The sequence below is a fragment of the Streptomyces sp. NPDC094147 genome (genome assembly GCF_044764265.1).
Classification (GTDB): Bacteria; Actinomycetota; Actinomycetes; order Streptomycetales; family Streptomycetaceae; genus Streptomyces.
In genome coordinates, this window is sequence record NZ_JBIWHT010000009.1 from 1 (window position 1) to 56,186 (window position 56,186).

Here is a 56,186-nt window from a genome sequence, read left to right on the forward strand (position 1 = left end):
GCGAACGCCTCGTCCGCTGCCCGGACATGCAGTGCATCCCGGTCCGGATCGGCGTAGACGGCTACGCTCGCGATTCCGGCATCCCGGCAGGCCCGCGCAACACGGACAGCGATTTCGCCACGGTTGGCGATGAGCACCTTGCGCACGACGGCTCCTCAACAAGGGCAGGGCTGTGCAACCCGTACCGGACGATCTCGGACCGGAGGTGTGGATGGCCTGGTGGTCCTGGCTGGACGAAGGGGCGGGGAAGGAAGGGAGTTCGGCGAGTTCCGGGAGTTCGGCGAGAACGGGGAGTTCGGGGGGCTTGGGAATTCGGGGAGTCCCTCGAATGCGATGTGTTCTCTTCTCGCCTTTTCTAGGAAGCGTGGGGGAGCCGGCTGATTGCCTGGGGGAGGCGTGGGGAGCCGGGGGTGGCCGGAACGGTGAGGCTTTCGCCGTCGATTCCGGAGAGAATGGCCCGCTGCATGTGCTGGAGCGCGGGGGACGGGTCGAGACCGAGCTCTTCCTGGAGAATGGCCCGGAGTTCCTGATAGGCGTGCAGGGCGTCCCCTCTGCGGCCGCAGCGGTACAGCGCGGTGATGAGCTGGCCGTGCAGCCATTCGTTCAGGGGGTGTCTGCTGACGAGGCTTCTGAGTTCCGCGGCGACGTGGCCGTGCTGGCCCAGTTGCATGTCGGCGCCGATCCGCTGCTGGAGCACCCTCATGTACAGCTCCTCCAGGTGCTGGACGTGCTGGTTGAGCACCGGACCGCAGATGACGTCGGTCAGCGCGTCCCCGCTCCAGGCGCCCAGGGCGATCGAGAGGAGGCGTGAACCCTCTTTCAGATCACCGGAGTTGAGCTGGGCCTCGCCCTGGCGGGCGAGCCGCTGGAAGACCTCCGCGTCGACCTGCTCGGGCACCGCTCGCAGTACGTAACCGGTGGCGGAGGTGTCGATCAGGTCCGGTGGAATGGTGCCGCCGATCTCCTGCTTCAGGATCTGCCGGAGGTGGTAGATGTGGGTGCGCACGGTCGACAGGGCGGTTTTCGGGGGTTCCTTTCCCCACAGTTCGTCGACCAGAGGGCCGTGGGAGACGACGGAGCCGGGCTGAAGAATCAGCAGGGACAACAATTGCCGGACCTTCGGACCGCGCGGAGCGGAAAGGACCTTTCCGTTGTACTTGATCTCCAGAGGTCCGAGAACCTTGAACTGAAGCACCGTCCCCCCAGGTGGAGTTGAGTTGAATCTCAGCATCTCGCCGGCCGTGCGGGGAAGACATTTCCACGGGGGTGGGGAGCGGTACAAGGAAACGGGCCGAAGGTTGATTCAGGCCACGTCGAACGATGTGGGACGGGTCGGAATGAACTCCTCCGATTCCATCAGGGAGGCGAAGAGTCCGCTTTCCGGTGCCGTTTCCTCGGCCTGCGGTGCCAGTACCGCGACCGACGTGAGGACGTAGCTGCCGGACAGGAGCTGGACCCAGCCCGTGAGGCGGTGCCGCTCGGGGAGCAGTCCCGGGGGCAGGCCGACCGTCAACTCGCCGCGATTCAGGTGCAGTTCGACGTCGTGGAAGACCGGATCGCGCGGGCTGAGGCCGGACAGCGCCTTGTAGATGGCTTCCTTCGCGGAGAACAGCACCGACAGGCGGCTCTCCGGGCGGCGGGCCCGCGCGATCCACTCGCGTTCGCGCGGGGTGCAGACCAGCCGCGCCGCGCCCCGGCTGAGCCGGTCGGTGCGCTCCAGGTCGATGCCGGTGGCGACGACGGCGGGGTTGGTGCTGGCGATGCACACCCCGATGTGGCCGGTGCAGTGGCTGATGGAGCCGCGTACGCCCGTCGGGAAGAGCGGCCGGCGCCCGGCGCGCAGGACGGGGCCGCCGGTCCCGAGGGCGGCCAGCGCGCGGGCCGCCGCGAGCCGTCCGGCGGCGAAGTCGGCCCGCTGGCCCGCCGGGAGCGCGTCGAGCAGCCGCTCCTCGTCGGGGTGCAGGCCGACTGCCGTGTCCGGGGTCGGCTGGAGCAGGGCGATGGCCGTGCCGGGCAGCGGGCCGGGCTGGATCAGGCCGGGGGCGAGAGGACTGACGGGGGTGGTCGGGGCGGGGTGCAGGGTGCTCGGCATGGGTTCTCCCGCGGTGCGAAGGACCTGGGGCATCGGCGCTGACGGCTCTGAGACATCCGAAAGATCTGAGAGCTCGCGCTCTGAGCGCTCTGGCGACTCTGAGCGCACTGAGGACGTCGACGGGGCTCTGAAACCGCCTGTCGCCCGGTGCTGGGGTGCACCGGGCGATCAGGACTGTCGTACGGGGGTGGGATCAGACCGTCGCGTCGGCGGGGGTGCGGTCTGCGGTCTGTCCGGCCGGCTCGTCGGTGGCGGGCTCGGCGGCCGGGCGGTCCGTGAGGATCAGGTGCAGGACCACCGCGCTGATGATGCAGATGACGGCGGCGCTCCACAGGACGACCTGGAATCCGTCGGTGTAGCCCTGGCCGAGGAAGTCGGTGAAGGCGTCCCGGCTGCCGGCCGCGGCCCTGGAGACCGGGGCGTTGAGGTTGCCGCTGGTCACGCTGTCGGTGACGGCGCGGGCGTCGAGGTCGGTGCCCTGGGTGAAGCGGTCGAGCCCGCCGCTGATGCGGCCCTGGACCAGGGAGACGAGGGCGGCGACCATGCCGGCCACGGCGACCGCTTCGCTGGCGAGGCGGATCGTGTTGAACATGCCGCTCGCCATGCCGACCTTGGTGGGCGAGACGGTGCTGACGGCGGCGCCGTCCATCAGGCCGTAGATCAGGCCGATGCCGATGCCGATCAGCAGGAGCGGTCCGGCCAGGCCGAGCAGGCTGATGCCGGGGTGGATGACGGTCAGCCAGGCGAGGCCCGCCGCGACCAGGACCAGGCTGCCGCTCAGGACGGTGCGCATGGACACACCGGCCTGGACGAGGCGCCCGGCGACCAGCGGGAAGGCGAGGACCGGGGCGGTCAGCAGCAGCATGGTGAGTCCGGCGCCGCTGTCGGTGAGCCCGTTGGCGCCGACCAGGTAGGACGGCAGCAGCACCATCAGGCCGACGAAGCCGAAGGACACGGCGGTGGCCAGCAGGTTGACGGCCATGAAGCGGGGTTCGGTGAACAGCGAGAGGTCGAACATGGGGTGCTGCTGGCGGCGCTCCACGAAGACGAAGGCGGCGAGCATGACCACGCATCCGGCGAACAGCGCCAGCACCGCGGTGCCGCCCCAGCCCCACTGCGGGCCCTCGATGATGGCGAGGGTGAAGAAGAACAGGGCCAGCGTGAAGGTGACGGTGCCCGCCCAGTCGACGGCGTTGGCGTCGGGGTCCTTGGACTCCTGGATCAGTCCCATGCCGAGCATGGACAGGACGGCGATCACGAACTGGACCCAGAAGATGGAGCGCCAGCCGAGCCCGGAGACCAGCAGACCCGAGGTGGTCGGGCCGAGTGCGAGACCGGCGCCGATGGTGACACCGACGTACGCGAAGGCCTTGGTGCGGGCGGCGCCCTGGAACATGTTCGCCATGACGGACACACCGGCCGTCATCATGGCGGCGGCGGCGACGCCGGCGATGCCGCGGGCGACGTCGAGGATCACGGCGCTGGAGGCGAGCGCGCCGACCAGGGCGGAGACGCCGTAGAGGCCGACGCCGAAGGCGAACACCCGCTTGCGGCCGATGCGGTCGGCGATCGATCCGGCCGCCATCATGAAGCTGGCCGCGGTGACGTTGTAGGCGTTGACGACCCACTGCAGCGGTACGACACCGGCGTGCAGGTCGTTGCCGATCGCGGGCAGGGCGACCGGGGCGCTGCTGAGGCCGTACGGAACGATGAACACGGCCAGGCACAGGGCGAAGATGGTGAGGCCCGCGCGGGGCGGTGCCTCCGGGGTGGCGACGGCAGCCATCGAAGGTCTCCTAGGTCGAGCGGTCGTGAGTGGCGGGGCGGTGCGGGCGGTGCGGGGCGGGGAGGGGTGGCAGGGGTACGGGGGTGGCCCCCTGCCACCCCGGTCAAGGGGGGCTTGCGCCCGGTCGACTGGGGCCGGTGGCCCGTCAGTTGGCGCGTCGGGGCAGGTCGCCCAGGAAGTGCGACAGCGTCTGCAGGAAGCGGTTGTCCTCCCAGCGGGCGTACACGATGTCCTGGTGGGTCAGGGACGGGTCGGAGTGCAGTGAGAGCTGCGGGATCCGGCTGGCGGCGGTGACCGTCGCGGCGGCCTGTCCGGTGGTGCCGTTGGTCAGGCCCGACTGGAACGTGTACAGCGGTACGTCGATGTCCTTGCCGTGCGGCAGGCGCAGGCCGAGCAGCTGGGTGAGGTCGTTCTCGGCGAGGTCGATGGCCGCGACGAGGTCGAGCATCACGCGGTTGAGGGTGTACCAGACCCAGGCGCCGGGCCGGGGGCCCGCGAACGCGTCGGCCACGGTGGCCAGTTGGACCGGCCCGCCGTCGACCCAGGTGCCGTCGTCGGCCAGGTGGCCGGCGTTCACCGAGTACGAGGGGTGGGCGTGCGTGGCGTCCACGAGCCAGCCGAGCAGACCGGCGTTGGTGAGCTTGCGCTCGGTGCGGACGGCTTCGGGGAGGCGGTCGGCGAGGACCGCGGGGCCGTCCGGGTCGGCCAGCGCGTGCTGGGCGGCGAGCTGGAAGAAGACGGCGGCCGACTCGGGACGGTCGCCCAGGCCGATGGTGGTGCTGGTGAAGTCCTCGAAGACGGCGCCGCCCTCGATCGCGGCGAGCCAGCCCTTGGCGGCCTCGATCGGCAGGTCGAACTCCATGCCCGCGCCCGAGTAGGCGTTGTGCACACCGCCGTCGACCACGGCGAGACCCGCGAGGTCGCGGTAGCCGGGGGTGCCGTCGAAGTCCCAGGCGGCGTACAGGAGCGCGATGCTGGCGCCGACGGACACACCGCCGAGGACGACCTCGCGCCGTCCGCCGTCGGAGGCCGCGGTGACGACCCGGCGCAGGTCCTCGACGAGTACTTCGAGGCCCCACTGCGCGGCGTACAGGGAGTCGGTGGGCTCCTGCACCTGGTAGTGGCCGCCCAGGTAGTACTCGGTGGCCTGCTCGGGGGTGTCGGCGAAGGCGGAGAGGTCGGCGAGGTTCTGCTCGCGCCGGTCGACGGCCCACACCTGGAGGTCGTCCGAGGCCCCGGCGAGGCTGCGGGCGGTGTGCTTGAAGACGCCCGCTCCGCCTTCGCGGCCGCCCAGCAGGACCAGCACCCGGCGGGCGTTCGTGCGGCCGATCTTGAGGACGCCGACCTGCTGCGCGTGGGCGGGGCCGGCGGCCTGGACACCCTGCACGAGCTCGTACGACTCGATCCAGTCCTGCTGGTCCTGCGTCATAACCATCCACTCCTCGGTAGTTGCAAGTTCTCGTCGACTCGCAACATCAATGTACCGAAGAAATCCGTACTTGCAACACTGATGATGCAAGTTCCCCTCGTATTGCTACTTTGGTGTAACCTAGACCAGGAAATAGGCGCATCAGGCAACGGGAGAGGCGGGTCACGACGTGACGCAGACAACGAGAGAGCGGCCGCTGCGCGCCGACGCCGAGCGGACCGTGCGGAACATCCTGGAAGTGGCCGAGCGGGTGCTCGGCGAGGACCCGACGGCGAGCCTCGGGCAGATCGCCACGGCCGCCGGCGTCGCCCGCACCACGCTGCACCGGCGGTTCGCCTCCCGCGAGGCGCTCATCGACGCGATGGCCGCGCACGCCTTCCGGCAGGTCGAGGAGGCGATCGACGTCGGCCGCCCGGAGACCGCGCCCCCGATGGTGGCGCTGCACCAGATCACCGCGAACGTGATCCAGATCAAGAGCGGCTGGCGCTACACGGTCGGTCAGCCGCAGCTGCGCGACCCGGAGGCCGTCGCCGCGCACGAGCGCATCTTCGCCAAGGGGCATCTGCTGCTCGAACGGGCCAAGGAGGCGGGCCTGTTGCGGCCGGACGCCGATCTGTCGTGGGCGCGCCGCGTCTACCACGCGCTCATCGAGCAGGCCATCATCGAGTCCGCCGAGAACGCCACCGACCCGGACACCCTCGCGGCCGCCGTGGTCGACACCCTGCTCAACGGGCTCGGCCCCGCGAAGTCCTGACGATTCGTCAGGAGACGCGTCAGGAAGCCCGCATCAGAAGCGTGCGTCCGGAAGCTCGTCGGACAACGCAAAAAGCGAGGGCGGTATCCGCACATGCGGATACCGCCCTCGCTGCGTCCCGTCGCCGAAGCGCGGGTCAAACGGGCAACATCAGGCCCAGGCAGGCGACATCAGGCCGTCGGGGCCGGCTTGGGGGCGCCCTTCAGCGGCTTGTCCCAGGCGCCGATCTGCCGGAACAGCTCCAGGTCGTCCCGGACCGCCCAGTGCTCGGCCACCTGGCCGTCGGCGATCCGGTAGACGTGCAGGTGCTGCACCCGCACCGACTTGCCCGTCGCGGGGACGCCCATGAAGTCCGTGACGTGCCGGCCCGTGAACACCAGGCGCAGCAGCGCCCTGTCGCCCTTGGCGAACGAGTCGACGATCTCCCAGCGGGCGTCCTCCCAGACGCTCCGCATCCAGCGCGCGGTGTTCGCGTAGGCCTCGGGGCCGCGGGGCGAGCCCTCGGGGGCCTCGTGGTCGATGAAGTCCTCGGCGACCAGGCGCCGGGCGACCTCGTCGTCCCCGTCGTTGAAGATCTTGCCCATGTCCACGGCGATCTGCAGAACTTCTTCGTCCGTCATGGCGGACTCCTTCTCTGTTGTGGTGTGCGGAGGGGGGTTCTCGGGGCGCGCGGCAAGGCAGGTAACTGCCTTGCCGTGTACGCCGGTTGGTGACCGGGGCTGCTACTGGCCCATGCCGATGCCGCCGCCGACCGGGAGAGCCGCCCCGGTGACGTACGCGGCGCCGTCGCCGGCCAGGAACCTGACCACCTCGGCGACTTCCTCGGGGGTGCCGGTGCGCTTCAGCGGGGTCTGGGCGAGCAGCTGGGCGCGGCGCTTGTCGCTGACGGCCTGGATCATGTCGGTCTCGATCAGCCCGGGGGTCACCATGTTGACGGTGACGTTGCGCGAGCCGAGCTCCCAGGCGAGCGACCGGGTGAGGCCGAGCATGCCGGACTTGGACGCGGCGTAGTTGGACTGACCGGGCGAGCCGAGGAAGCCCATGATCGAGGAGACGAAGACGATCCGCCCCCACTTGGCGCTGATCATGGAGCGCGAGACCAGCCGGGCCATCCGGAACGAGCCGACGAGGTTGGTCTGGATGACGTCGTCGAAGTCCTCGTCGCGCATCATCGGCGCCAGGCCGTCCCGGGTGATGCCCGCGTTGGCGACGAGCACCGCGACCGGCCCGTACTGGGCCTCGACCTCGGCGACCGCGCGGCGCGATGACTCCGGGTCGGTGACGTCGCAGCGGACGCCGAACAGACCCTCGGGCGGTTCGCCGGACCGGTGGGTGATGGCGACCTTGTCGCCCGCCTCGGCGAAGGCGCGGGCGATGGTCAGGCCGATTCCGCGGTTGCCGCCGGTGACCAGAACGGTGCGTGACATGGGTAGCTGTTCTCCTGTTTCGGACGCTGATCAGACGGCGGGGGCCGGGGCGGCCGGCCGCGGAAGGTACTGGGCCAGCTCGGCGGCCGCCGTATCGGCGTCGGTGAAGTGGACGGCCTGCCAGCCGGCGGCCTCGGCGCCCGCGCAGTTGGCGGCGATGTCGTCGACGAGCAGACACTCGCCGGGGGCGGCACCGGCCAGTTCGGCGGCCGCCTCGAAGATCCGGCGCTCCGGCTTGCGGGCACCGACCTCGAAGGACAGGACGAGCCCGTCGAAGAGGCCCTCGGGCGCCACCATCCGGCGCCACAGCGGGTCCCAGGCGGGCGGCATGTTCGACAGCATGCCGACGAAGACCCCGGTGGAACGCAGCGCGCGCAGGTGGCCGAGCCAGGCCTCGTTGGTCTCGCGGCCGTCGAACCAGCGCTGCCCGAAGCCCGTCAGGTCGGCGTCCACCCCGGCGGCCCGCAGCTGTGCGTTCATCCGCTCCACCCACTCCTGCTCGCTGAGCAGCGGGGTGTCCAGCGGGGCCATCAGGTCGACGCCGAACGGTTCGGCGACCGCCGCCATCGCCCGGCGCATCGCGTCGGCCGGAATGGCGTTCTGGCGGCAGAAGTTCTGCAGGTCGTCGTTGATCGGCGGGGTGAGGACGCCGCCGAAGTCGGTCCACACGGCGCGCACGGCGGTGCTCACACGTCCTCCCGGGCGGGGGCCGCGGCGAACGACAGGGTGATCTCGCCGACCGAGCCGCCGTCCTGCTGGAAGTCGACGGCGAAGGCGGCCGGGTGCCCGGCGGCCGAGGGCTCGCCGAGCGGGCGGGCGGTGGCGACGAGCGGCAGGTCGAGTTCGGCGAACCGCGTGAAGACGGCCGAGCAGCCGGTCACGGCCGCGCCGGTGGGCGCCCCGGCCAGATGGGCGAGCTGCCGGGCCGCCTCGGTGATGACCATCGCGGGTATGTGGTCGTAGGTGTGGTCGAACAGGCTGCTGTTCTCGAAGCGCGGCTCGACCTGCGCGGAGACGGTGTCCCCGGAGTGCAGCGGCTCGCCCAGGACGACGTTGGCCGGGTTGCGCCGGCCCACGTCGGCGGCGTCGGCCGGGTGGCTGCGCAGCACCGGGCCGAGGTCCGCGGTGAGCGGCGGCACCGACTTGCGCTGGAGGAAGCGCAGCTTGGCGTAGTCCTCGCTCTTCGCCGCCCCGACATCGATCCGGGACCGGGCGACGACGCGCTCGCCCACCCGCAGCACGGCCTCGGAATCCACCCCGAGCAGCCGCCCGCCGCGCCCTTCGCGGCGGACGACCCGGCCGGTCAGATGCAGTTCGCCGGGGCGGCCGCCGGGCGTGAGCGCGTCCAGGTCCTCGATCTCGATCGACCAGTTGCTGACCAGGAAGGCGGTCTTGCCCGGGATGTCGAGCTGCCGGTGCGAGGCGGCGGTGCCGGCCTGCCGGGCGGCTTCGAGCAGCAGCAGGAAGTCGTAGGTCACCGGCGTACGCAGGTGATCGCTGAAGTAGGCGTGCCCGAGCGGGAGTTGGGCGCCCGCCACATAGGTCTCGCGGCCCGTCCGCAGGAGGTCCGTGACCAGCACCTCCGACACCGCTGCCCGGTGCACCAGCGAACGCTCGATGGTGCGGGTGAAGGTCGGTACGGGATCCAGCTCCGGCGGAGCGGTGTCGCTCGGCGTTGTCATGCAGGAAACTCCTCTGTCGGCGCCGCCTGCGGCGGTCCGTGAATAAGGGGCTGCGGCCCCGGCACGGGGCTGCCGCAATGCTCCCCGGCACACATAGAAGTCCCGTGAAATCCATATGGAACCGTCCGACAGCGCTATTGCGGCGCCGAATTGACGATCTTTTAGTTTACTTTCATGGCGCGCGTACACCCTGTTGGTTCGCAGAATCTCCGGGAGCCGTATTTCCGATCGCTCCGCCGTTCCATGCATGGGAGTGCACTTCGATGACCGCTTTGGACGACCGCCCCCTTTCTGTGCCGCCGACGTCCGCGACGCTCGCGCCCGCGCCGCCGTCCCCCTCCGGGATGGAGGCGCGGACGGCGGAGCTGCTGCGGCTGCGCCAGTCCGTGCGCGGCGGCCCGGGGCCGCGGGCCACCGAAGCGCAGCACGCCCGCGGCAAGATGACCGTCCACGAGCGGCTTGAGACGCTGTTCGACGAGGGGACGTTCGTCGAGATCGAGGGGCTGCGCCGGCACCGCGCCAGCGGCTTCGGCCTGGAGGACCGCCGCCCGCACAGCGACGGCGTGGTCATCGGCTGGGGCCGGGTGCACGGGCGTACCGTCTTCGCCTTCGGGCACGACTTCCGGATCTTCGGCGGCTCGCTCGGCGAGTCCCACGCCGAGAAGATCCACAAGATCATGGACATGGCGGAGGCGGCCGGCGCCCCCCTGGTGAGCCTCAACGACGGCGCCGGCGCCCGGATCCAGGAAGGCGTCTCGGCGCTGGCCGGCTACGGCGGCATCTTCCGCCGCAACGTGCGCTGCTCCGGGGTGATCCCGCAGATCAGCGTGATGCTCGGGCCCTGCGCGGGCGGCGCCACCTACTCCCCGGCCCTCACCGACTTCGTGTTCATGGTGCGCGGCATCTCGCAGATGTTCATCACCGGACCCGATGTGGTGGAGGCCGTCACCGGCGAGAAGGTCAGCCACGAGGAGCTCGGCGGCGCCGACCTGCACGCGGCGGTCTCGGGCGCGGCGGCCTTCGCCTACGACGACGAGGCCTCCTGCCTGGAGGACGTGCGCTACCTCATCTCCCTGCTGCCCGCCAACAACAAGGAACTGCCGCCGGCCGCGGCACCGGCATCGCGCCTGAACACCCTGGACGAGGAACTGCTGCGCCTGGTGCCGGCCGACCCGAACCAGCCGTACGACATGCGCGAGGTGATCGGACGGCTCGTGGACGACGGCGAGTTCCTGGAGGTCCACGAGCAGTGGGCGCCGAACCTGCTGTGCGTGCTCGCCCGCATCGACGGGCAGACCGTCGGGCTCATCGCCAACCAGCCCCGCCACCTGGCCGGCGTCCTCGACATCGAGGCCTCCCAGAAGGGCGCCTCCTTCATCCAGACCTGCGACGCGTTCAACATCCCGCTGGTGACCCTGGTGGACGTGCCGGGCTTCCTGCCGGGCACCGCCCAGGAGCACGGCGGCATCATCCGCCACGGCGCGAAGCTGCTCTACGCGTACTGCAACGCGACGGTGCCCCGGGTGCAGGTCATCCTGCGCAAGGCCTACGGCGGCGCGTACATCGTGATGGACTCCCGCTCCATCGGCTGCGACCTGTCGTTCGCCTGGCCCACCAACGAGATCGCCGTGATGGGCGCGGAGGGCGCGGTCAACGTCATCCACCGGCGCCAGGTCGCCGCCTCCGACGACCCGGAGGCCACCCGCAAGGAGCTGACCGAGGAGTACCGGGACGCGCTGATGCACCCGTACTACGCGGCCGAACGCGGCCTGGTCGACGACGTCATCGACCCGCGCACCACCCGCACCGTGCTCGCCGAGGCGCTGCGCGTGCTGCGCACCAAGCAGGAGCAGCTCGTCCCGCGCAAGCACGGCAACCCCCCGATGTAGCACCGGAGTTGAGAAAGGAAGCCGAGATGGAGAGCGCACCCTTCGCCCGGCCCGCGCTGCGCGTGCTGCGGGGCGAGCCCACCGGGGAGGAACTGGCCGCGCTGACCGTGGTCATGCTGAGCCGGGCCGGATCGCCGCCCGCCGAGGCCGCCGCGCCCGCCCCGGCGCCGGGCCGCTGGCGGCCCGCCGTGCACCACCCGGCGGGAGCGTGGCGGACCGTACCGCGGTAGGAGACGTGTCGGCCGTGGGGGCCGGCTCCCGCACCGTCCCGGTGCCGGAGCCGGCCCCCACGGCCGACCGCTGTCGTGTGGTACGTCAGGGGCGCGGCGGCGCCTCGACCACCGCGCACGACCAGGTGAAACCCGCCCCCGCGTTGAGCAGCAGGCCGATCTGGCCGGGGCCGAGCGCGGCGCGGCGTACGACCTCGCTCAGCCCGGCCGGCAGGTCGCCGGTGCCCAGGTGCCCGGTCTCGCGCCCCCAGTCCACGGCCGGGGCCGCGAGGAGTTCGCGCAGCACCGGGGTCCAGGCGCTCTCCAGGGTCTTGCGGCCGAGCCTGGGCAGCAGGACGAACCGGATGCGCGGGTCGTCGGCGGCGAGCTCCGCGTCCTTGAGGGCGCCGGTCACCACGTGCCGGATCATGTCGTCGTTGACCTTGTTGAACGGTTCGACGCCGTTCTCGCGCAGATAGACCCGCTTGGTGCGGCGCATGTCCACCATCGGCGAGTTGTCCCGGGGCAGCTGGGCGAACGGGTCGGCGCCGCGGTGCATCTCCTCCAGGTGCGGGGCGGCCGCGGTGTGCAGGGAGCGAAGGAGCAGGTGATCGCCCGCCACGGCCGGCTGGCGCAGCACCACGGCCGTGGCCGCGTCGCCGTAGGCGGCGCCGTAGTCGCTGCGCCACCGGTCGAAGCCGGGCGAGCCGAACCGGTCGGCCGTCGTCACCAGCGCGTGCCGGTCCCCGGACTCCAACGACAGCCGGGCGACGGCGAGTTCGAGGGCCGCGGCCCCGCCGTTGCAGATCTGCTGGATGCCCACCGGCACCGTGTCGTGGGCGCCGATCTGGTGGGCGATGTAGTGGGCCGGCGACCACAGGTCGTGGCCCTGGTAGTGCATCCAGGCGTGGCACAGGAGCGCCAGCCGGGCCGCCGGGACGCCGCCGCTGCGCAGCGCGGACCGGGCCGCGAGCACCGCCATCTCCGGCGCCGACTCGCCGTCCGCGACCGGCAGTTGGGGGTGGCCCAGGTCGCGGGCGGCCCGCGCCTCGACGCGCTGCTCGGTCACCGCGCACACGGCACTGTCACGCCCGCTCGGCAGCCACACGGCTGCCGCGGCGATACCCACTGGCACAGGCGGTCTCATGGGTGTTGGCCCCCCTCACTTCCGACAGCGGGACGGTCCCGTCGCGGATTCTGATTCTCATCCGCGGAAATCGAATGCACATGAAAAGTGCATGGAAGTTGGCGCGGAATCAGCCAATCGGGGTTCTCCGCGGCCGGTGTGTTGTGGCAGCATCCTTTCGCAGAGGCAGTCAGCACCCTTCGATTCCGGTCGCCCCCATTGCGTTCCGGAACGGCCTCCTTCTCCATCCCGTACACCGCCGCGGCTGTTCTTTCCTTGCCGTGTTCCGCGGTCGGCGAAGTGACATCACCAAGCAGATGGCAGCCGAATTCACGGCCGCCCAGTGAAGGGAACAGAAATGTCGGAAAACCTGGCCGCATCCCTGTCGTCGGAACTGCGCACCCGGGTCCGGGACATCGTGGCCGACGTCCTGGAGGTGCCCGCCGAGGAGGTCGGCGAGCACCACAGCTTCGCGGACGACTTCGACGCCGACTCGCTGCTGATCATCGAGATGTTCTCCCGCTTCGAGCGGCAGCTGGGCATCGAGATCCCGCAGGAGGAGCTCGTCGACCTGGACGACCTGGCCTCGGCGTACGCGCTGATCGCGCGCCACACCAAAGCGGTCGCCGGTGTCTGAGTCCGGGCTGCGCCGGGTCGTGGTGACCGGTCTCGGTGCGGTGAGCAGCCTCGGCATCGGCGCCGGGGCGTTCACCGAGGCCGTCCGCGCCGGGCGCAGCGGAATCTCCGAGATCCAGTCGTTCGACACCGAGGGCTTCGAGCACACCCAGGCCGGGGAGGTCCACGACTTCCGGCCCGAGGACCATCTGGAGCGGCTGCCGCCGGCCGAGTGGGGCCGCAGCAGCCAGTTCGCCGCGGCCGCCGCCAAGTTGGCCGCCCAGGACGCCGGTTGGGACCCCGATGCCCTGTCGGCGGCCCGCGCGGGCAGCGCGATGGGCACCACCAACGGCGAGGCGCGGGTCTTCCAGGAACTGACCGAGCAGTGGCTGGAGCACGGGCCCGACGGGATCGACGGGGATCTCGCCGCCCAGGCCTCCGCGGACCGCATCGCGGCCGCCGTCAACACCGAACTGCGGCTGCGCGGCGAGGCGCAGACGTTCGGCACCGCCTGCTCGGCGAGCAACTACGCCATCGGGTACGGCTTCGACGTCATCCGCGGTGGCGCGGCCGACGTCATGCTGGTCGGCGGCGCCGACGCGGTGAACCGCGCCACCCACGCGGGCTTCCACCGCCTGGGCGCCATCGCCCCGGACCTGTGCCGGCCCTTCGACGAGCACCGCGGCGGCATCATGACCGCCGAGGGGGGCGCCGCCCTGCTGCTCGAATCGTGGGAGAGCGCGCAGGCCCGCGGGGCCCGCGTGTACGCGGAGGTGCTCGGCTACGGCATCACCTGCGACGCCAAGCACCCCACCCAGCCCGACCGGGACGGCATCGCCGAGTGCATCCGGCGCGCCCACCACAGCGCCGGGGTGAAGCCCGACGAGGTCGACTACGTGTGCGCGCACGGCACCGGCACGGCCGCGAACGACTCCACCGAAGTCGCCGCGGTGCGCGAGGTGTTCGGCGAGCGCATCCCGGCCATCAGCTCGATCAAGTCGATGCTCGGCCACACCATGGGCGCCGCCAGCGGCTTCGGCGCGCTGGCCTGCTGCATGGCCCTGTACGAGGGCTTCCTGCCGCCGACCGCGACGGTGCGTGAGGTGGACCCGGCCCTCGGCCCCGACCTGGACTGCGTTCCGGGGACGGCCCGCGCCGCCCGGCCGAAGATCGTGGAGAACCACGGCTTCGCGTTCGGCGGGAACAACGCCATCGTGATGCTGGGGAGGCCCGAATGAGCAGCAGCGTCGCACCCGCCCCGGTGCGGATCACCGGTTACGGGGTGCTGAGCGCCGCCGGCATCGGCGGCAAGGCCCTGTACGAGGCGCTCCGTTCGGGCTCGCTGCCGGCCGGCGACGGCGCCGCCGGCGCGCTCGGCGGCAAGGAAGCCCCGCCGCTGGACCTGCGGAGCGTGCCGGACTTCGACCCCCAGGAGCACCTCGGCCGCAAGGGGCTGCGCGCCCTGAGCCGGACCAGCACCCTGGGCATGACGGCGAGCGAGCTCGCGCTCGACAGCCTTCCGCACCTGATCGACCCGGCGGAACGCGCCGACACCGGGGTGGTGCTCGGCACCAGCACCGGCAGTGCCCGCGCGTTCTCGGAGTTCTTCCAGGACACCTACGAGCAGCAGCGCCCCTACCTGGTCAGCCCGGCCCTCTTCCCCGGGCTGCTGCTCAACCACTGCGCCGCCCAGGTGGCGATGCGGCACTCCTTCACCGGCGTCAACGCGAGCCTGGCCGGCGGCCAGATCTCCAGCCTGTCCGCGCTGCGCTACGCCCGCAACATCCTGGTCAACGGCCGGGCGAAGCGGCTGCTGACCGGCGGCGTCGAGGAGCTCAGCGCCCACTCCGCCTGGGCCTGGCACCACAGCGGGGTGCTCGGCGCGGACGCGGCACTGGGCGAGGGCAGCGCCGTCTTCGTCCTGGAGCACGGCACGTCCGGAGCCGCACTGGCCGAACTCGCCTCCTGCGAGGTCGCGTTCAGCCCGGCCGATCAGGGGCCGCTCGCGGTCGCGGCGGCGCTGGCGCGCTGCGTCGAGGACGCGCTGAGCGCCGCGGGCGTATCGCCCGGGGACATCTGCGTGGTCTCCGCGGGAGCCACCGGCGGGCGGGGCTGGACCGCGGTGGAGTCCCGAGGCCGGCACCGGGCGCTCGCCGGTCACACCCCCGAGGTGCTGCGCGTGCAGGACGTCCTGGGCGAGACCTACAGCGCGAGCGGCTCGCTCCAGCTCGCGGCGCTGCTCGCGCACTGGGAGGCGGACGGCGCGGCCGGCACCGGTGCGTGGGGTCTGGTCACCTCGGTGGGCGGCGACGGCTCGGTGGCGGCCGCGGTCGTGCGCCGTCCGTCAGCGGCCGGATGAACCAACCGCCGTACCGGCGGGGGGGGGGGGGGGGGGGGGGGGGGGGGGGGGGGGGGGCGCGGGGGGGGGGGGCGGGGGGGGGGGGCGGCGCCGCCGCCCGCCCCCCCCCCCCCCGCCGCCCCCCGCCCCCCCCCCCCCCCCCCCCCCCCCCCACACCCCCCCCCCCCCCCCCCGGGGGGGCCCCCCGGGGGGGGGGGGGGGGGGGGGGGGGCGGGGGGGGGGGGGGCCCGCCCCCCCCCCCCGCCGCCGTGCGGCGGGCATGGCGGGCGAGGGGATCAGCGAGGCCTGCACCGCCTTGTTCACCGCGTCGAGCCGCGACACCGCCCCCAACTTGCGGAACACGCTGTGGAGATGGCGCTTGACGGTGCCCTCGGTGATGTCGAGCGCGTCGGCGATCTGGCGGTTGCTCATCGCGGTCGCCGCCCGCGCGAGCACCTGGTGCTCCCGGCGCGACAGCGGCTCGTCCCCGGCGGCGGGCGCGGCGCCGGACGGCACCAGGACCGTCGTCTGCCGGTCGTCCGCCATGGCCCGCGACAGCGCCACGAGCAGTGCCTTGCGGTCGATGCCCTTGTGCAGCACACCCCGGGCGCCCGCGGCGAGGAGCTGGTCCACCGTGTGCGGTTCGGCGTAGGCGGACAGGAACAGCACCCGGGTGCGCGGCGCCACCCGCAGGACGCCCCGTACCGTGCCCGGACCGTGGTTGCTCGGCATCTGGAGGTCAAGGAGGAGCAGATCCGGCTGCTGGGCGGCGGCACACCGGACGGCTTCGGCGCCGTCGCACGCGTACCCCACCACCGTCATCGAGGGCTGGGCGTTGAGCAGTTCGCCCAGTGCCTCGCGGAACAGGGCGTGGTCGTCGGCGACGACGATGCGGGTGACAGACATGGCGCGTCCTTGTCAGAGTCGAGTGCCCAGGGGCAGATGGATCTCGATGCGGGTGCCGCCGCCGGGGCCGCCCAGGATGCGCAGCCGGCCGCCGAGGTCCTCCACCCGCTCGGTCATGGAGCGCAGCCCGTGCCCGGCGCCGTCGGCGGGCGGCGCGCCGGTGAAGCCGGTGCCGTCGTCCTCGACGCGGGCGTACAGCCAGCGCCGGGTGGTGCGCACGGTGACCTCGATGTGGCGGGCCCCGGCGTGCGCGAAGCAGTTGCGCAGGGCCTCGCGCAGGACGAGGAACAGCTCGCGGCGGCAGCGTTCGGACGCGGCGGTCTCGTCCCCGGTCACCGCGACGGTGACCTGTGCGGTGGGCGCGGCGTCGGCCAGGAACGCCTCGATCGCCTCGCGCACGGGCGGGGTGTGGCCCTGTTCGCGCAGGCCGCCGATCAGGCCGCGGTTCTCCCGTACCGCCTCGCCCAGCGCCTTCTTCGCCGCGGCGAGGTGGGCGGCCGCGGCGCCGGGGTCGTCCTCGCTGAGCTCGATCCGGTGCAGGGCCACCGCGAGCGCGTTGCCGAGCTCGTCGTGGAGCCGGCGGGCGATCCTGCGGCGCTCGCTCCAGCCGTGGTCGCCCTGCCAGAAGGGGACCCCGGTGGTGCGCATGACATCGCCGAGGGTCCGTACGACGGTCACCGCGTCGTGGTGCGGGGCGCCGTTCTCCACCACGTGCATGAGGGCGCATTCCAGCAACAGCGAGGCGGCGGCGACCAGATGGTGCGGCGAGGCGTCGCCCGCCGGGGGCAGGTCCGGCGGGGCCGAGCCCTCCAGCGCCCCGAAGTCCTCGGCGTGGGCCAGGACATGACGCGCGAAGGCCACCAGCGCCGCGTGCAGGTCGGGCACCTCGCGGTCGGCCGGAAGGAGCGCGGAGGGCAGCGCCGCCCTGAACCGGTCCAGGATCGCGTCCCCCTCGCCCTTCAGGAGTACGGGAGTGAGCACGCTCCGGCGGGTGAGCGGGGCGGGGGCGTCCGCGCTGTGGCGGGGCCGGGCCACAGGCGCCGACAGGCCCGGCCGCTGAGCCGCCCGCGCGAGCCCCTCCTGGAGGGCCTCCGCGAACCTGCCTCCGACCACGGCACCCAGGACGCCTCCTGAGACGGGCTGACGCACGGTGCGGGTCGAGCTATCCATCGGACTCCTCAACGCTCATGTCCCACTGGGTAGCACGAAGATAACAAACAGACTTGTCTGGTTGTCAACTACCTACTTCCCTCGTGTCGACATTCCGGCGGCCGGGGTGACCGCTCGCTGCCCTTTGGGCTTCCACCTGCGTATTTGTTGATCCGTGGCGAAGTGGGCGGGCGTGAACCGGTCCGTCCGGCCGTGGCGAGGCGAGCTGGTTGCGTGCGGGGAGTGGAAGCGTAAACAGACAGGGTTGTATGGTGTGGCAACGCTTTCGTCAGATTCCGCGAACGTCCCGCGTACGGGAAAGGACAGGTGCCGCGCCATGCAGAAGCGCGCCGAGCAGACCCGACAGGCCCTCATCCGCGCCACTGCCGAACTCATCGCCGAGGGCGGGGTGCACGACGCAGGACTGGTCAGCATCTGCCGCAGTGCGCGCGTCAGCAGGGGCGCGCTCTACCACCACTTCCCGACCAAGGAATCGCTGGCCGCCGCGGTGTACGCGCAGGCGCGGACCGAGGTCGCGGGCCTCGCCGCCGCGGCCTTCGCGGACCCCGCGGCGGGGGCGGCGCCCGCGCGCTTCAGCTCCGCGCTCGTCACCGCCCTGCGCGAGGTCCCCGCCGTACGGGCGGGGATGCGTCTTGGCCCCGACGGCTCCACCGGGCCCGCGCGGCTGCGCGACGAGGTGCTCGGGCTCGTCCACCGCGAGGTGAGCGGGCGGCTCCCGGCCGGCCGGGAGCCCGCCGGGCGCGATCTGGCCGACCTGGCGGTGGTCGTCACGGCCGGCCTGGAGACGCTCGGCCGCACGGACGGGGCGTGGTGGGACGGCGAGGTGTCGGACCGGATCTGGGACATGCTCCGGCCGCTGTTCGGCCACCACGCCGAAGCTGCGGTCAACTCGCCCGAAATACTGGCGAGTTGAGACGCGGGGGCCCGCCGTCGGGCCCCCGCGGGCTATGCGGCGGGCTGCGCCCCGGCCGGGATTCCGGGCCTCGTGGGCGGGGCGGTCCGCAGCCGTCCGAGCATGCCGGGCGTCGCGATGCCCGGCAGCAGGAACCGCCACATCACCGAGACGCGATCGAGCAGGTCCTGGCGCCCCGTGTAGACCTGCGAGATCAACTGGAGGCCGGTGAAGGCCCCCACGATGAACTGGGTGATCTCGTCCAGGTCCACGCCCGGCAGCAGTTCGCCCTGCGCGGCCGCGCCGCTCAGCAGCGAGTGGATCGCCTCGACGCAGCGCTCGTACGGGGTGCGCGCCGGCGCCGTGAACGAGGTCTGCTCGACCGTGAGGCGCACGCTGGCCCGCAGTACCGGGTCGCACTGGAGACGGCGGGCGAACTCCATCGTGAGATCGATGGCCGCCTGCAACTGCACGTCCTGCGGCGGCATCACGAGCGCTTCGCTCTGAGCGGCCACCAGCGCCGCCGCGATCGCCTCCTTGGACGGGAAGTGGTGATAGAGGGCGCCTCTCGTCAGCCCGCTCAGGGCGAGGATGTCGTTGGTGCTCGCCGCGTCGTACCCCCGCTCATCGAAGACGCGAGCCGCCGCCTCCAAGATCGACTGCCTGGACCTGGTCCCGCGTTCCTGCTGTCCCATCTAAGTCCTCGATACCTTTGAAACCGAACTGACCTGTCTGTATCTTACTGGCTGCAGGTGATCATTAGCCAGCGCAGCCGGTGACTGACGTGCAGTCTTTCACCCTGCCCGCGAAGAGACAGGCCTCCTTGCATGCAGCGCAGTACGAGCATCCTGATACCCGCTGGTCACAACGGTTCCCGGGCTCACGGTCCGGTCGTCGTCCGGCACCCCGCCCCGTCGGTCCGACCGCTCACCATGACCGTTCCGCGTGAGTATGTGCACCGCGCCGCAGTCTCCGAAGTGCTCCTTACCAACTGGAAAACAGACAAGTCTGATTGCTTTTTGGTCAATGCTCAGTGGCCGCGCGGACACGCCCTCTTCGCGCCGACCGCCGACCACCAGGACCCGTTGCTCCTGGTCGAATCCGTGCGGCAGGCCGGAGCGCTGCTCGCCCACGCCGAATACGAGGTGCCGTTCGGCCACCAGTTCCTGATGTGGAACATGTCCTTCTCCGCCCTGCCCGAAGCCCTCAGCGTCGGCCCTACGCCGACCGAGGTCGAACTCCGCACCACCTGCCACGACATCGTCCGCCGCGGAAAGCAGCTGGTGAGCATGGCGTACCAGGTCAGTGTCGAGCGCGAGGGGCTGCCGCTCGCGGTCGCCGAGGCGCGGTTCAGCTGCACCAGCCCGGCCGTCTACCGCAGGCTGCGCGGCGAACGCCCCACCACGACCCCGCTCGCGCTGCCCGTGGGCGTCCCCCCGGAGTCGGTCGGGCGGTCCGGCTCCCGCGACGTGGTGCTCGCCGAGACCGCTGCCGAGACCCCCCACCGCTGGCAGCTGCGCGTCGACACCTCGCACCCGATCTTCTTCGACCACCCCGTCGACCACGTGCCCGGCATGGTCCTGATCGAGTCCGCCCGCCAGGCCGCGTACGCCGCCACCGGGCTGCCCGGCGCGCTGCCCGTCCAACTGGAGAGCACGTTCACGCGCTACGCGGAACTCGACGCGCCCTGCTGGATCGAGGCCGAGGTGGGCCGCCCCGACGCGGCTGGAATCATTCCCGTACGCATCACCGGGATCCAGCGCGACGAGCCCGTCTTCACGGCCACCGTCGGACTCCGTCCCCTCATCTGACCGCGCCACGGGAGACCGCCGCATGCCCACTGTCATGATCACCGGTGCCGGTGGCTTCATCGGCCGCCGCGTCACCCGCCAGGCCGAGAGCCTGGGCGCCCCGCTTCGGCTGCTGGCCCACCGCAGCCCCGTCGCCCGGGACGCCCCCCGCGTCCACAGCGTGTCCGCCGACCTCGCGGATCCCGGCTCGCTGCGCGGAATCTGCGAGGGCGCCGACATCCTGCTGCACTGCGCCTCGCAGATCGGCGGCGACGCCGAGACCTGCGAGGCCGTCAACGCCCGGGGCACCGCCGCCCTCGTCGAGGAGGCCCGGCGCGCCGGGGTGTCCCGCATCGTCTACCTGAGCACCGCCTCGGTGTACGGCCGCGGCACCTTCCGGCGGGCCCGGCCCGAGGACCTCGGCCGCGCGCCGGTGTCGGTCACCTCGCGGACCCGGGCGGCCGCCGAGGACGCGGTGCTGGCGGCCGGCGGCATCGTGCTGCGGCCGCACCTGGTCTACGGCGAGGGCGACAAGTGGGTCGCCCCCACCCTGGCCAGGGTCCTGCGCACGCTGCCCGGCACCGTCGAGGGGTGGCCCGCCCTGGTGTCCGCCATCGCCGTCGACGACCTGGCGCACGCCGTGGTGGCCGCCGGCCTCGCCCCCGCCGGGCGTCTCACCGCCTCCGTCTACCACGCCAACCACCCGCGGCCCGTGCCCTGGAGCGCACTGCTGCGCGCGCTCGCCGCCACCGCGGGCATCCCCTGGCCCGAGCACGACCTGAGCTATCCGCAGGCCTGCGCGGCCCTCGCCGAGCGCGGCCGCTCGGCGCACGACCTGGACATGATGGTCACCGACCACTGGTTCGACAGCGACCCGCTCTGGGCCGACCTGGGCCGCGATCCCGGCCCGGGGTTCGAGGACCGCTTCCCCGAACACACCGCCTGGTACCGGGAGTTGCTGCACACGGCGTAACCCCGCGCTCAGGGGCGTGTGTCTCGGACACCCCCTACCGCCGGGCGCCGCGCACGACCCGCTCCACGACGCCGTCGGGGCGGATCAGCACGGCCAGCGGGCCCCGCACCCGCGCGCCGCGGTGCGCCACCCCCGCGGGATCCAGGACCAGTCGCACCCCGTCGGCCTCCGCTGCCGCGGGGCTGCGGCGCGTCACGACCCGCAGCCACCGCCCGGCGTCGGCGGGCGGGCGGTGCGCCCCGCGGCCGGTGCCGAGCAGCCGGTCCACCTCGCCGGACCGGGCGGCGGAGGTCTCGTCGGACGCCAGGACGAGCAGGACCGTACGCCCCTCCGCCAGCAAGTCGTGGACGCGGACGGCGCCTTGGCCGCCCAGCGGCAGGTCCGGCACCCGGCGCCCCGGCACGATCCGGCCCGCCGCCGGCCCGTGCCCGGGGTGGGTGTGGTGGAGCTGCGCCATCCGCGGCGGGGCCAGCCGGTCGAGGAGTCCGCTGTGCTGGCCGGCCACCAGCGCCGTGTCCCGCAGCCGGCCGCGCCATCCGGTCAGCATCCACATCCGGGTCTGGCGGTCGGTGTCGGACACCACCGTCGCCGCCACCCGGCGCCGCTCCCGCTCCCACCGGTCGACCTCGTGCTCCACCCGGTCGGCGTCGGGCAGCGCGAGCCGCCAGGCCAGCGAATGGGCGTCCTCCACCGCGGTGTTGAGCCCCTGGCCGCCGGCCGGGCTGTGGATGTGGGCGGCGTCCCCGGCGAGCAGCACCCGGCCCGATCTGAACCGGTCGGCCCGGCGCGCGTGCACCCGGAAGATCCCGGTCCGCGCGGGGCCCGTCATTCGCAGCGGCACCGGGCAGCGCTCGCCCGCCGCCTCCTGGAGCACCCGCAGCGGATCGTCCGACTCCGCGAACGACCGCACCCCGGCGAACACCCGGTAGTCCCCGCCCGGCAGACCGACCACCACCAGAACACCGCGGCTGGTCATGAAGTAGTGCGCCTCGTCGTGCGCGAGCGAGGTCTCGCAGGGGCCGTCGGCGAGCAGGAAGGTCTGCGGGTAGGTGAGCCCGGCGAAGCCGATCCCGGCCAGGCCCCGCACCGTACTGTGCGCGCCGTCGCAGCCCACGACCCAGGAGGCGGCCAGCCGCTCCGCTCCGCGCGGTCCCTCCAGCGTGGCGCGCACGCCGTCGGGGGACTGGTCGATTGCGGTGAGCGTCCGGCCGAACTCGACTTCTCCGCCCAGGCGTTGGAAGGCCTCCCGCAGGACCGCCTCGGTCTGCTCCTGGGGCAGCGAGAGGGGGGCCGTGAAGCGCGTTCCCGTGATCCTGTCGAAGCCGATCCGGGCGACCCGGCGGCCCGCGGAGTAGTAGTTGGCGGCGGGCAGCGGCACACCGCGCTCCAGGATCTCCCCGGCCACTCCGAGCCTGCGGAACACCTCCAGGGCGCGCGGCCACAGCACGATCGCCTTGGCGTGCGGATGCGGCCGGTCCTCCCGGTCCACGACCCGCACCGGCACATTGCGCCTGAGCAGTTCGATTCCCAGGGTCAGGCCCGTGGGTCCGGCACCGACAACCAGGGTCTCCGGTGAATGCTGCACGCCGACTCCGTCTCCTCGCGAGGCATTCGAACTCCCCGAAGCTATGCGGGAAATCAGTCATACGGCAAGGAATTCAATTCAGCTTTTATTCCACTTCCATCGTGGAGTGTGAGGCTCTGGGCAATTGCCGAGCCGACCGTAGGAGAGAGTCCGTGACCATGGGAGACGCCCTGCGGGTCCCCGCAGCAGCCAGTGCCGCGACGGCCGAACCGCGCGAGACCTACGGGCCGGTGGCCGGCGGACACGGCGCCCGCCTCCTCAAGATCGGCGCCGACGACGCCCGCCGGGTCCTGGTCGTCGTGCCGCCCCGCGGCTACGGCGCCAATGTGTTCCTGCCCGTCGCCCGGGACCTGGTGCGGGCGCTGCCCGGCCTCCAGGTGTGGGCCGTGGACCGCCGCCAGCAGGAGCTGTCCGACCTCAGCGGATTCGCCGGCGGCCTCGCGGCGGCCCGCACCTACTACCTCCAGGGCCGCCACCGCAAGGCGGCCGCCGAAGCGACCGGGGCCGCCGGGTGGGGCCTGGCCGAACTCCTCGACGACGTACGCCTGGCGGTGCGCGAAGCGGGCGCCGGCGGCCGGCAGGTCGTCCTCGGCGGGCACTCCCTGGGCGGCCTCACCGCACTGGCCTACGCGGCCTGGGACTTCGACGGCCACCGCGGCGCCGAGGACCTCGCCGGGCTGATGATCCTGGACGGCGGCCCCTACCACGCCTACCGCGGCGCGGGCATCCCCACCGGCATCACCCCGGACCGGGCCCGTGCCGCGCTCGCCGGAATCGAGGGCGGCGCCGTGTTCGAGGAGGGCATGAGCGCGGCGCTCGGCCTCGGCGAGGAACCCGAGGCCGGCGCCGTCTGGTGGCAGCTCGCCGCCCGGCACGCACTCGCCGACCCGCACGGCCCGGCCGAACTGGCCCACGCCCTGCCGGACGCCTTCGCCATCGGCCGCCCCCTCACCAACGCGGGCCTGTTCGGGCTGATCGCCGACACCCTCGCCCCGCAGCTCGGCCACGCCATCCAGTCCGGCCGGCTCACCGACGCCGGTGACTGGCTCGACACCGGCCCGAGCCCGCTGGCGCGGATCGCCGAGGCGTACGCGGGCGACGGCGAGCGCTCCGCCCGCGAGTGGTACTCGCCGAGTCGCGCCATGCTCGACTACCACGGCGTGATCGGCTTCACCGACTCCGAGGTGTCCCGCCTCCTGGGGCTCCGTCTCTGGCACACCCGCGCCGTCGACGTGCCCGTCTACGTATTCGAGTCGAATTTCGCGAAGGGCACGGTCGGCGAGGCCGCCAAGGAGCTGGCGAGGAACACCAGCATTCCGAGCCTCAGTCTGCACAGCGATTTCTCGATGCTCCACCAGGACATTCTGTTCGCCGTCCCGGAAAGGAATTCCTTCCTGAAGACGGCGGTCCCGTTCGTGGAATCCGTGACCGCCCGTTCCTGAGCCGCGCCCCAACGTCGAAGGAGGAGTGCTTTCCGTGTCCCTAGTTCCCGAGAGCCACCAGGACCTGCTAGAGCGGCCCCTGTTCGTGCACCTGGCCACCGTCCGCCCGGACGGCATGCCGCAGTCGAACCCGATGTGGGCGCGCTGGGACGGCGAGTTGCTGTGGTTCAGCAGCACCACCACCCGCCGCAAGTTCCGCAACATCAGCGCCGAGCCGAGGGTGTCGGTGTCGGTCAACGACCCCGAGAAGCCCTACCGCTACCTCGAACTGCGCGGTGTGGTCGAGCGCGTCGAACCGGACCCGGACTGCCGCCTGTTCGTGGCGCTCGCCGACCGCTACGGCCGCGAACTCGGCGGCGCGCTCCCGGGCGACGCCCCGCACCGCGTCGCCATCGCGGTCCGCCCCCTGCACACGACCTCCCAGTGATCGCCATGACACTGACTCCCACCCACCCCGCCACCCCCGTGTGGCCGCTCGCCGACCTGATGACCCTCGACGAGACCGCCCCCGACACCTTCCGCGGCCGGCTCACCCCGCCCTCCGCGATGCCCACCGTGTTCGGCGGGCAGATCGTGGCCCAGGCGCTCGCCGCGGCCGGCCGCACCGTCGCCCCGGGCCGCGAACCCCACTCGCTGCACGGCTACTTCCTGTTCCCCGGCGACGCGGCGGTGCCGATCACGTACCGCGTCGAACGGGTCAGGGACGGCCACTCCTTCACCAACCGGCGCGTCGTCGCCGTCCAGCAGGACCGGGGGGACCGCGAGGTCTTCCATCTGACGGTGTCGTTCCAGCGCGCGAGCGCCCTGCGCGACCTGGACCACCAGACCCCGATGCCGGCCGCGCCCGCCCCGGAGACCCTGGCGGCGGCGTCCGAAGTCCCGCCCGCGCATGTGCATCCCGCGGTCATCCAGCGCCTGCGCGAGGCGCGGCACGCCGTCGACGTGCGGTACGTGTACGACGCCCCGTTCCCCGGCGCCCCGGACGGGGACCGGCCGGCCACCCGCGTCTGGTTCCGCACCCGGCACGCGCCGGACGGCCCCGGCGCCGGCCGGCACCTGCTGCACCAGTGCCTCGTCGCCTACCTCTCCGACCTGACCCTGCTCGACGCCGCCTCGCCCTACCACCGCACCGGCCAGCGCGCGGACGGCAAGGGAGTGGCCGTCAGCCTCGACCACGCGATGTGGTTCCACCGGCCGCTGCGCGCGGACGAGTGGCTGCTGTACGAGCAGCAGAGCCCGTCGGCCTCGGACGGCCGGGGCCTGGTGCACGCCAGGATCTACACCGCCGACGGCCGCCTCGCCGCCTCGGTCGTACAGGAAGGGGTGATCAGACTGCGCGCCTCCGCCCGGCAGCCGCTGCCCGCCCTGGACGCCCACGACCCGGACATCGACCCGTTCAGCTGGAGGTTCGCCAAGCCCGAGACGGACTGAGCCACACGGTTCTCAAGCGCCCGCGCTGCCCGCCGTCCAGGCCGGCCACGCCATGTTCCAGCCGCCGAGCCCGTTGTCCGGGGCGACCGTGCCGCCTCCCTCGGAGTTCCGCACGATCACCAGGTCGCCGGGCAGGGAGTTGGCGTAGAACCAGGCGGCGGGGGTGTCGGGGTCGCCGGCCTGGCTGTCCGGGAGGCCGATGCAGCCGTGGCTGGTGGCTTCGGCGCCGAAGTTCGTCGGCGCGCCCCAGTAGTTGCCGTGGATGAAGGTGCCCGAGTCGGTGAGCCGCTGGGCGTGCGGCACGTCGGGGATGTCGTACTCGTCGCCCAGGCCCACCGTGATGCTGTTCATCTTGGTCTGCCGGGACTGCTCGGTGATGACCATCGTGCCGTTGTACGTGGCGTACCGGGGCTGTCCGGTGGAGACCGGCACCGTCCTGAGGACGGCGCCGTTCTGCTGGACGGTCATCCGCTGGGTGGCCGCGTCCACGGTCGAGATCTGCTCGCGGCCCACCGTGAAGCCGAACGACCTGTCCTGAACTCCGTATATTCCCCTGGCCAGTTCGAGCCCGTCGAAGTCGAAGCCGACGGTCACCCTGGAGCCCGGCCGCCAGTACTCCTGCGGGCGGAAGTCCAGGCGCCGGTCGCCGAACCAGTGGCCGACGGCCTGCTGGCCGCCGGTGGAGGTGATCTTCACGGCGGACTCGGCGGCCCGGCGGTCGGTCACCGGTTTGTCGAAGCGGAAGGAGACCTCCATGCCGACGCCGACCGTGGCGCCGTCCTCGGGGGCGTAGAACGCGATCGTCGAATTGCTCGGGGAGACGGTGGTGAAGCGCGTGGTGGTGACCGCGGTGCGCCCGTCCGGGTCCTTGGCCTCGGCGGTCAGGGTGTACGCCGTGCCGCGGGCCAGATTCGCCGAGGGCCGCCAGGAGTTCCCGGCCGCCGCCAGCGTCCCGGGTATCGCCCGGCCGCCTTGGGCCGTGAGGGTGACGGAGGTGAAGGTGCCGTCCGCGACGCTCGCCCCGACGTCCTTGACGGTGATGCCGACGTGGCCGGCGCCGTCCTTGGGCGTGGTGGTGATGCGCGCCCGGGACACGGTCGGACTCGGGTGCGGCGCCGGGCTCCTGCCGCCGCCGGACGAGCAGCCGCCCAGGGCCAGGACGGCCACGGCGAACAGGGCCAGGACCACTTTGGTGTTCGTGCGGTCGCCTCTCAACGCGGACCTCTCCTCTCCGGCGGTCGGCGGTGCCCGTTATGCGCGGTTATGCACCCTGCTTGTAGTGTGCGGGACATCCCAGTACGTACGCATGCGGGAGTCCCGGGGCGCCGGGCCTGGCCCGCAGCTGTAGTTGCGCAATACATGGACCTTGACGGTCGCGGGCCCGCGGCATAGCGTCCTGAGCCACGGGGCCGGACGTTTCTGGAGGGGCCTGAGTGCCGACGACACAGCCGCACATCGAACCGTCCCGCGCCCAGGCGCTGCTCACCGCGCCGGGCGCGCCGTTCGCCGTCGTCCGCACCGAGAGCGGGGCGTACGAGTACGCCACCGGGCCGCGCACCCTGCGCGAATTCGCCGAGACGGTCCACGCCTTCGGTGACCGGCCCTTCCTGGTGGCCGAGACCGGCACGTACTCCTACGCCGAGTTCCTCGCCGCCGCCTGCGCGCTGGCCCGGCGGCTCACCGCCACCTACGGGCTGCGCCCCGGCGACCGGGCCGTCATCGCCCTGCGCAACCACCCCGAGTGGCACATCGCCTTCTGGGCAGCCCAGTTGGCGGGCCTGGTGGCGGTGCCGCTGAACGCCTGGTGGACCGGGGAGGAGTTCGCGTACGCGCTGGACGACTGCACCCCGCGGGTGCTGCTGGTCGACGGCGAGCGGCTGGACAGGGTGGCGGGCTGGGCCGGCCGGCACGGCGTGCGCGGCCTGGTCTTCCACCACACCGGCGAACTGCCCGACGGCTTCGAGCGGTACGCGGACCTCGACGAGCTCACCGCGCCCGACCCGGCGGCGGGACCGCCCGACGTCGACGTCGCCCCGGAGGCCGACGCCACCATCATCTACACCTCCGGCACCACCGGCCGCCCCAAGGGCGCCGTCGCTACCCAGCTCGCCCAGGCCGGGGCCGTCATGAACCCGCGCTTCCAGGCCGCCATGTCGCTGCTCGGCCGGGGCCTGGTCCCGGGCCAGGGGCCCGTGCCGGTCACCCTCATGACCTTCCCGTTCTTCCACGTGGCCGCGTTCACCTCGGTGTACGCGGCGATGGCGGCCGGCGGCACGCTCGTCCTGATGCGCAAGTGGGACGCGGGCCGCGCCCTCGCGCTCATCCGGGAGCACCGGGTCACCCACTACGCCGGGGTGCCCGCGACCGCGCTCCAGCTGCTCGCCGCCGCCGAGGAGGCGGGCGACGGCCTGGAGAGCCTGACCGCGCTCAACACCGGCGGCGCGGCGGCCCCGCCCGGTCTCGTCGGCGAGATCACCGCGCGGTACGGCTCGCGCGTCGAGCCGCGCAACGGGTACGGGCTGACCGAGACGAGCGGCGGGGTGCTCGCCAACTTCGGTGCGGAGTACCGCAGTTGCCCCGACAGCGTGGGGCGGCCCACGCCCGTGACCGAGGTGCGGATCGCGGGGCCCGACGGTGCGGCGCTCGCGGACGGCGAGGTCGGCGAACTGTGGCTGCGCGGCCAGTCGCTGATCCGCGGCTACTGGAACGACCCGGCGGCCACCGAACTCGCCTTCCAGGACGGCTGGTTCAGGACCGGTGACCTCGCGGTGGTCCGCGAGGGGCGGGTCGGCGTGGTGGACCGGATCAAGGACATGGTGATCCGGGGCGGCGAGAACGTGTACTGCGTGGAGGTCGAGGCGGTGCTGCACGACCACCCCGAGGTGCTCGACGCGGCGGTCATCGGGGTGCCGCACGCGGTGCTGGGGGAGGAGGTCGCGGCGGTGGTGCAGGTGCGGGCGGGCTCGATGGTCGCCCCGGACGAACTGCGCGTCCACGTCGGCGCGTCGCTGGCCGCGTTCAAGGTCCCGGCGCACGTGCTCCTGCGGGAGGAGCCGCTGCCGCGCAACGCGACGGGGAAGGTGCTGAAGAGGGAGCTGCGGGATCTCGGTAAAGACCAAGCCCTGTGGGGGAGTTGAGGAGCGGAGCCCCGGTGCCTAAGTGCGGGTGACCTGCACGTGATAGTTCCCCGTCCCGTCCACCTCGGTCACGGCGATCCGCACCCCGCTCGCCCGGTCCACGAACGCCTCCCCCGTCGCGTACGGCGCGTCGGAGAGTTCCGCGTTGACGTTGGGGCGGCGGGTGCAGCCGCCGCTGCCGGGCTTGCTGTCGGAGACGGTGACCGGGCCCCGGCCGGTGTCGACCCCCGCGTCGACGCGGTAGACCAGCACGCCGGGTTTGCAGACGGCCTCGTCGTTGCCGGCCCGGGTGCGCACCTCCACCGCGAACCCGCTCTCCTTCGTCACCGGCACGAACACCAGCTTGGGGCCGCCGTTCACGGCCAGCGGGGTGAGCACGTACTGGCTCGTGCCGCTCTCCGACGCGCATGACACCTGGCTGTTGTCGAGCCAGCCCAGCTTCCACTTGTGCCAGCCGAGCATGTCGTTGTTGGCGCCCCAGTCCTCGGACATGATGTCCCAGTGCCCGACGGCGCTGCCGCCCTGCGCGGTGTAGAGGTCGGGCAGCCCGAAGACGTGGCCGTTCTCGTGCGGCAGCACCCGGTAGCCGGTCTCGCCGTACGAGCCGGAGCCGTCGTCCTGGCGGCTGTAGACGAACGAGGTGTTGGCGAGCGGGACGCCGTCGGCGTAGGGGGCCTCGTCGTTGCCGGAGAACGTCACCGACAGGACGGTGTCCAGCGCCGAGGGGCCCGCGTTCGGTGTGACCAGGACGTTCACCAGGTCGTACTGGGAGAAGTTCACCCGTGCCCCGGCGGCCGCGACCATGTCCTGCACGAGCCGGTGGTAGCCGGGCTCATAGGGGGAGCCGCGGTCGATCCCGTACGCCGAGAAGGCCTTCGGCATCCTGAGCCAGGTCGGGATCGGTGCCTCGGGGCGGTAGTCGAGCCGGCCGTAGGAGGCGTTCCGGAACCAGGTGGTGGTCTGCGGGAAGAACTCGTCGTACCGGGTGAGCGCGGAGCCGGGGCCCGGTGCGTCCGGGAAGTCGATCATGAGGGTGAGGGCGCGGACGATGCCGGTGGAGTGCGCGTAGCCGGGCTGGGTCGGCAGCCCTTCCGACATCTGCACGCCGAGCACGGTCGGGATCCGGCAGGGGGCGAGCGAGGTGTCCCCGGGGGCGGCCACCGGTCCCGCGGCGGCGCGGGTCGCGATCGACAGGGTGGTGGAGCCGGTGGTCAGCGCGGCGAGCGCGACCGAGGTGAGCGCGGCGCCGACGAAGGTGCTCCGGCGCCGGCCGGATATCCGGCCGCCGGGCGCCCGAGCCGGGCGGGACTGGCTTGCGTCCTGCATGCGTACGCCTCGCCTTCGGGTACGCGACAGCAGGCCGGTTCCTGACTGCGCTCGTCTGATCACCCTGTGTCCGGCGTGTCTCGGTCGCGCGCTGGGTGGCCCGAATGTGGGTTTTTCCTGATATCGACGCATGTGACTCAGGTCACACCGGATCAGGGAAATAACCGGGGAAGGTTTCCCCGTTTGAACACGTGTCCCCGCGAAACGGGGAGTGCTTCCCCGCTTGGGTCAGGTCCCGAGCGGACACCCCGAGGCCCGCCGGCCCCGACCGTCACGAGAAGGAGCAGAGCCGTGAAGACCGCCACCGTCACCGCGGAACCGCGCCGCGCCCCGCGCCCGCGGGCCGACGCCCTGCGCAACCGGGAGCGGATCATCGCCGCCGCGCGCGAGATGTTCGTGGAGTACGGCGCCGACGTGCCGCTCGACGAGATCGCCCGCCGGGCCGGCGTCGGCAACGCCACGATCTACCGCCACTTCGCCGACCGCTCCGAGCTCATCACCAGCGTCGTCCTGTCCGTGATGGACCGGGTCTCGGCCCGTGCGGAGGCGGCCGCCGCCGAGGAGGCGGACCCCTTCGCCGCGCTGCGCCGCTTCGTGCACGCGGCGGCCGACGAGCGGATCGGGGCGCTCTGCCCGATGCTCTCCGACACCTTCGACCAGGACCACGCGGAACTGAACGCGGCCCGCGACCGCCTCGAACGCGACGTGGAGGGGCTCATGCAAAGGGCCCGCTCGGCCGGCCGGCTCCGCACCGACGTCGCCGTCGGCGACCTCATGGTGGCCCTCTCCCAGCTGACCAGGCCGCTGCCCGGCACGGCCTGCCTCAACATCGACCAGTTCGTCCACCGCCACCTGCAGTTGTTCCTCGACGGGCTTCAGGCCCCGGCGCGGTCCGAGCTGCCCGGCAGTGCGGCGACCCTCGACGACCTCCGGAAGAGTTGATCGCCTCCTGACCTCAACTCCCCGATCACGCAACGCAGTTCAACGTAGTTACAAACACTTACTCGGTATTCCGCGTCCCAAGGTGGCTACCTCCATGTCAAAAACAGACCAGCTCTCCGCTCCCGACCCCAGTCGCTGGAAGGCGCTCGCCTTCATAGCCCTGGCCCAGCTGATGGTCGTGCTCGACGCGACCATCGTGAACATCGCCCTGCCCTCCGCCCAGCACGCGCTCGGCATCAGTGACGCCAACAAGCAGTGGGTCATCACGGCCTACGCCCTCGCCTTCGGCGGGCTGCTCCTGTTCGGCGGCCGCATCGCCGACCTGTGGGGCCGCAAGCGCACCTTCGTCGTCGGACTGCTCGGCTTCGCCGCCGCCTCCGCGCTCGGCGGAGCGGCCACCGGCGAGGCGATGCTGCTGGGCTCGCGCGCACTCCAGGGCGCCTTCGGCGCACTGCTCGCGCCGGCCGCCCTGTCGCTGCTCGCGGTGATGTTCACCGACGCCAAGGAGCGCGCCAAGGCGTTCGGCATCTACGGTGCGATCGCCGGTGGCGGTGGCGCGGTGGGCCTGATCCTCGGCGGCTTCCTCACCGAGTACCTGAACTGGCGCTGGACCTTCTTCGTGAACATCCCGTTCGCGATCGTCGCCGCCGCCGGTGCCTACTTCGTCATCCGTGAGCCGGCCGGCGCCCGCAACCGTTCGCCGCTCGACATCCCCGGCGTGGTCCTGTCCACCCTGGGTCTGGTGGCCCTGGTGTACGGCTTCACCCGCGCCGAGTCGGCCGGCTGGTCGGACGCGCTGACCGTCTCGATGTTCATCGCCTCGGCCGTGCTGCTGTCCGCCTTCGTCCTCACCGAGGCCAGGGTCAAGCACCCGCTGCTGCCGCTGCGCGTGATCGCCGACCGCAACCGCGGCGGTGTCTACCTCTCGCTCGGCCTCGCGGTGATCGCGATGTTCGGCCTGTTCCTCTTCCTGACCTACTACCTCCAGGTCGTGAAGGGCTACTCGCCGGTCAAGACGGGCTTCGCGTTCCTGCCGATGATCGCGGGCATGATCACCGGCTCCACCCAGATCGGCGCCCGCCTGATGACCCGGGTCCCGCCGCGCCTGCTGATGGGCCCCGGCTTCCTGACCGCCGGCATCGGCATGCTGCTGCTGACCCAGCTGGAGATCGGCACCTCGTACGCCGGTCTGATCCTCCCGGCGCAGATCCTGCTCGGCCTCGGCATGGGGTCCGCCTTCATGCCCGCCATGTCGCTCGCCACCATCGGTGTCGAGCCGCGTGACGCCGGTGTCGCCTCCGCGATGGTCAACACCTCGCAGCAGGTCGGTGGCGCGATCGGCACGGCCCTGCTCAACACCATCGCCGCCTCGGCGACCACGGCGTACATCACCTCGCACGCCGCGCTCGGCGCCACCAACCCGGAGCTGCTCAAGCTCCAGTCCATGGTGAACGGCTTCACCGCCGCCATCTGGTGGGCGGTCGGCATCCTGGTGCTCGCCGCCGCGATCGCCGTCACCTTCATCAACACCGGCCGCCCCGGCGGCGGTCCGGTCGCCGGATCGGACTCCGGTGAGGACATCGAGGACGAGGTCCGCATCCCGGTGGTCGCGCACTGACCCCCCGGTAGCACCCCGGACGCACGACCTGCCCTGGCCCCGCTGAACTCAGCGGAGCCAGGGCAGGTCCGCTTTCGCGTCCGTGGGCTGGAGGCCCTGGGCCATCACCCGCATGATCTCGCCGAGCTGGTCCACCTGCTGCGGCGTGAGCCGGTCGAACATCGCCTGGCGTACGGCGGCGACATGCCCCGGCGCGGCCCGCTCCAGGACCCCGAAGCCCGCGTCCGTCAGCGTCGCGAGCTGCCCCCGCTTGTCGGACGGGCAGTCCTCGCGCTGCACCCACCCGTTCTTCTCCAGGCGCGCGACGGCGTGCGAGAGCCGCGAGCGGGTGATCTTCGCGCTCTTGGCCAGCTCGGTCATCCGCATCCGGCGCCGGGGCGCCTGCGAGAGCTGGACGAGCAGCCCGTAATAGACGTGCGGCATCCCGGCGTCGCGCTGGAGCTGGCGGTCGAGGTGGTCTTCGAGGAGCGTGGTGGCGTGGAGGTAGGCGCGCCAGGTGCGCTGCTCCTCGTCGCTGAGCCATGTGGGTGCCGAGGTCATACATCTACTGTACGGACGCTCCGAGCACTTCTTGAAAGTTGAACCAGCCGGGGTTATGGTGGCGGGGAAGGTTAACTTGAGATTTCAAGTAAGTGCCGGTCGCCGGATCGTCCGGCGGATCGGCCGACAGCGGTAGCCGACAGCAGCAAGTGACCCGGAGAGTCCGTCATGACCGTCGCCCAGCCGGAGCGCATGCCCGCCCTGTACCTCTCCCACGGCGCCCCGCCGCTCGCCGACGACCCGCTGTGGCCCGGCGAACTCGCGGCCTGGTCCGCGGCCCTGCCCAGGCCGAAGTCGGTCCTCATGGTCTCCGCGCACTGGGAAGAAGCCCCGCTCGCCCTCGGCGCCACCGAGACCGTGCCTCTCGTCTACGACTTCTGGGGCTTCCCCGAGCACTACTACCAGGTGCGGTACGCCGCCCCCGGCGCGCCCGAACTGGCCGACTCCGTACGCAAGTTGCTGCGCGCGCCCGGCATGCCCGTCCAGGACATGCCCGACCGCGGGCTCGACCACGGCGCGTACGTCCCGCTGGTGGAGATGTTCCCCGCCGCCGGCATCCCGGTCCTCCAGATCTCCCTGCCGACCCTCGACCCGCGCGAGCTGTACGACATCGGCCGCAAGCTGGCGCCGCTGCGCGACGCGGGCGTGCTGATCGTCGGCAGCGGCTTCTTCACCCACAACCTGGCCGCGCTGCGGCACGCGGGCGGCCGGGTGCCGAGCTGGTCGGCCGAGTTCGACGACTGGGGCGCCCGCGCGCTGGCCGCCGCCGACGTCGACGCCCTGCTCGACTTCGAGCACAAGGCCCCCGGCGGCCGCCTCGCCCACCCCCGCACCGAGCACTTCGCCCCGCTGTTCGTGACGATGGGCGCGAGCGAGCGCGAGGCGGGCGGGGCGCGCAGCGTCATCGACGGGTTCTGGATGGGCCTGGCGAAGAGGTCGGTGCAGTACGGCTGAACGGGCCTGCGGGGCAAGGCAGTTGAGCGGCCCCCGCCGCTACCGCTCCCCGAGCTCCTTCTCGTACCAGGCCACGTCCCAGTAGCGGCCGAACTTGCGGCCCACCTCCCGGTACGTGCCGACATGGGCGAAGCCGAACCGTTCGTGCAGCCGGACCGAGGCCTCGTTCGGCAGCGCGATCCCGGCGTAGGCGCGGTGCACGTCCTCGTGCGCCAGCGCCTCGAAGAGCGAGCGGTACAGGAGCGTGCCCACACCCCGGCCGACCGCCCCGGGGGCGCAGTACACGCTCACCTCGACGGACGTCGAGTACGCGGCCTTCGGACGGAAGGGGCCGCTCGTCGCATAGCCCAGAACCCCGCCCCGACCGCCCTGGCCGACAAATCGGTCATCGTGAGCAACCAGAAGGCGGTGCGGGCCGTCTTCAGGGTGGGAGTGCAGCCACGGACGGCGCTGTTCGGGGGTGATGGCGGTCGTGTCGAATGTGATGGCGGTCTCACGGATGAAGTGGTTGTAAATGTCCGTGAGCGCCCCCAGATCGGCCTCGACGCCTGGCCTGACCTGCACCTCTGTACGTTCCTGCGGCATCCGCCCCCCTCTCGTGGCGGGACAGGGTACTGCATGATCACAAAAATCGATGGGCGGGTCGGGAATTCTGTCCGGATTCCAGCCGTTGTTTCCATCGGATGCAGGGCACCCGGGAGGGTGTCGCGACACACTCAGCAAGGGAGCACGCATGGCAACCCGCGCCGTCGCCCGCCGACAGTCCGCCTCTCGCGGTTCGGACTCGGGGAGCAGTGTTCGCGCAGTCAGCGGTGAGATCGCCGACCGCGACCTGGTCGGTATGTACCTGGACGAAATCGCGCGTACGCCGCTGCTCGACGCCGCCAAGGAGGTCGAGCTCTCACAGACCATCGAGGCCGGTGTGTACGCACGCCAGGTCCTCGACGGGGAAGTCGAGAGCACGGCAGCAGGCGCCTCGCGCGAGGAACTGGAGGCGCTGTACGCCGCCGGTGAGCGCGCCAAGGACCTCTTCATCCGTTCCAACCTCCGGCTCGTCGTCGCCGTCGCCCGCCGCTACCCGAGGGCGGGTCTTCCGCTCCTCGACCTCATCCAGGAGGGCAACGCCGGCCTGGTGCGCGCGGTCGAGAAGTTCGACTACGCCAAGGGCTTCAAGTTCTCCACGTACGCGACGTGGTGGATCCGCCAGGCCATCACCCGCTCCATCGCCGACCAGTCCCGCACCATCCGCCTCCCCGTCCACCTGGTGGAGGAGCTGGGCCGCATCCGCCGGGTCCAGCGCGAGTTCAACCGGGAGAACGGCCGCGACCCCGAGCACACCGAGATCGCCGCCGAGCTGGGCTCCACGCCCGAGCGCGTCGGTGACGTGCTCGACTGGGCGCGCGACCCGGTCTCCCTCAACATGCCGGTCGACGACCAGGGCGAGACCCAGTTCGGCGACCTCCTGGAGGACACCTCCGCGGTGTCGCCCGAGCAGTCCGTGATGACGCTGCTGCGCAGCGAGGAGCTGGACGACCTGATCGGCAAGCTCGACCACCGCACCGCCTCGATCATCAAGATGCGGTACGGCATCGACGACGGCCGTGAGCGTACGCTGACAGAGGTGGGCAAGGAACACGGCCTGACCCGCGAGCGGATCCGCCAGATCGAGAAGCACGCGCTGCTCGAACTGAAGAAGATGGCCCGCGACACGGGCTTCGACGCGGCGGCCTGAGCCCCACCCCCCAGAACGAGTCCTGGCACCCTCCCCCCCCGGTGTCGGGGCTCCAGGCCCCGGCACCTCTCCCCCCCTGGTGTCGGGGCCCCTCTCCCTTCTCACTCCTCCCGCGCGGTCGCCCTGGTGAGGCGCTCGCCCAGCTCGTGCAGGTAGTCCGTCATCGACTGCGGCCCGTTGACGGTGAACTCGCAGTCCACCAGGGCCAGCCGCAGCGCCACCCACTCCAGGGAGTCGGTGCACGTCGTGCGCAGCCGGCAGCGCCCGGCGTCCAGCGGCTCGGGCGCGCCGAGCGAGGCGGGCAGGCGGGCGGTCACGAAGTCCGCCGGCGCCTCGAAGGTCACGTCCACGTCCAGGACGGGCTGCAGCCGGTTCATCGAGGTGCGGACGAACTCCGCCGCGTTCGCCTCGGGCAGCTCGCGCGGCGCGAACCGGGCCCCCGTCGCGAACGGCTCGGCGACCCGGTCGACCCGGAACGTACGCCAGTCGCCGCGCTCCACGTCGTACGCCACCAGGTACCAGCGGCGCCCCGTCGACACCAGCCGGTAGGGCTCCACCAGACGCCTGGTCCGCGTGCCGTCGCCCGACACGTACGCGAAGCGCAGCCGTTCCTGGCCGGTCACGGCCGAGGCGAGCGTGGTCAGGGTGTGCGGGTCGACGCTCGCTCCGTCCCCGCGCCAGGGCCCGGCCAGCGGCATCGTCGCCGCCTGGAGGCTCGCGACGCGGTGGCGCAGCCGGGACGGCAGGACCTGCTCCAGTTTGGCGAGCGCCCGCACCGAGGCCTCGTCCACGCCGTCCACCGCATGGCCCGCGCCCGCGCGCAGGCCGACCGCGATCGCCACCGCCTCCTCGTCGTCCAGGACCAGCGGCGGCATCGCCTTGCCCGCCACCAGGCGGTAGCCGCCCTCGGCACCCCGGGCCGCCTGCACCGGGTAGCCGAGCTCGCGCAGCCGGTCGATGTCGCGCCGCACCGTGCGGCGGGACACCCCGAGCCGCTCGGCGAGCTCGCCGCCGGGCCACTCGCGCGGGGTCTGGAGCAGGGAGAGCAGATGCAGCAGCCGTGCCGGCGTGTCGGTCATGTCAACCAGGATGCGCCTCCAATGAGGACACGCTCTGACCTATACGGGGTCTAACTTTCTTCTCATGACCTCCACAACGACCAGTAGTACCCCAGAGACCGCGGCGGTTGCCGCAGCGGACCGCCGCCGGTGGTTCGCCCTGGCCATCGTGATGACCGCGGCCTTCATGGACCTGGTCGACGTCACGATCGTCAACATCGCCATCCCGTCCATCCAGAAGGACACCGGGGCGAGCTTCTCCTCGATCCAGTGGATAACGGCCGGCTACGCCCTCGCGTTCGCCGCGGGCCTGATCACCGGCGGCCGCCTCGGCGACATCCACGGCCGCAAGAAGCTCTTCCTCATCGGCATCGGCGGCTTCACGCTCGCCTCCGCGCTGTGCGGCTTCGCCGCCAACCCGGACATGCTCGTCGCCTCGCGCATCCTGCAGGGCGCGATGGCCGCCATGATGGTGCCGCAGGTCCTCTCGATCGTCCACGCCACCTTCCCCGCCCATGAACGCGGCAAGGTCTTCGGCCTGTTCGGCGCGGTCGTCGGCCTCGGCGCGGTCTCCGGACCGCTGCTCGGCGCGCTGCTCACCGAGTGGAACCTGTTCGGTCTGGAATGGCGCCCGATCTTCCTGATCAACCTGCCGGTCGGCATCGCGGGCCTGATCCTCGGCACCAAGTTCATCAGCGAGTCCAAGGCCCCCAAGGCCCTCAGGCTGGACCTCGCGGGCGTGGTCCTGGTGATCATCGGCCTGCTGATGCTGCTCTACCCGCTGACCCGCGGCCACGAGCTGGGCTGGCCGCTGTGGGGCTACCTCTCGATGGCGGGCAGCGTCGTGGTGTTCGGCGGCCTGGTGGCGTACGAGCGGATGAAGGCGGCCCGGGACGGGTCCCCGCTCATAGAGCTGTCGCTGTTCAAGGTGAAGAGCTTCGCGGCGGGCATCGCCGTGCAGGCCACCTTCGGCGTCGGCCTCGGCATCTTCTTCCTCGTGTGGACCCTCTACATGCAGATCGGCCTCGGCTGGAGCGCCCTGCGCGCGGGCCTGACCGGAGTGCCGTTCTCGATCGCGGTCTCGGTGGCGGCCGGCATGTCGGTGCAGAAGCTGGTCCCGCGCTTCGGCCGCAAGGTCCTCCAGGCGGGCGCCCTGACGATGGTGGCCGGACTGCTCATCTACATCTGGGAGGCCGACCACTACGGCCTGGCCATCGCCCCCTGGCAGATGGCGCTCCCGCTGGTCGTGATGGGCCTCGGCATGGGCCTGATCGTCGCCCCGCTCACCGACGCGGTGCTCTCGGAGGTCCCCAAGGAGCACTCCGGTTCGGCGTCCGGGCTCATCAACACCGTGCAGCAGATGGGCAACGCGCTCGGCCTCGGCCTGGTCTCGGTCGTCTTCTTCGGCTCGATCGGCGACGGCCTCGTACCGCCGCAGCTCAACCAGGCCTTCGTGGACGGCTTCCAGCACGCGCTCTGGTACGTCGCCGGGGTCCTCGCGGTGATCTTCCTGGTGATGTTCGCGCTGCCGGCCCGGCCGCAGCAGCACGTCGAGGGCGCGGCGGACGAGGCGGAGTTCCTCGACCCGGCGAACGAGCCGCAGCCGGTCGCCTGAGCCACCGCTACGCAGCGACGGCCCCGCACCTTCCGAGGTGCGGGGCCGTCGCCGTCGAGCGGCCGCCATCGCCGCGGCCCGCTGGGTCAGGACTTGGGCAGGGTGTTGATGTAGGGGGTGCCGCCGGCGTAGAAGCCGTCGACGGCCTTGTGGACATCCGGCATGGAGACCGCCTGACCGGCCTGGTAGTAGAGCCAGTTGACCTTCATGTCCCAGGTGCGCGGGCTCCCCTTGAAGCCGAGGTCGACGAGCCACGCGCTGAAGTGGATGCCCGTGTGCTCGCGCGGGAAGTGCTTGCTGCCGCTGCTGAAGAGCTCCTGGCCGTCGATGGAGTAGCTGACCTTCCCGTTCACCGCGGTGATCATCACGGTGTGCCAGCCCTGGAGTTGCTTCTGCTGGGTGCGGGTGACCCGGCTCTGCGGCCGGCCGTCGCCGTTGAGCCAGCTCGTCGTGTCGATCCGGGGACCCGGCGCGCCCCAGCCGCCGTTCGGCATGTACTCGTAGTCGAGTTCGCTGTACTTCGGCGAGGTGTGCACGGGGGAGATCGTGAAGAAGGACTGGATGACGTGGTCGCCGCCCCGGCCGCTCGTGGGCTTGTCGCTGAAGTAGACCCGGGCGGCCAGGGTGCCGGTGAAGAAGTCGGACTTGGTGCTCTGGAGTTCGGACTGCCTGGTGCCCTGCTTGGTTCCGTCGCTGGAGACCCGCAGCCGCATCGCCTGACCGCCCTGGGCGGATTCCTCGGACGGGAAGCTGACGCCGTCGCGCGACCAGGTGTCCTTGATCCCCGGGCCGCCCTCGCCGCCGCGGACCTGCCAGCCGTTGGAGGCGAGCGCGGGGTCCTCGGGGCCGCTGTAGCGGAAGCTGTCGAACATGACACCCGCCGGCGCCGCCGCGGCCGGCGCGGGGGAGGCCGCGTCCTGGCCCGACGCGGCGCCGCCCTTCGGCTCCTCGCCCGAGGCGAGCTTGCCGCGGAGGTACGCCGTCACCAGCTTCGTCCGGGTGTAGTGGGTGTCCTTGGCGTTGAACGAGCGGTCGTTCGCCTGGTTCAACTCCTTGTGGTCCAGGCGGAAGAGCTGGAGGCCGATCCCCTGGCTGGTGGCACCGGGCTTCAGCTCGCCTGCGCCCGCCGAGAAGCCGATCTGGAGGTAGTGGTCGGCGGTGGGGGCCGAGGCGGCCAGGGTGCCTGTCTTGTGCGTGATATTCGAGCAACCGACGTGCGTCTGAACGCAGTTGGAGCCGTACGCTGCGCCGTCGTCCGCGGTGAAGTAGTAGCGAAGCGTCACATCGCTCAGGGCCACGGTCTTCCGGGAGTTGTTGATGACTTCCACCCACGGCTTGGCCGTCGTGACGGTGGCCTCGGGATCGGTGCGGTAGCGGACCGTGAGTTCCGTGGGTTCGGGATGGGCGTCGCGCCACATCGGATAGAGCACGGTGCCGGCGACGGCGAGTACGACCGCGAGGAGCAGCAGTTTGAGCACGGTCCGTCCGCGACGACGAGAAGTGCGGGGACGGCTCACGGAAGCTCCTTGGCGGGATGCGGCAGCGGTATGCGGCACACGCGCTGCGCATCGGGTCTCATAGGGGTCATATTCGGCGCATTTTCGGCGTCATCGTAACCATGATGTGCAGGAGCTCCCGATTTGCTCCGGCCCCAAGTGGCATTGATCACTGCCCGACGCGCCCCCAGTGGTCCGGAGTGTCCGCCTTGGTGCCCTTTGCCGACCCTAAGAGTTCGCTGTGATTACATATGTGGGCGCCGACCTCCCGTGGCCGATCTCATTTGGGCAGGTCAGCCGCGTATGGGTACGGTACCTTCTGGGTGTGCTTTCACAAGACCTGCACAACATGCAGGTTCTGTGAGTTTGACTTGAGTGGGGGAGAAGGGCCTTGTCGGGCACTACTGCGCGCCGAGGGCGCGCCAAAGCGCCGCGTGCGTCGCGCAGTCGGCAGCAGAGCCGGCACCGCAGGGGCCGTGTCTCCCCCGACGAGGCGGGCAGCGCCGCCCTCTACGAGACCGTGGTCCTCGTTCCGGCGCGCAACGAGGAGATCGGCGTCTTCACCTCGCTGAACTCGCTGGCCGACCAGAGCCACCGCCCCGACCTCATCGTCGTCGTGGTCAACAACTCCACCGACCGCACCCTGGACTTCGCCCGGGAGTTCGCGGACAGCGAGCACACGCCGCGGACGGTGGTCCTGAACCTCGACAACAACCCGCACAAGAAGGCGGGCGCCCTCAACTACGGCCTGCGCTGGCTGCGGGAGGCCGTCGGCGGACGGCTCACCGGCAAGGTGGGGCACGTCCTCGTCATGGACGCCGACACCGAGCTGCACCCCAAGTTCATCGAGCGGGCCCGCAACGTCATCGCCTCCGACCCCGAACTCGGCGGCGTCAGCGCCGCCTGCCTCGGCCGCACCGACCTGTGGCGCAACCCGTGGCAGCGCTACCTCCTCGGCATGCAGATCATCGAGTACGGCCGGGCGGCCAACGCCCGCTACCGCCGCGACGTCCACACCATGTCGGGCGCCGGCTCCTTCTACCGGGCCGAGGCCCTGCAGAGCCTGCTCGACTGGCGCGGCGAGGTCTTCTGGGAGGACCACAGCAATCTGGTCGAGGACTACGAGACCACGCTGGCGCTCAAGGAATCCGGCTGGAAGGTCACCGCCAACCAGCTCTGTATCGCCTACACCGACCTCATGCCCACGCTGCGCGAGCTGATCCAGCAGCGCGAGCGGTGGAGCCGGGGCACCGTGGACACCCTGCGCGCCCGCGGCTGGACGAAGTTCACCTGGCACTCCATCACCACCATGATCCTGGGGCTCATCGGCGCCGCCTACATCCTGGGCTGGGGCTCGTCGCAACTCGTGGTGGCCGCCCGGCACGGCTTCTCCCAACACCCGCTCATCCTGGTGCTGTTCAGCTTCTGGATCATCTATCCGGCACTGCGGGTACGGAATCTCGGCTGGAAGGCGATGCTCGTCGAAGCGGCGCTGATTCCGGAGCTGGTCTACACCGTGGTGCGGACCTACTGGCTCGTTTCGTCGATCGTGAAGTCCTATGTGACGCGCGTATCCGCGTGGAAATGAATCAAGGAGAGCAATGAACTCCCTCAAGGGCTTGGGGGTCTGCGCGGTGCTGGCGGGCGTTGCCTACGCGCTGACCCGCGTGGAGGACCTCGACCACTTGATCCTCGGTCTCAGCATCGGGATCATCACCGTGTCCCTCGTCACCTACGTGGCATCCATCCGGCGCCGCCGCAGGGACCGCCGCGTCGCCGGGGGCTGACCCCTCGGGGCCGGGCGGCTTCGGTCGGCATGGCGTGACTTGTACCACTTGAGGACCAAAGTCCCGGCAGCCCCTGCCGCAAGCCCCGCCGGTGTTGTCTACTGGGGCGCGTGGCTCAGAACATCACGATCATTCAGCAGATAGGCCTTTCCGTGCTCGCCGCGGCGAGTGTCGCCTGGGTCGTCGGCCTGGTCCGCATCCTGCGCCGCGAGCGCGCCGACCGGGCCGAGTGGCGCGCGATGCGCACCCTGCGCGCGGTGGGCCGGCAGTCCGGGCCGCCCGCCCAGGAGAAGGTGGCGCTCACCGAGGCCGAGCGGGACGCCTTCGCGGGCCTGATCCGCCAGCTCGACCCCGGCCGCTCCTGACCGCAGGCACACCGGACCCCGCCGGGCTCAACCCACCCGTGCGCGGCGCTCCATGGCGGTCCGGGCCGCCTGCTCACTCGCGTACACCTCGCACATGTGGCGGCCGTCCGGGGTTGCCGTGTGCTCGACCTCCCACAGGCTCAGCTCGCCGCCGTCGAGCAGCAGGAACGCGTGCTCGTACAGGACGAACCCGGCGTCGCGGCCCGCGGTGCGGCAGTGGCTGCCGAACGCCTGGGTGATCTGGTGCGCGTGCGCGGACCGCAGGAGCCGCGCGGTCCCCTCGCCGGGCCGGTCCGGGTTCTCGGCGCGGCGCAGCAGCCGGCGCGCGTGGTCCGCCGAGTCGTCGGGGGCGTACCGGCGGGGGAGCGGGGCGGCGCTCAGCGCGGCCAGCAGCGCGAGATCGCTCCCGGCGTCCCGGCCGAGGGCGGCGCCGTCCGGCTCCAGGAGGGCGTCGGGCCCGAACCCGGCCTCCCAGCACCCCGCGAAGTCCTCGACGGCGTCAAGGGCGCCGAAGGCGTCGCTCGGGCCCGACTCGCCGCCCGCGCGGCCGAATTCCTCCGCCACCGGGGCCGACTCCGGCGAGAGTGCCCCGCGGTGCAGCCGGGCGGCGGCGATGCGGGCGTCCTCCTCGGCCGCGTACACCTCGTGCGCGTAGGCGCGGCCGTCATGGTGGGCCAGCTCCCACAGGGTGACGGTGCTGCCGTCCAGGAGGAGGTAGCAGTGCCGGTACGTCTCGCGGCTCAGGCGGTGGCCGGCCGGGCCGGTCGCCGAGGTGTGCAGCGAGGAGTGCAGCGAAGTGGTGTGCGCCAGCGCGGAGTCGAGGCGTTCGACCAGCTCGTCGGGCAGGTCGAAGGAGTTCAGCGCGCGGCCCAGGAGGCCGGCCAGCTGCTCCTGTGCCGACTCGCCGCCGGGCCCCCGCTCGGGCTCGCCGCCGCTCTGGTTGGGCACGTTGCGCACCAAGGCTTCTCCCGGCCGTCGCTGTTGGTCACGTGGAAGGTGCTCAACGTAGCCCCTGATCGCCGTTCGCGCAGCGGGCATGGCCGAAAAATTCTCCGGCCGGCGCCTCGCGGTGGAGGGGCCGGCCGGAGAAATCGCCGCAGGACAGCGGCAGTTGGTCAGGAGGCGCTGTCGGCCGTCCACTGCGCCCACGGCATGTTCCAGCCGTTCAGGCCGTTGTCCGGAGCGATGGTCTTGTCCTGCGAGCCCTTCACGACGACGACGTCACCGATCAGGCTGTGGTCGAACATCCACTTGGCCGGGGTGTCCCCGGCGGCGCCCTTCACGTCCTTCATGCCGACGCAGCCGTGGCTGGTGCCGTCGTTGCCGAACACCGACGGGTCGCCCCAGTAGTTGCCGTGGATGAAGGTGCCCGACGACGACAGGCGCATCGCGTGCGGCACGTCCTTGATGTCGTACTCGCCGCCGAAGCCCACGCTGTCACCGTTCATCCGGGTCTGGGTGAACTTCTCCGAGATCACCATCTGCCCGTTGTAGGTGGGGTGTTCGGCGCTTCCGGTGGAGACCGGGATCGTCTTGACGGTCTTGCCGTCCTGCTGGACGGTCATCTCCTGCGTCTTCACGTCGACGGTGGAGACCTGGTTGCGGCCGATGGTGAAGGTGACTTCCTTCGACTGGACGCCGTACACGCCCTGCGCGCCCTGCACGCCGTCCAGGGCGATCTTCATCGTCACCTTGGAGTCGGCCTTCCAGTAGTCCTGGGGACGGAAGTCCAGGCGCTGCGAGCCGAACCAGTGGCCGACGACCTGCTGCCCGCTGCTGCTGGTCACCGTGATGTGCGACAGGACGTCCTTCTTGTTGGTGATCGCCTTGTCGAAGGTGAACGAGACCGGCATGCCGACGCCGACCGTGGCGCCGTCGTCGGGGGTGTAGGTGCCGATGAAGCTGTTCTTGGAGGAGACGGTGGTGAACTGCGAATTCTCCGTCGCGGCCCGGCCCTTGTCGTCCTTGCCGTTCGCGGCGATCTTGTACTGGGTGCCGCGCTCGACCTTGCCGGTCGGCTTCCAGGAGAGCCCGTCGGCGGCCAGCGTGCCGGGCACGGCCTTGCCGCCCTGGACCGCGGTCATCGTCACGTCGGACAGCTTGCCGCCCTCGGCCTTGACGGTGACGTCGTTGATGGAGGCGTTGGTGGAGCCGTCCTTCGCCGAGATGGTGATCTTCAGCGTGGAGGCGTCCTTGGCGGCCGAGGCGTCGGTGCCCTTGCCGCCCTTGTCGTCGCTCTTCGCCTTCGCGTCGCCACCGCAGGCGGTCAGCGCGAGCGCGCCGACCAGCAGCCCCGCCGCCCCGGCTATCAGCCGGGCACGGCGCCGGGCAAGCGGACGCGCGGGGCGCGAGATGCTGTACTGCTGAGGCTGCGCTGCGTTGTCCGACGCCGGCGGTGTCACGGGCTGCTCCATGTCTGCGTGATGTACTGCGGGATAAAATCCAGTACGTGCATAGAGCACCCAAATGGGTGAATGGTTGCGGGAATCGGGTGTGACGGCAGTCACATTCGGGGTGTTCCGGGGTCTCAACTCCCGTACAGATCCCCATAAGAGGGAAAAGTCCCCCCGGGCCCCTCGATGCTCTCGGCGGCCCGCACCGCCCGCACGATCGCCCGCGCCACGACGTCCGCCCCGGCGGCCAGAACGTAGTTCAGCTCCTCGGCGCTCAACACCCCGGCCGTACCGGAATCATGAGATCCGGTGGCGAGCGCGAACACGGTGTCCCCGTCGTGCATCAGATGTACCGGACGAACGGCGCGGGCCAGCCCGTCGTGCGAGGTCCCGGCGAGCTTCTGCGCCTGCGGCCGGCTGAGCCGGGCATCGGTGGCGACGACCGCGAGCGTCGTGTTGAGCGGCGGCAGCCCCATGCCCTCCCGCGCCCGCGCGAGCCGCTCCCGGGCCGCCAAGTGCACGGCGGCGGAAGGCAGTTGAAGCGGACCGGCGCCGTACTCCCCGTACAGCACCCCGTTGTCGGGGTCGAGCGGCGAGCCGACCGCGTTCGCGACGACCAGCGCGCCGACCGTCGCACCCGAGGCGAGCGTGACGCTCGCCGTCCCGACACCGCCCTTGAGGCCCCCGACCACGGCGCCCGTCCCAGCCCCCACATTGCCCTCCGCGACCTCGGACCCGGCGGCCTCCACGGCCGCCCGGCCCACCGACGCATCGGGCCTGGCCCGCCAGTCGCCGCCGCGCCCCAGGTCGAACAGGCAGGCCGCGGGCACCACCGGCACCACCTGGTGCGGCTCGGGCCCCACCCGCACCCCGCGCCGCTGCTCTTCCAGCCAGGCCATCACCCCGGCCACCGAGTCGAGCCCGTACGCACTGCCGCCGGTCAGCACCACCGCGTCGATCCGCTCGACCACGTTCTTCGGGTCCAGCGCGTCGGTCTCCCGGGTGCCGGGGCCACCCCCGCGCACATCCACCGCGGCGACCGCCCCGCCGGGCGGGGCCAGCACGACCGTCGTACCGCTCATGGCGTTCGGGCCGGGCACGGCCGCGTGGCCGACCCGGAACCCGGCTACATCGGTGAGGGAGCTCTTCATAACCCCCATCCCTACCACGCCAGTTCGGTCAGAACTTCGGCCCGAGATAGGTCCCGCCCGTGGCGTCGAGCACATGGCCCGTGATCCAGCGTCCGTCCTCGGAGGCGAGGAAGGCGACCGGGTCGGCGATGTCGGCGGGCTGCCCGATCCACGGCAGCGCCTGCCCCCGGAGCATCATCGCCTCCATCTGGGGCGAGGAGCGCAGGAAGGCGCGGGTCCCGTCGGTCTCGGTCGGCCCCGGAGCCACCGTGTTGACGGTGATCCGCCGCGCCCCCGCCTCGTTGGCGAGGGTCCGCGTGAACGTCTCCATCGCCCCCTTCGTCATCGCGTACGCCAACTCGTCGCCGAGCGCGATCCGGGTGACGGCGGAGCCGATGTTGATGATCCGCCCGCCGTCGCGCAGGCTCGGCAGCAGCTGCTGCACGAGGAAGAAGGGGGCCCGCACGTTCACCGCGAAGAGCCGGTCGAAGACGTCGGGCGTCGTCGCGGCGAACGGCCCGTGCGCACCGGTCAGGGCGGCGTTGTTCACCAGGATGTCGAGCGACTCCTGGCCGGTGTGCGCGCGGAGTCCGCTGCGCACGGCGTCGGCGAGCCGCTCGACGCCCTCGGTGCCGGCGAGGTCGGCCCCGACGGCGAAGGCCCGCCCGCCGTCCGCCGCGATCGCGTCCACGGTCTCCTGGGCGGCGGCCCCGTCGTGCCCGTAGTGGACCACCACGAGCGCCCCTTCGGCGGCGAGCCGAAGCGCGATCCCGCGCCCGATCCCACGGGAGGAACCGGTGACGAGGGCGGTCTTGTCGTGCAGCTTTCCGAAACGGTCGGACATGGTGGTGCTCCCCTTTGTGACGGTCTCGGGCCAGCGGTCCGCCGGGTTCGCGGTCCGCCTGCTCGCGGTCTGCGCCGGGGGTGTGTTCCGCCCGGCGAGAACGACTCTCGCCGGGACCACTGACCGCCCGCGCACCGCTCACTGACGAGGAGACCGGGCCGCCGTCAGCGGGCTACCCCCGCCCGCCGCCCCGCGGCCGCCGCCCGCTCCATTTCTTGCTGCGCGCCAGCCAAGTCCCCGATGGATTCCAGGATTTGGGCCCGCTGGTCGTGCAGGTCGGCGATGTCCTCCCAGACGCCGATCTCCTGGAGCAGCGCCAGGGCCTCGCCCGTGCGGGCCAGTGCCGCCTCCGGGTCGCCCTCGGCCGCCGAGACGCCGGCCAGGCCGGTCAGCGTGGTCGCCGTTCCCCAGCGTTCGCCCAGCGCGCGGAAGGCGGCCAGGGCCGCCGAGAGCTCGCGGGCGGCGTCCTCGATCCGGGAGTGGAAGAGGTGCAGATGCCCCGCCCCCGCTCGGGCGAGCGCCCGCGACCAGGGATCGTCACCGACCAGTTCGGGCCGCTCGGCCCCCGCCGACGGGCCCGCCGCGATCGCCCACAGGAACGCGGTGAACGGCTGACGGAAGGCCCGGTCCCGCCCCGCCACGATCCGCCCGGCCCGCGCACGGTCCGCCTCCGGCACCGCCCCGCCCGCCCCCGCCGCGAGCACACACAGCACGTACTCCTCCTCGAACCCCTCCGGTACGGATCCGTCGAGCGCGCGCAGCAACTCGGCGGCGACCGGGGCCACATCGCCGCGCAGGCCGCGCAGCCACCAGAAGGAGGAGAGCGCCGACAGCAGACGCAGCGCGCAGGGACGGTCGTGCCGATCCCCTCCTCCTTCCCGGGCAGATCCGGCCCCGGCCGCTGCGACGGCCCGGACGAGCGCCGCCCGGAGGTTGGGGTGCTCCGCCGAAAGCCGCTCCAGCCAGCGGAGTTGGTCCGCCGAGCGCAGCTCGGGGTCGGCCGTCTCGGCCAGTTCGAGGAAGTAGGCCATATGGGCGCGGCCCGTCAACTCCAAGTCTCTGTGCGGCAGTTGCCCGGTCGCGTACGCCCGGATCGTCTCCAGCATGCGGTAGCGCCCCGCCCCCGCCTCCACCAGCGACTTGTCGCAGAGCGAGGCGAGCAGGTCGTCCGTGTCGGGGCCCGTGCCGCAGACCCGGGCGGCCGCCTCCGCCGTCGCGCCGCCCGCGAAGACGGTCAGTTTCGCCGCGAACTCCCGCTCCTCCTCGTTCAGCAGCGACCAGCTCCACTCGACCACCGCCCGAAGGGTCCGGTGCCGGGCGGGCTTCGTGCGGTCGCCGCGCGACAGGAGCCGGAAGCGGTCGTCCAGGCGGCCCGCGATCTCGGAGAGCGGCAGCTGCCTCAGCCGGGCAGCCGCCAGCTCGATCGCCAGCGGAAGCCCGTCCAGGGCGGAGCAAATCTCGTACAGAAGTGGCGAGTTGGCGCCCTCCGGTGTGAAGTCCGGCCGGACTGCCGCCGCCCGGTCCGCGAAGAGACGTACCGCCGCTTGGGGCTCCAGCGGGCCGAGCGGGCGCAGGGACTCGCCGGTGATACCGAGGGCTTCGCGGCTGGTGGCCAGGACGCGCAGGCCGGGGCAGTGGGAGAGCAACCGGTGGGCGAGGGCGGCGGCGTCCTCGACGATCTGCTCGCAGTTGTCGAGGACGAGAAGCAGACTGCGGTCCTGGAGTGCCGTGACGAGGGCGGACCCGGGGTCCTCGGATCCGCTGTCGCGCAGACCGAGGGCGGTGCGTACGGCGGACGCGCATCCGCTCGCCGCCGACAGGTCCACGAAGCACACCTCGCCGGGCAGGCGCCCGGCCGCCTCCAGGGCGAGCCGGGTCTTGCCGGTGCCGCCCGTCCCGATCAGCGTGACGAGGCGGGATGCCCCCAACAGTCCGATCAGGGAGGTGAGTTCGTCGTCGCGGCCGACGAACGAGGTCAGCTGGGCGGGGAGCCGACAGGAGACGGCGGGCCGCGACTCCTCGCCGCGCAGGATCGACAGGTGCACGGCCGCGAGCTCCGGGGACGGGTCGGCGCCGAGCTCATCGGCCAGCAGCACGCGCGCCCGCTCGTACTCGGCGAGCGCCTCGGCGGCCCGGCCGGCGCGCCGCAGCGCCCGCATCAGCTGGCCCCGCAGCCGCTCCCGCAGCGGATGCGCCGCCACCGCCTCGCGCAGCCACGGCAGCAGCTCGGCCGGACCGGTACCGAGGGCGAGTTCGGCCTCGGCGCGCTCCTCGACGGCCCCCGCGCGCAACTCCTCCAGGCGCGCGCTCTGCGCGGCGGCGAACGGCGCGTCCGGTACGTCCACGAGCGCGGGCCCGCGCCACAGCCCCAGCGCCTCGCGCAGCAGCACCGCCGCCCGCCCCGGGTCACCCGCCTCGCGGGCCCGCGCACCGTCCCTGGCCAGCCGTTCGAAGCGGAGCGCGTCCACGTCGTCCGGGTCGGCCACGAGGCGGTACCCGGCCGGGCCGTACTCGATGGCGACGGTCTTGCGCAGCCGGGAGACCTGCGACTGGAGCGCGCCCGCGGCCCCGGCCGGCGGCTCCTCCCCGTACAGGACGTCCGCGAGGCGCCCGGCCGGCACCGTGCGCCCGGCGTTCAGCAGCAGGAAGGCGAGCAGCGAGCGCTGCCGCGCCCCGGCGGGGACGGCCTCGGGGCCCTCCATGTGCAGCGGGCCGAGCAGGAGATAGCGCATGCGGCCGATTCTGGCCCATGGGCCGGATCAGGCCGCCGGGGCGGTCCGCTCCGGCCGCTCCGGGCGGCGGCTCTTCAGTACCGACCCCACCGCCACGGTCAGCGCCGCCACCCCGCCGGCCAGCGGCACCGCCGTACGGCCCGCGAACGTACACAGCAGGATCGCCAACGCGGCGACCGGCAGCGTCAGTTGCTGAGCCAGGCCCTGCTTGAAGTGGCGGGAGTGCAGCAGCCACACCGTCAGCATGAACACGGCGGCCGGGACGGTCACGGCGGAGGCCGCGGCAGCCGTCGAGATGGGGGCCTTGCCGACGGTCTGCTCGACCGCGACCTCGATGCCCGCACCGATCGCCGCCGCCGACGCGAGCACCACGTAGTGGCCGTAACCCCACAAGAAACCCTGCCGGTTGGAGGCCAGATGGGCGTGGATGGGGACGGCGAAGTAGATCCACCAGGCGGCGAACACGATGAGCAGCCCGCCCGCCGCCAGCGGCAGCAGATCGCCGAGCTCGTCGTGCTCGTCGAGGGCCTGCTGTACGGCGATGGTGGCGGCGGACACCGTCTCACCGAGCACGATCAGCGTGAACAGGCCGTACCGCTCGGCGATGTGGTGCGGATGCCAGCTGGTGCTGTGCCGGCGCTCGGCGATCATCGGTACGGACAGTTCGGCGAGCGCCAGCAGCGGGAACACCCAGGTGCGGGCGGACTCCGGCACGAACAGCATGCCGACCCAGCCGAGCTGGCACACCACGATGCCCGCCGCGTACCGCAGACACACCTGTCGCTCGGCGGCGTCCCGGCAGGTCGCGGCGGCCCGCAGCCACTGGCTGGTCATCGCGAGCCGCATCACGACGTACCCGATGACCGAGATCGTGAAGTCGTTGTTGTCGAAGGCGCGGGGCACCCCGGCGGCGAGGATCAGCACACCGGTGATCTGGACGAGGGTCACCACCCGGTACAGGGCGTCGTCGGTGTCGTACGCGGAGGCGAACCACGTGAAGTTCATCCACGCCCACCAGATGGCGAAGAAGACCGCCGCGTAACCGGCGAGCCCCGCGCCCACGTGGCCCTCCGCGAGAGCGTGGACGAGCCGGGCGCCCGCCTGGGCGACGGCGACGACGAAACAGAGGTCGAAGAACAGCTCCAGCGGGGTCGAGGCGCGGTGCGCCTCATGGCGGCTGCGTGCGGTCATCCGTGGCATGCGCACAGCACACCAGACGGGCCCGTGCACCAAGCGGCGAACACTTCCAGCCAGGGGGATTCATGCGGATTCGTACCGGTTCAGCACAAGGGGGGCGGGGAGGGGCGCGGGGAGCTGAGCGACCAGCTGCGGCCGGCCCGGCAGTCGACGAAGGCCACTTGCCGCGGAGCGCTCAGCGCCCGGTTCCGGTCGCCCCCCCCGGCGGGGCCCTACGGCGGCCGGGGCGGGGACCTAGGGCCGCGGGTAATCGAGGCATTCGCCTCTCACCCTTCGCGGGTCGGCTGCGCAGTCTGGATATATCAGGACTCGTCTCAACCCCCTGGGAAGCACCATGAGTTCCGCGCTCCAGCCGTCCACGCGGCAGGCGGCCGACCCCGCCGCCACACCCTCGTACGACCCGGAGAACTACCGTCCCGGCCGCACCATCACCGCATGGGAGCCGGAGAACGAGGTCTTCTGGCGCTCGGTCGGCCGCAAGGTCGCCCACCGGAACCTGTGGATCGCCGTCCCCGCCCTGCTCGTCGCCTTCGTGGTCTGGCAGGTCTGGTCCGTCACCGCGACGAACCTCAAGGACGTCGGCTTCTCCTTCTCCACCTCGCAGCTGTTCTGGCTCACCGCCATCCCCGGCCTCACCGGCGGCACGGCCCGCATCCTCTACACCTTCCTCGGCCCGATGATCGGCCAGCGCCGCTTCACCGCGCTGTCGACGGTGGTGCTGATCGTCCCGCTGATCTGGCTCGGCATCGCCATCCAGGACACCTCCACCCCGTACGGCGTCATGGTGATCATCGCGGCGCTGTGCGGCATCGGCGGCGCCAACTTCGCCTCCTCGCTCGCCAACATCGGCTTCTTCTTCCCGAAGAAGGAGAAGGGCAACGCCACCGGCATCAACGGCGGACTCGGCAACCTCGGCGTCTCCGTCGTCCAGCTCCTCACCCCGATCGTCATCACCTTCTCGACCATCGCGATCGGCACCGCCCAGCACAAGAAGGACGGCACCCCCGTCTACCTGCAGAACGCCGCGTTCCTGTGGGTGCCGGTCCTCGTCGTCCTCGCGCTGATCGCCTGGTTCGGCCAGAACGACCTGAAGGTCGCCGCTACCCCGTTCAGCCGCCAGAAGATCATCTTCAAGCGCAAGCACACCTGGCTGATGACCTGGCTGTACGTCGGCACCTTCGGCTCCTTCATCGGCTTCGCCGCCGCCCTGCCGCTGCTCATCAAGACGACCTTCCCCGCCTACTCCGTCGCCACCTACGCCTGGATGGGCCCGGCACTGGGCGCGCTGGCCCGCTGGGCCGGCGGCTGGATCGCCGACAGGCTCGGCGGCGCGAAGGTCACCATCATCTCGTTCGCCGGCATGGCCCTCTCGATCGTCGGAGTCATCAACTTCCTTCCGGTGGACGGCGGTTCGGGCAAGTTCTTCGGCTTCTTAGCCTGCTTCCTGGCCGCGTTCTTCTTCTCCGGCATCGGCAACGGCTCGACCTTCCGGCAGATCCCGGTGATCTTCCGCAGCCGGCACCTGAAGGGCCTGGAGGAGGGCTCCCCCGAGTACGCCAAGGCGCTCAAGCAGGCCGAGATGGAAGCGGGCGCGGTCACCGGCTTCACCTCCGCGATCGCCGCGTACGGCTTCTTCTTCATCCCGGCGATGTTCGCCAACTTCGCGGTGACCAGCGCGATGTGGGGCTTCGTGGCCTTCTACGCCAGCTGCATCGTGGTCGCCTGGTGGTTCTACGCCCGCAAGAACGCCGAATCCCCCAGCTAGGCCGGGCCTCCTTCGGACGGTCCTGATGGAAAAGGGCCCGCGCGATACGCGCGGGTCCTTTTCTGGCGCTGTTCCCTTAATTCGACGCTGGTCCCTCAAATTCTTGTGAATGCGTTCACGAGCAAACCAAGGGCGAAAGGCCTGAGTGAAAGTCCAGGTCAGGTGGTCGATCAGGGAGGGGTGATGCTCGGGGGCGGGACCTTGGGTCCCGTTCCGGTGACCTCTGCCGCCGCTTTTGAGCGATCAAAAGGAGTGGAATGGGACGTGGCCAGAACGGACAGCTTGGGAAAGGTGCCTGCCATGACTGCGACCCCCGCAGAGGCAACGAAGAACGGCGGAGCCTGGGGCGGCTTCCGGGGCGGGCTGTGGCGCGACGCCATCGACGTCCGCGACTTCGTCCAGCAGAACTACACGCCCTACGAGGGCGGCGCCGACTTCCTCGCCGGACCCACCGAACGCACCACCGCCCTCTGGAACCACCTCCTGTCGATGTTCCCCCAGGAGATCGAGCAGGGCATCCACGACGTGGACGCGAGGACCCCCTCCCGCATCGACGCCTTCAAGCCCGGCTACATCGACGGCACCGCCGCCGACCACGAGGACCTCATCGTCGGCCTCCAGACCGACGCCCCCCTCAAGCGCGCCATCATGCCCAACGGCGGCTGGCGCATGGTCGAGGGCGCCCTCAACGCCTACGGCTACGAAGCCGACCCCGAGGTGCGCGAGGTCTACACCCACCTCCGCAAGACCCACAACGAAGGCGTCTTCGACGCGTACACCCCCGAAATCCGCGCCTGCCGCTCCTCCGGCATCATCACCGGCCTGCCCGACGCCTACGGCCGCGGCCGCATCATCGGCGACTACCGCCGCGTCGCCCTGTACGGCGTCGACCGCCTCATCGAAGACAAGGAAGCCGACAAGGCCCGCCTCGGCGAGGCATGGGCCACCGAGCACGTCATCCGCGACCGCGAGGAGATCTCCGAGCAGATCAAGGCGCTGAAGGAACTCAAGGCCATGGCGATGTCGTACGGCCACGACATCTCCGGCCCCGCCACCACCGGCCGCGAAGCCGTCCAGTGGCTGTACTTCGCCTACCTCGGCGCCGTCAAGGAACAGAACGGCGCCGCCATGTCGATCGGCCGCATCGACAACTTCCTCGACATCTACCTCCAGCGCGACATCGAGCAGGGCCTCATCACCGAGGCCGAAGCCCAGGAGTACATCGACGACTTCGTCATCAAGCTCCGCATCGTCCGCTTCCTGCGCACCCCCGAATACAACGAGCTGTACTCCGGCGACCCCACCTGGGTCACCTGGTCCCTGGCCGGCATCGGCGAGGACGGCCGCCCGCTCGTCTCCCGTACCACCTTCCGCGCCCTGCAGACCCTCTACAACCTGGGCCCCGCCCCCGAGCCCAACCTCACCGTCTTCTGGGCCCAGCAACTCCCCACCGGATTCAAGGACTTCGCCTCCAAGGTCGCCATCGACACCTCGGCCATCCAATTCGAGTCCGACGAGCTGATGCGCCCCAAGTACGGCGACGACACCGCCATCGCCTGCTGCGTCTCAGCCATGGCCGTCGGCAAGCAGATGCAGTTCTTCGGCGCCCGCGTCAACGTCGCCAAGGCACTCCTGTACGCCATCAACGGCGGCCGCGACGAGAGGACCGGGAAGCTGGTGGTCGAGGGCTTCTCGCCCGTCGAGGGCGACCACCTCGACTACGAGACCGTCGCCGCGCGGTACGACGCGATGCTGGACTGGCTGGCCAAGACGTACGTCCACGCCCTCAACGTCATCCACTACATGCACGACAAGTACGCCTACGAGCGCATCGAAATGGCGCTCCACGACCAGGAGATCCTCCGGACGATGGCCTGCGGCATCGCCGGCCTCTCGGTCGCCGCCGACTCGCTGTCCGCCATCAAGCACGCCCGCGTGAAGGTCATCCGCGACGAGACCGGCCTCGCCGTCGACTACGAGACCGAGGGCGACTACCCGGCGTACGGCAACAACGACGACCGTGCCGACACCCTCGCCACCCAGATCGTGCGCGACTTCATGGAGAAGGTGCGAAAGCACCCCACCTACCGCGACGCCGTCCACACCCAGTCCGTCCTGACCATCACCTCCAACGTCGTGTACGGCAAGAAGACCGGCAACACCCCCGACGGCCGCCGCGCCGGGACCCCGTTCGCCCCCGGCGCCAACCCCATGAACGGCCGCGACGAGCACGGCTACATCGCCTCCGCCCTGTCCGTCGCCAAGCTCCCCTACGACGACGCCGAGGACGGCATCTCGCTCACCAACACCATCACCCCCGACGCCCTGGGCCGCACCCCCGAAGAGCGCGTCGCCAACCTGTCCGGCGTCCTCGACGGCTTCATGGCCAGCGACGGCTTCCACATGAACGTCAACGTGCTCGACAAAGCCACCCTGGAAGACGCCATGCGGCACCCGGAGAACTACCCCCAGCTCACCATCCGGGTCTCGGGCTACGCGGTGAACTTCGTCCGGCTCAGCCGGGAGCAGCAGGTGGATGTCATCAACCGGACGTTTCATGGGGGGCTTTGAGGGGGGGAGGGGCCCCCTCCCCCCCAACCCCCCCGCCCCGCCCACCCACCCCACCCCTCCCGCAAGTCCAGGAAGGTCCTGCCATGGCCGTTCTGCTCAGCCCCGAGTTCCCCGTCGGCCGGCCGGCCCGTGCCGGGTGTGACGAGGACGCCAGTACGCTCGCCGGGGCGGCCACCCGCCGGCCGATCGTCGGCTCGGTGCACTCATGGGACCTGTCGACCGGCGTCGACGGTCCGGGCACGCGCTTCGTCACCTTCCTTTCGGGCTGCCCGCTGACCTGTCTGTACTGCCACAACCCCGACACCTGGCGGATGCGCGACGGCAAGCGCACCACCGCCGACGACGTGGTCGCCGAGGCCGCCAAGTACACGGCGTTCATCCGGGCGGCGGGCGGCGGCGCCACCGTCAGCGGTGGCGAGCCGCTGCTCCAGCCGGTCTTCGCCGGTGAGCTCCTGCACCGCTACAAGCACGAACTCGGCTTGCACACCGCCCTGGACACCTCCGGTTTCCTCGGCACCCGTGCCACCGACGCGCTGCTGCGCGACGTGGACCTGGTGCTGCTCGACATAAAGTCCTGGGACCGCGAGACGTACAAGAAGGTCACCGGCCGTCCGTTGCAGCCGACGCTGGACTTCGCGCGTCGTCTCGCGGACGTCGGCAAGGAGGTCCATGTCCGCTTCGTTCTGGTGCCGGGTCTGACCGACGCCCCCGGCAACGTCGAGGGTGTCGCCTCCTTCGCCGCCGCTCTCGGCAATGTCTCCCGCGTCGACGTCCTCCCGTTCCACAAGCTGGGCGAGGGCAAGTGGCAGGCCCTCGGTATGAACTTCACGCTCCACGACACCCCGTCACCGACCCCGGACCAGGTGGCGGCCGCCCGCGAGATCTTCACCTCGCACGGCCTGAACGTGATCTGACCTCGGTGTTGTCCGGCACCCGCCCATCCCTCCTGCCTCGAAGCATCTGCGTAACCCTTTCTGAGTGAACGGCCGCGACGGCCTGGCGCGTCGTGGGTGGGGACCAGGGATTCCACGGGTGACGATTCGGGTCCTGTATGCCGTTCGGACTGTTTGTGCCGTTCCGGCGACACGAAGCGAGCGCGAGGAGAGTTCCGGTGTCCACCGAGGAGAACAAGAAGCTGGTTCGCCGCTTCTACCAGGAGATCGACGCGGGCAACCTGGATGCCATGGACGAGCTCGTGGCCGAGAATTACCAGGACCACTCGCCGCCGCCGTTTCCGGGGTTCGGACCCGGTCGCGAGGGGCTCAAGGCGGAGTTCCGCCTGTTCTGGGAGTCCACGCCCGGGACCCACGAGATCGAAGACCAGATCGCCGAGGGCGACAAGGTGGTGACCCGGCTGACGGCTCGTGGAGTGCACGAGGGGGACCTCCCTGGTATTCCCGCCACCGGTAGGCCGATGGAGATGACCGCGACGGTGATCCATCGCATCG

At 71.6% G+C, this 56,186-nt stretch carries 51 protein-coding genes (1 of these 51 running past the window's edge); 25 read left to right on the forward strand and 26 right to left on the reverse strand.

All coding sequences use genetic code 11. From position 1 onward, the window contains the following. The 5 genes from ACIQ8J_RS15980 to ACIQ8J_RS16000 all read right to left on the reverse strand — a co-directional run. Window positions 1–146 (reverse strand): biotin carboxylase N-terminal domain-containing protein (locus ACIQ8J_RS15980; protein ID WP_365895732.1); only part of this gene is annotated, 146 nt, incomplete at its 3' end. 209 nt (window positions 147–355) lie between these two features. Next, on the reverse strand, window positions 356–1,231 hold the full coding sequence (locus ACIQ8J_RS15985) for a BTAD domain-containing putative transcriptional regulator (protein WP_403271129.1): 876 nt from the start codon (window positions 1,229–1,231) through the stop codon (window positions 356–358). A gap of 72 nt (window positions 1,232–1,303) precedes the next feature. After that, window positions 1,304–2,092, reverse strand: a complete 789-nt coding sequence (locus tag ACIQ8J_RS15990) for a 4'-phosphopantetheinyl transferase (RefSeq protein WP_403271132.1) — start codon at window positions 2,090–2,092, stop codon at window positions 1,304–1,306. A gap of 193 nt (window positions 2,093–2,285) precedes the next feature. Continuing rightward, window positions 2,286–3,878: an MFS transporter gene (locus ACIQ8J_RS15995; protein ID WP_403271135.1), complete on the reverse strand. Its 1,593-nt coding sequence runs from the start codon at window positions 3,876–3,878 to the stop codon at window positions 2,286–2,288. Window positions 3,879–4,023: 145 nt separating this feature from the next. Then, window positions 4,024–5,307 (reverse strand): alpha/beta hydrolase, encoded by a 1,284-nt coding sequence (locus tag ACIQ8J_RS16000; protein ID WP_403271138.1) that lies wholly within the window; start codon window positions 5,305–5,307, stop codon window positions 4,024–4,026. Between the two features lie 169 nt (window positions 5,308–5,476). Between ACIQ8J_RS16000 and ACIQ8J_RS16005 the strand changes: the two genes are divergently transcribed. Next, complete coding sequence (locus ACIQ8J_RS16005) at window positions 5,477–6,061, forward strand: TetR/AcrR family transcriptional regulator (protein WP_403271141.1); 585 nt, start codon at window positions 5,477–5,479, stop codon at window positions 6,059–6,061. Between the two features lie 170 nt (window positions 6,062–6,231). Here the strand turns inward: ACIQ8J_RS16005 and ACIQ8J_RS16010 are convergent, their stop codons facing one another. From ACIQ8J_RS16010 to ACIQ8J_RS16025, 4 genes are all read right to left on the reverse strand, one after another. Continuing rightward, window positions 6,232–6,681, reverse strand: a complete 450-nt coding sequence (locus ACIQ8J_RS16010) for an ester cyclase (RefSeq protein ID WP_403271143.1) — start codon at window positions 6,679–6,681, stop codon at window positions 6,232–6,234. A 102-nt stretch (window positions 6,682–6,783) separates the two neighbouring features. Next, window positions 6,784–7,488: a 3-oxoacyl-ACP reductase FabG gene (fabG, locus tag ACIQ8J_RS16015; protein ID WP_403271146.1), complete on the reverse strand. Its 705-nt coding sequence runs from the start codon at window positions 7,486–7,488 to the stop codon at window positions 6,784–6,786. 30 nt (window positions 7,489–7,518) lie between these two features. Continuing rightward, a complete protein-coding gene (locus tag ACIQ8J_RS16020) occupies window positions 7,519–8,178 on the reverse strand; it encodes an HAD-IA family hydrolase (protein WP_403271149.1) in 660 nt (219 codons plus the stop codon). Beyond that, a complete protein-coding gene (locus ACIQ8J_RS16025; RefSeq protein ID WP_403271152.1) occupies window positions 8,175–9,170 on the reverse strand; it encodes a ScbA/BarX family gamma-butyrolactone biosynthesis protein in 996 nt (331 codons plus the stop codon). Before ACIQ8J_RS16025 ends, ACIQ8J_RS16020 begins: the two co-directional genes overlap by 4 nt. 344 nt (window positions 9,171–9,514) lie before the next feature. On the opposite strand from ACIQ8J_RS16025, the gene ACIQ8J_RS16030 reads away from it, so the two are divergent. After that, window positions 9,515–11,059: an acyl-CoA carboxylase subunit beta gene (locus tag ACIQ8J_RS16030; RefSeq protein WP_403271643.1), complete on the forward strand. Its 1,545-nt coding sequence runs from the start codon at window positions 9,515–9,517 to the stop codon at window positions 11,057–11,059. A gap of 26 nt (window positions 11,060–11,085) precedes the next feature. After that, on the forward strand, window positions 11,086–11,289 hold the full coding sequence (locus tag ACIQ8J_RS16035) for an acyl-CoA carboxylase subunit epsilon (protein WP_403271155.1): 204 nt from the start codon (window positions 11,086–11,088) through the stop codon (window positions 11,287–11,289). A gap of 85 nt (window positions 11,290–11,374) precedes the next feature. Here ACIQ8J_RS16035 and ACIQ8J_RS16040 read toward each other — a convergent pair whose 3' ends face one another. After that, window positions 11,375–12,337: a ketoacyl-ACP synthase III family protein gene (locus ACIQ8J_RS16040; RefSeq protein ID WP_403271157.1), complete on the reverse strand. Its 963-nt coding sequence runs from the start codon at window positions 12,335–12,337 to the stop codon at window positions 11,375–11,377. A gap of 415 nt (window positions 12,338–12,752) precedes the next feature. On the opposite strand from ACIQ8J_RS16040, the gene ACIQ8J_RS16045 reads away from it, so the two are divergent. Genes ACIQ8J_RS16045 through ACIQ8J_RS16055 form a run of 3 tightly spaced genes read left to right on the forward strand, consistent with a single transcriptional unit; the run spans window position 12,753 to window position 15,368 of the window. Next, window positions 12,753–13,031: an acyl carrier protein gene (locus ACIQ8J_RS16045; RefSeq protein ID WP_403271160.1), complete on the forward strand. Its 279-nt coding sequence runs from the start codon at window positions 12,753–12,755 to the stop codon at window positions 13,029–13,031. Then, entirely contained in the window at window positions 13,024–14,247 is a 1,224-nt protein-coding gene (locus ACIQ8J_RS16050; protein ID WP_403271163.1) for a beta-ketoacyl-[acyl-carrier-protein] synthase family protein, read from the forward strand. Before ACIQ8J_RS16045 ends, ACIQ8J_RS16050 begins: the two co-directional genes overlap by 8 nt. After that, window positions 14,244–15,368 (forward strand): beta-ketoacyl synthase N-terminal-like domain-containing protein, encoded by a 1,125-nt coding sequence (locus ACIQ8J_RS16055; RefSeq protein WP_403271166.1) that lies wholly within the window; start codon window positions 14,244–14,246, stop codon window positions 15,366–15,368. Before ACIQ8J_RS16050 ends, ACIQ8J_RS16055 begins: the two co-directional genes overlap by 4 nt. Here ACIQ8J_RS16055 and ACIQ8J_RS16060 read toward each other — a convergent pair. Continuing rightward, entirely contained in the window at window positions 15,354–16,253 is a 900-nt protein-coding gene (locus ACIQ8J_RS16060) for a response regulator (RefSeq protein WP_403607840.1), read from the reverse strand. The genes ACIQ8J_RS16055 and ACIQ8J_RS16060 overlap by 15 nt on opposite strands. 12 nt (window positions 16,254–16,265) lie before the next feature. After that, window positions 16,266–17,423, reverse strand: coding sequence for a sensor histidine kinase (locus ACIQ8J_RS16065; protein WP_403271171.1), 1,158 nt, complete (start codon window positions 17,421–17,423; stop codon window positions 16,266–16,268). Window positions 17,424–17,739: 316 nt separating this feature from the next. Here ACIQ8J_RS16065 and ACIQ8J_RS16070 point away from each other — a divergent pair, with 316 nt between their 5' ends. Further along, entirely contained in the window at window positions 17,740–18,336 is a 597-nt protein-coding gene (locus tag ACIQ8J_RS16070; protein WP_403271174.1) for a TetR family transcriptional regulator, read from the forward strand. Window positions 18,337–18,368: 32 nt separating this feature from the next. On the opposite strand, the gene ACIQ8J_RS16075 is transcribed toward ACIQ8J_RS16070, so the two are convergent. Next, the gene (locus tag ACIQ8J_RS16075; RefSeq protein ID WP_403271177.1) at window positions 18,369–19,010 is read right to left on the reverse strand and encodes a ScbR family autoregulator-binding transcription factor; all 642 of its coding nucleotides are present in this window, start codon (window positions 19,008–19,010) and stop codon (window positions 18,369–18,371) included. A 237-nt stretch (window positions 19,011–19,247) separates the two neighbouring features. On the opposite strand from ACIQ8J_RS16075, the gene ACIQ8J_RS16080 reads away from it, so the two are divergent. Further along, window positions 19,248–20,126, forward strand: a complete 879-nt coding sequence (locus tag ACIQ8J_RS16080; RefSeq protein ID WP_403271180.1) for a ScbA/BarX family gamma-butyrolactone biosynthesis protein — start codon at window positions 19,248–19,250, stop codon at window positions 20,124–20,126. 22 nt (window positions 20,127–20,148) lie between these two features. Next, the gene (locus ACIQ8J_RS16085) at window positions 20,149–21,078 is read left to right on the forward strand and encodes an NAD-dependent epimerase/dehydratase family protein (RefSeq protein WP_403271183.1); all 930 of its coding nucleotides are present in this window, start codon (window positions 20,149–20,151) and stop codon (window positions 21,076–21,078) included. A gap of 34 nt (window positions 21,079–21,112) precedes the next feature. Here ACIQ8J_RS16085 and ACIQ8J_RS16090 read toward each other — a convergent pair whose 3' ends face one another. Further along, entirely contained in the window at window positions 21,113–22,663 is a 1,551-nt protein-coding gene (locus tag ACIQ8J_RS16090; RefSeq protein ID WP_403271186.1) for an FAD-dependent monooxygenase, read from the reverse strand. Between the two features lie 152 nt (window positions 22,664–22,815). Here ACIQ8J_RS16090 and ACIQ8J_RS16095 point away from each other — a divergent pair, with 152 nt between their 5' ends. From ACIQ8J_RS16095 to ACIQ8J_RS16105, 3 genes are read left to right on the forward strand one after another with little or no spacing between them, the layout of a single operon-like run. After that, window positions 22,816–24,105: an alpha/beta hydrolase gene (locus ACIQ8J_RS16095; RefSeq protein ID WP_403271189.1), complete on the forward strand. Its 1,290-nt coding sequence runs from the start codon at window positions 22,816–22,818 to the stop codon at window positions 24,103–24,105. Window positions 24,106–24,139: 34 nt separating this feature from the next. Beyond that, window positions 24,140–24,532 carry a PPOX class F420-dependent oxidoreductase gene (locus tag ACIQ8J_RS16100; protein ID WP_403271191.1) on the forward strand — a complete coding sequence of 131 codons (393 nt, stop codon included), beginning with the start codon at window positions 24,140–24,142 and terminating at the stop codon, window positions 24,530–24,532. 5 nt (window positions 24,533–24,537) lie between these two features. Further along, on the forward strand, window positions 24,538–25,536 hold the full coding sequence (locus tag ACIQ8J_RS16105; RefSeq protein ID WP_403271194.1) for an acyl-CoA thioesterase: 999 nt from the start codon (window positions 24,538–24,540) through the stop codon (window positions 25,534–25,536). 12 nt (window positions 25,537–25,548) lie between these two features. Here ACIQ8J_RS16105 and ACIQ8J_RS16110 read toward each other — a convergent pair whose 3' ends face one another. Continuing rightward, window positions 25,549–26,751, reverse strand: coding sequence for an Ig-like domain-containing protein (locus ACIQ8J_RS16110; RefSeq protein ID WP_403271196.1), 1,203 nt, complete (start codon window positions 26,749–26,751; stop codon window positions 25,549–25,551). Window positions 26,752–26,969: 218 nt separating this feature from the next. Between ACIQ8J_RS16110 and ACIQ8J_RS16115 the strand changes: the two genes are divergently transcribed. Next, on the forward strand, window positions 26,970–28,673 hold the full coding sequence (locus ACIQ8J_RS16115) for a class I adenylate-forming enzyme family protein (protein ID WP_403271199.1): 1,704 nt from the start codon (window positions 26,970–26,972) through the stop codon (window positions 28,671–28,673). An 18-nt stretch (window positions 28,674–28,691) separates the two neighbouring features. Here the strand turns inward: ACIQ8J_RS16115 and ACIQ8J_RS16120 are convergent, their stop codons facing one another. Beyond that, window positions 28,692–29,999, reverse strand: a complete 1,308-nt coding sequence (locus tag ACIQ8J_RS16120; RefSeq protein WP_403271202.1) for a M6 family metalloprotease domain-containing protein — start codon at window positions 29,997–29,999, stop codon at window positions 28,692–28,694. A 291-nt stretch (window positions 30,000–30,290) separates the two neighbouring features. On the opposite strand from ACIQ8J_RS16120, the gene ACIQ8J_RS16125 reads away from it, so the two are divergent. Together ACIQ8J_RS16125 and ACIQ8J_RS16130 are read left to right on the forward strand one after the other, a co-directional pair. Then, entirely contained in the window at window positions 30,291–30,941 is a 651-nt protein-coding gene (locus tag ACIQ8J_RS16125; protein ID WP_403271205.1) for a TetR/AcrR family transcriptional regulator, read from the forward strand. Between the two features lie 94 nt (window positions 30,942–31,035). Further along, window positions 31,036–32,559, forward strand: coding sequence for an MFS transporter (locus ACIQ8J_RS16130; protein WP_403271208.1), 1,524 nt, complete (start codon window positions 31,036–31,038; stop codon window positions 32,557–32,559). Between the two features lie 48 nt (window positions 32,560–32,607). On the opposite strand, the gene ACIQ8J_RS16135 is transcribed toward ACIQ8J_RS16130, so the two are convergent. Further along, window positions 32,608–33,099: a MarR family winged helix-turn-helix transcriptional regulator gene (locus ACIQ8J_RS16135; RefSeq protein WP_403271211.1), complete on the reverse strand. Its 492-nt coding sequence runs from the start codon at window positions 33,097–33,099 to the stop codon at window positions 32,608–32,610. A 168-nt stretch (window positions 33,100–33,267) separates the two neighbouring features. Here ACIQ8J_RS16135 and ACIQ8J_RS16140 point away from each other — a divergent pair, with 168 nt between their 5' ends. Beyond that, entirely contained in the window at window positions 33,268–34,053 is a 786-nt protein-coding gene (locus ACIQ8J_RS16140; protein ID WP_403271214.1) for a dioxygenase, read from the forward strand. A gap of 39 nt (window positions 34,054–34,092) precedes the next feature. Here the strand turns inward: ACIQ8J_RS16140 and ACIQ8J_RS16145 are convergent, their stop codons facing one another. Then, window positions 34,093–34,638, reverse strand: coding sequence for a GNAT family N-acetyltransferase (locus ACIQ8J_RS16145; RefSeq protein ID WP_403271217.1), 546 nt, complete (start codon window positions 34,636–34,638; stop codon window positions 34,093–34,095). A gap of 148 nt (window positions 34,639–34,786) precedes the next feature. Between ACIQ8J_RS16145 and ACIQ8J_RS16150 the strand changes: the two genes are divergently transcribed. Then, window positions 34,787–35,785: an RNA polymerase sigma factor RpoD/SigA gene (locus ACIQ8J_RS16150; protein WP_403271220.1), complete on the forward strand. Its 999-nt coding sequence runs from the start codon at window positions 34,787–34,789 to the stop codon at window positions 35,783–35,785. Between the two features lie 101 nt (window positions 35,786–35,886). Here ACIQ8J_RS16150 and ACIQ8J_RS16155 read toward each other — a convergent pair whose 3' ends face one another. Beyond that, the gene (locus ACIQ8J_RS16155; RefSeq protein ID WP_403271222.1) at window positions 35,887–36,864 is read right to left on the reverse strand and encodes a helix-turn-helix transcriptional regulator; all 978 of its coding nucleotides are present in this window, start codon (window positions 36,862–36,864) and stop codon (window positions 35,887–35,889) included. Between the two features lie 64 nt (window positions 36,865–36,928). Between ACIQ8J_RS16155 and ACIQ8J_RS16160 the strand changes: the two genes are divergently transcribed. Continuing rightward, window positions 36,929–38,458, forward strand: coding sequence for an MFS transporter (locus ACIQ8J_RS16160; RefSeq protein ID WP_403271225.1), 1,530 nt, complete (start codon window positions 36,929–36,931; stop codon window positions 38,456–38,458). Window positions 38,459–38,544: 86 nt separating this feature from the next. On the opposite strand, the gene ACIQ8J_RS16165 is transcribed toward ACIQ8J_RS16160, so the two are convergent. After that, window positions 38,545–39,975, reverse strand: coding sequence for a cellulose binding domain-containing protein (locus ACIQ8J_RS16165; RefSeq protein WP_403271227.1), 1,431 nt, complete (start codon window positions 39,973–39,975; stop codon window positions 38,545–38,547). A gap of 370 nt (window positions 39,976–40,345) precedes the next feature. Here ACIQ8J_RS16165 and ACIQ8J_RS16170 point away from each other — a divergent pair, with 370 nt between their 5' ends. The 3 genes from ACIQ8J_RS16170 to ACIQ8J_RS16180 all read left to right on the forward strand — a co-directional run bounded on the left by ACIQ8J_RS16170 (window position 40,346) and on the right by ACIQ8J_RS16180 (window position 42,106). Then, window positions 40,346–41,542 (forward strand): glycosyltransferase family 2 protein, encoded by a 1,197-nt coding sequence (locus ACIQ8J_RS16170; RefSeq protein ID WP_403271230.1) that lies wholly within the window; start codon window positions 40,346–40,348, stop codon window positions 41,540–41,542. A gap of 13 nt (window positions 41,543–41,555) precedes the next feature. After that, window positions 41,556–41,741 carry a hypothetical protein gene (locus ACIQ8J_RS16175; protein WP_403271233.1) on the forward strand — a complete coding sequence of 62 codons (186 nt, stop codon included), beginning with the start codon at window positions 41,556–41,558 and terminating at the stop codon, window positions 41,739–41,741. A gap of 110 nt (window positions 41,742–41,851) precedes the next feature. Next, window positions 41,852–42,106: a hypothetical protein gene (locus ACIQ8J_RS16180; RefSeq protein WP_403271236.1), complete on the forward strand. Its 255-nt coding sequence runs from the start codon at window positions 41,852–41,854 to the stop codon at window positions 42,104–42,106. 27 nt (window positions 42,107–42,133) lie between these two features. Here the strand turns inward: ACIQ8J_RS16180 and ACIQ8J_RS16185 are convergent, their stop codons facing one another. From ACIQ8J_RS16185 to ACIQ8J_RS16210, 6 genes are all read right to left on the reverse strand, one after another. Then, window positions 42,134–43,054: a DUF6227 family protein gene (locus ACIQ8J_RS16185; protein WP_403271645.1), complete on the reverse strand. Its 921-nt coding sequence runs from the start codon at window positions 43,052–43,054 to the stop codon at window positions 42,134–42,136. Window positions 43,055–43,221: 167 nt separating this feature from the next. After that, window positions 43,222–44,520: an Ig-like domain-containing protein gene (locus ACIQ8J_RS16190; protein ID WP_403271239.1), complete on the reverse strand. Its 1,299-nt coding sequence runs from the start codon at window positions 44,518–44,520 to the stop codon at window positions 43,222–43,224. A gap of 113 nt (window positions 44,521–44,633) precedes the next feature. After that, entirely contained in the window at window positions 44,634–45,650 is a 1,017-nt protein-coding gene (locus tag ACIQ8J_RS16195; RefSeq protein ID WP_403271242.1) for a P1 family peptidase, read from the reverse strand. A 28-nt stretch (window positions 45,651–45,678) separates the two neighbouring features. After that, window positions 45,679–46,473, reverse strand: coding sequence for an SDR family oxidoreductase (locus tag ACIQ8J_RS16200; RefSeq protein ID WP_403271245.1), 795 nt, complete (start codon window positions 46,471–46,473; stop codon window positions 45,679–45,681). A 164-nt stretch (window positions 46,474–46,637) separates the two neighbouring features. Continuing rightward, a complete protein-coding gene (locus ACIQ8J_RS16205) occupies window positions 46,638–49,205 on the reverse strand; it encodes a BTAD domain-containing putative transcriptional regulator (RefSeq protein WP_403271247.1) in 2,568 nt (855 codons plus the stop codon). A gap of 27 nt (window positions 49,206–49,232) precedes the next feature. Next, on the reverse strand, window positions 49,233–50,405 hold the full coding sequence (locus ACIQ8J_RS16210) for a low temperature requirement protein A (protein WP_403607842.1): 1,173 nt from the start codon (window positions 50,403–50,405) through the stop codon (window positions 49,233–49,235). Between the two features lie 331 nt (window positions 50,406–50,736). On the opposite strand from ACIQ8J_RS16210, the gene ACIQ8J_RS16215 reads away from it, so the two are divergent. The 4 genes from ACIQ8J_RS16215 to ACIQ8J_RS16230 all read left to right on the forward strand — a co-directional run. After that, window positions 50,737–52,167, forward strand: a complete 1,431-nt coding sequence (locus tag ACIQ8J_RS16215; protein ID WP_403271357.1) for an MFS transporter — start codon at window positions 50,737–50,739, stop codon at window positions 52,165–52,167. A gap of 300 nt (window positions 52,168–52,467) precedes the next feature. Further along, the gene (gene pflB, locus ACIQ8J_RS16220) at window positions 52,468–54,738 is read left to right on the forward strand and encodes a formate C-acetyltransferase (protein ID WP_403271359.1); all 2,271 of its coding nucleotides are present in this window, start codon (window positions 52,468–52,470) and stop codon (window positions 54,736–54,738) included. Between the two features lie 83 nt (window positions 54,739–54,821). Beyond that, window positions 54,822–55,652, forward strand: coding sequence for a pyruvate formate-lyase-activating protein (gene pflA / locus ACIQ8J_RS16225; protein WP_403271361.1), 831 nt, complete (start codon window positions 54,822–54,824; stop codon window positions 55,650–55,652). 197 nt (window positions 55,653–55,849) lie between these two features. Then, a protein-coding gene (locus ACIQ8J_RS16230; RefSeq protein ID WP_403271363.1) for an ester cyclase crosses the window boundary here: on the forward strand, window positions 55,850–56,186 show its 5' portion. 98 nt of this gene lie beyond the right edge of the window; 337 of the gene's 435 nt are visible here — the first part of the coding sequence; it begins with the start codon at window positions 55,850–55,852; the stop codon falls past the right edge of the window.

Coding starts and splice junctions, on each gene's coding strand:
- ACIQ8J_RS16200 (WP_403271245.1), bottom strand. CDS start 46,473: ATGTCCGACCGTTTCGGAAAGCTGCACGACAAGACCGCCCTCGTCACC.
- ACIQ8J_RS16145 (WP_403271217.1), bottom strand. CDS start 34,638: ATGCCGCAGGAACGTACAGAGGTGCAGGTCAGGCCAGGCGTCGAGGCC.
- ACIQ8J_RS16195 (WP_403271242.1), bottom strand. CDS start 45,650: ATGAAGAGCTCCCTCACCGATGTAGCCGGGTTCCGGGTCGGCCACGCG.
- ACIQ8J_RS16160 (WP_403271225.1), top strand. CDS start 36,929: ATGACCTCCACAACGACCAGTAGTACCCCAGAGACCGCGGCGGTTGCC.
- ACIQ8J_RS15990 (WP_403271132.1), bottom strand. CDS start 2,092: ATGCCGAGCACCCTGCACCCCGCCCCGACCACCCCCGTCAGTCCTCTC.
- ACIQ8J_RS16045 (WP_403271160.1), top strand. CDS start 12,753: ATGTCGGAAAACCTGGCCGCATCCCTGTCGTCGGAACTGCGCACCCGG.
- ACIQ8J_RS16075 (WP_403271177.1), bottom strand. CDS start 19,010: ATGGGACAGCAGGAACGCGGGACCAGGTCCAGGCAGTCGATCTTGGAG.
- ACIQ8J_RS16205 (WP_403271247.1), bottom strand. CDS start 49,205: ATGCGCTATCTCCTGCTCGGCCCGCTGCACATGGAGGGCCCCGAGGCC.
- ACIQ8J_RS16150 (WP_403271220.1), top strand. CDS start 34,787: ATGGCAACCCGCGCCGTCGCCCGCCGACAGTCCGCCTCTCGCGGTTCG.
- ACIQ8J_RS16135 (WP_403271211.1), bottom strand. CDS start 33,099: ATGACCTCGGCACCCACATGGCTCAGCGACGAGGAGCAGCGCACCTGG.
- ACIQ8J_RS16055 (WP_403271166.1), top strand. CDS start 14,244: ATGAGCAGCAGCGTCGCACCCGCCCCGGTGCGGATCACCGGTTACGGG.
- ACIQ8J_RS16080 (WP_403271180.1), top strand. CDS start 19,248: ATGACCGTTCCGCGTGAGTATGTGCACCGCGCCGCAGTCTCCGAAGTG.
- ACIQ8J_RS16210 (WP_403607842.1), bottom strand. CDS start 50,405: ATGCCACGGATGACCGCACGCAGCCGCCATGAGGCGCACCGCGCCTCG.
- ACIQ8J_RS15985 (WP_403271129.1), bottom strand. CDS start 1,231: ATGCTGAGATTCAACTCAACTCCACCTGGGGGGACGGTGCTTCAGTTC.
- ACIQ8J_RS16035 (WP_403271155.1), top strand. CDS start 11,086: ATGGAGAGCGCACCCTTCGCCCGGCCCGCGCTGCGCGTGCTGCGGGGC.
- ACIQ8J_RS16025 (WP_403271152.1), bottom strand. CDS start 9,170: ATGACAACGCCGAGCGACACCGCTCCGCCGGAGCTGGATCCCGTACCG.
- ACIQ8J_RS16000 (WP_403271138.1), bottom strand. CDS start 5,307: ATGACGCAGGACCAGCAGGACTGGATCGAGTCGTACGAGCTCGTGCAG.
- ACIQ8J_RS16190 (WP_403271239.1), bottom strand. CDS start 44,520: ATGGAGCAGCCCGTGACACCGCCGGCGTCGGACAACGCAGCGCAGCCT.
- ACIQ8J_RS16070 (WP_403271174.1), top strand. CDS start 17,740: ATGCAGAAGCGCGCCGAGCAGACCCGACAGGCCCTCATCCGCGCCACT.
- fabG (WP_403271146.1), bottom strand. CDS start 7,488: ATGTCACGCACCGTTCTGGTCACCGGCGGCAACCGCGGAATCGGCCTG.
- ACIQ8J_RS16085 (WP_403271183.1), top strand. CDS start 20,149: ATGCCCACTGTCATGATCACCGGTGCCGGTGGCTTCATCGGCCGCCGC.
- ACIQ8J_RS16060 (WP_403607840.1), bottom strand. CDS start 16,253: ATGTCTGTCACCCGCATCGTCGTCGCCGACGACCACGCCCTGTTCCGC.
- pflA (WP_403271361.1), top strand. CDS start 54,822: ATGGCCGTTCTGCTCAGCCCCGAGTTCCCCGTCGGCCGGCCGGCCCGT.
- ACIQ8J_RS16065 (WP_403271171.1), bottom strand. CDS start 17,423: ATGGATAGCTCGACCCGCACCGTGCGTCAGCCCGTCTCAGGAGGCGTC.
- ACIQ8J_RS16215 (WP_403271357.1), top strand. CDS start 50,737: ATGAGTTCCGCGCTCCAGCCGTCCACGCGGCAGGCGGCCGACCCCGCC.
- ACIQ8J_RS16120 (WP_403271202.1), bottom strand. CDS start 29,999: ATGCAGGACGCAAGCCAGTCCCGCCCGGCTCGGGCGCCCGGCGGCCGG.
- ACIQ8J_RS16155 (WP_403271222.1), bottom strand. CDS start 36,864: ATGACCGACACGCCGGCACGGCTGCTGCATCTGCTCTCCCTGCTCCAG.
- ACIQ8J_RS16030 (WP_403271643.1), top strand. CDS start 9,515: ATGGAGGCGCGGACGGCGGAGCTGCTGCGGCTGCGCCAGTCCGTGCGC.
- ACIQ8J_RS16105 (WP_403271194.1), top strand. CDS start 24,538: ATGACACTGACTCCCACCCACCCCGCCACCCCCGTGTGGCCGCTCGCC.
- ACIQ8J_RS16175 (WP_403271233.1), top strand. CDS start 41,556: ATGAACTCCCTCAAGGGCTTGGGGGTCTGCGCGGTGCTGGCGGGCGTT.
- ACIQ8J_RS16140 (WP_403271214.1), top strand. CDS start 33,268: ATGACCGTCGCCCAGCCGGAGCGCATGCCCGCCCTGTACCTCTCCCAC.
- ACIQ8J_RS16130 (WP_403271208.1), top strand. CDS start 31,036: ATGTCAAAAACAGACCAGCTCTCCGCTCCCGACCCCAGTCGCTGGAAG.
- pflB (WP_403271359.1), top strand. CDS start 52,468: ATGACTGCGACCCCCGCAGAGGCAACGAAGAACGGCGGAGCCTGGGGC.
- ACIQ8J_RS16010 (WP_403271143.1), bottom strand. CDS start 6,681: ATGACGGACGAAGAAGTTCTGCAGATCGCCGTGGACATGGGCAAGATC.
- ACIQ8J_RS15995 (WP_403271135.1), bottom strand. CDS start 3,878: ATGGCTGCCGTCGCCACCCCGGAGGCACCGCCCCGCGCGGGCCTCACC.